Annotated in this window: 49 protein-coding genes and 2 pseudogenes (2 of these 51 cut by a window edge); 33 read left to right on the forward strand and 18 right to left on the reverse strand. The window is 73.2% G+C overall.

The window, feature by feature from the left end; translation table 11 throughout:
* The 4 genes from H297_RS0121845 to H297_RS0121860 all read left to right on the forward strand — a co-directional run.
* Positions 1-27 carry the end of a PadR family transcriptional regulator gene (locus H297_RS0121845; RefSeq protein ID WP_027738794.1) on the forward strand. It extends 573 nt beyond the left edge of the window, so 27 of the gene's 600 nt are visible here — the last part of the coding sequence; its start codon lies beyond the left edge, outside the window; its stop codon occupies positions 25-27.
* A gap of 97 nt (positions 28-124) precedes the next feature.
* Entirely contained in the window at positions 125-1,111 is a 987-nt protein-coding gene (locus tag H297_RS0121850; RefSeq protein WP_027738795.1) for a daunorubicin resistance protein DrrA family ABC transporter ATP-binding protein, read from the forward strand.
* Positions 1,108-1,938, forward strand: coding sequence for an ABC transporter permease (locus H297_RS0121855; protein ID WP_027738796.1), 831 nt, complete (start codon positions 1,108-1,110; stop codon positions 1,936-1,938). Before H297_RS0121850 ends, H297_RS0121855 begins: the two co-directional genes overlap by 4 nt.
* A 368-nt stretch (positions 1,939-2,306) precedes the next feature.
* On the forward strand, positions 2,307-4,001 hold the full coding sequence (locus H297_RS0121860; protein WP_486589615.1) for a threonine/serine exporter family protein: 1,695 nt from the start codon (positions 2,307-2,309) through the stop codon (positions 3,999-4,001).
* Positions 4,002-4,381: 380 nt separating this feature from the next.
* Here the strand turns inward: H297_RS0121860 and H297_RS0121865 are convergent, their stop codons facing one another.
* A complete protein-coding gene (locus tag H297_RS0121865) occupies positions 4,382-4,873 on the reverse strand; it encodes an inorganic diphosphatase (RefSeq protein ID WP_027738798.1) in 492 nt (163 codons plus the stop codon).
* 144 nt (positions 4,874-5,017) lie between these two features.
* Here H297_RS0121865 and dacB point away from each other — a divergent pair, with 144 nt between their 5' ends.
* The 7 genes and pseudogenes from dacB to folE all read left to right on the forward strand — a co-directional run bounded on the left by dacB (position 5,018) and on the right by folE (position 13,199).
* Entirely contained in the window at positions 5,018-6,625 is a 1,608-nt protein-coding gene (dacB, locus tag H297_RS0121870; RefSeq protein WP_486589616.1) for a D-alanyl-D-alanine carboxypeptidase/D-alanyl-D-alanine endopeptidase, read from the forward strand.
* A gap of 90 nt (positions 6,626-6,715) precedes the next feature.
* On the forward strand, positions 6,716-7,858 hold the full coding sequence (locus tag H297_RS0121875; protein WP_027738800.1) for a zinc-dependent metalloprotease: 1,143 nt from the start codon (positions 6,716-6,718) through the stop codon (positions 7,856-7,858).
* Positions 7,859-8,073: 215 nt separating this feature from the next.
* Positions 8,074-8,910, forward strand: a pseudogene (gene tilS, locus H297_RS37745) (tRNA lysidine(34) synthetase TilS); the annotation flags it as partial.
* 393 nt (positions 8,911-9,303) lie between these two features.
* Positions 9,304-9,534 (forward strand): annotated as a pseudogene (locus H297_RS37750) (TilS substrate-binding domain-containing protein); the annotation flags it as partial.
* A 104-nt stretch (positions 9,535-9,638) separates the two neighbouring features.
* Positions 9,639-10,178, forward strand: a complete 540-nt coding sequence (hpt, locus tag H297_RS0121885; RefSeq protein WP_037795075.1) for a hypoxanthine phosphoribosyltransferase — start codon at positions 9,639-9,641, stop codon at positions 10,176-10,178.
* Positions 10,179-10,410: 232 nt separating this feature from the next.
* Positions 10,411-12,432, forward strand: a complete 2,022-nt coding sequence (gene ftsH, locus H297_RS0121890; protein WP_027738802.1) for an ATP-dependent zinc metalloprotease FtsH — start codon at positions 10,411-10,413, stop codon at positions 12,430-12,432.
* A gap of 161 nt (positions 12,433-12,593) precedes the next feature.
* The gene (folE, locus tag H297_RS0121895; protein WP_027738803.1) at positions 12,594-13,199 is read left to right on the forward strand and encodes a GTP cyclohydrolase I FolE; all 606 of its coding nucleotides are present in this window, start codon (positions 12,594-12,596) and stop codon (positions 13,197-13,199) included.
* A gap of 1,238 nt (positions 13,200-14,437) precedes the next feature.
* Here the strand turns inward: folE and H297_RS0121900 are convergent.
* The 7 genes from H297_RS0121900 to H297_RS0121930 form a co-directional block, all read right to left on the reverse strand.
* Positions 14,438-14,926 carry a DUF3180 domain-containing protein gene (locus tag H297_RS0121900; RefSeq protein WP_027738804.1) on the reverse strand — a complete coding sequence of 163 codons (489 nt, stop codon included), beginning with the start codon at positions 14,924-14,926 and terminating at the stop codon, positions 14,438-14,440.
* 52 nt (positions 14,927-14,978) lie between these two features.
* The gene (gene folK, locus H297_RS0121905; RefSeq protein WP_027738805.1) at positions 14,979-15,575 is read right to left on the reverse strand and encodes a 2-amino-4-hydroxy-6-hydroxymethyldihydropteridine diphosphokinase; all 597 of its coding nucleotides are present in this window, start codon (positions 15,573-15,575) and stop codon (positions 14,979-14,981) included.
* A complete protein-coding gene (folB, locus tag H297_RS0121910) occupies positions 15,572-15,931 on the reverse strand; it encodes a dihydroneopterin aldolase (RefSeq protein ID WP_027738806.1) in 360 nt (119 codons plus the stop codon). Before folB ends, folK begins: the two co-directional genes overlap by 4 nt.
* A 337-nt stretch (positions 15,932-16,268) precedes the next feature.
* On the reverse strand, positions 16,269-16,796 hold the full coding sequence (locus tag H297_RS0121915; protein WP_027738807.1) for a nuclear transport factor 2 family protein: 528 nt from the start codon (positions 16,794-16,796) through the stop codon (positions 16,269-16,271).
* On the reverse strand, positions 16,793-17,656 hold the full coding sequence (gene folP, locus H297_RS0121920) for a dihydropteroate synthase (RefSeq protein WP_027738808.1): 864 nt from the start codon (positions 17,654-17,656) through the stop codon (positions 16,793-16,795). Before folP ends, H297_RS0121915 begins: the two co-directional genes overlap by 4 nt.
* Before the next feature lie 136 nt (positions 17,657-17,792).
* A complete protein-coding gene (locus tag H297_RS37755) occupies positions 17,793-19,343 on the reverse strand; it encodes a PH domain-containing protein (protein WP_486589617.1) in 1,551 nt (516 codons plus the stop codon).
* Positions 19,340-19,849, reverse strand: a complete 510-nt coding sequence (locus H297_RS0121930; RefSeq protein ID WP_027738809.1) for a PH domain-containing protein — start codon at positions 19,847-19,849, stop codon at positions 19,340-19,342. Before H297_RS0121930 ends, H297_RS37755 begins: the two co-directional genes overlap by 4 nt.
* 70 nt (positions 19,850-19,919) lie before the next feature.
* On the opposite strand from H297_RS0121930, the gene H297_RS0121935 reads away from it, so the two are divergent.
* Positions 19,920-21,068 carry an NADH-quinone oxidoreductase subunit D-related protein gene (locus tag H297_RS0121935; protein ID WP_027738810.1) on the forward strand — a complete coding sequence of 383 codons (1,149 nt, stop codon included), beginning with the start codon at positions 19,920-19,922 and terminating at the stop codon, positions 21,066-21,068.
* A gap of 90 nt (positions 21,069-21,158) precedes the next feature.
* Here H297_RS0121935 and H297_RS40430 read toward each other — a convergent pair whose 3' ends face one another.
* From H297_RS40430 to H297_RS0121955, 4 genes are all read right to left on the reverse strand, one after another.
* Entirely contained in the window at positions 21,159-22,322 is a 1,164-nt protein-coding gene (locus H297_RS40430) for a hypothetical protein (protein ID WP_158693717.1), read from the reverse strand.
* A 225-nt stretch (positions 22,323-22,547) separates the two neighbouring features.
* Positions 22,548-23,489, reverse strand: a complete 942-nt coding sequence (locus tag H297_RS0121945) for an ABC transporter substrate-binding protein (protein ID WP_027738811.1) — start codon at positions 23,487-23,489, stop codon at positions 22,548-22,550.
* Positions 23,490-23,682: 193 nt separating this feature from the next.
* The gene (locus tag H297_RS37765; RefSeq protein ID WP_078514438.1) at positions 23,683-24,456 is read right to left on the reverse strand and encodes an ABC transporter permease subunit; all 774 of its coding nucleotides are present in this window, start codon (positions 24,454-24,456) and stop codon (positions 23,683-23,685) included.
* A 6-nt stretch (positions 24,457-24,462) separates the two neighbouring features.
* Positions 24,463-25,260, reverse strand: a complete 798-nt coding sequence (locus H297_RS0121955) for an ABC transporter permease (RefSeq protein WP_027738812.1) — start codon at positions 25,258-25,260, stop codon at positions 24,463-24,465.
* Between the two features lie 229 nt (positions 25,261-25,489).
* Between H297_RS0121955 and H297_RS0121960 the strand changes: the two genes are divergently transcribed.
* The 4 genes from H297_RS0121960 to H297_RS0121970 all read left to right on the forward strand — a co-directional run bounded on the left by H297_RS0121960 (position 25,490) and on the right by H297_RS0121970 (position 27,946).
* Complete coding sequence (locus H297_RS0121960) at positions 25,490-26,647, forward strand: betaine/proline/choline family ABC transporter ATP-binding protein (protein ID WP_027738813.1); 1,158 nt, start codon at positions 25,490-25,492, stop codon at positions 26,645-26,647.
* Positions 26,648-26,723: 76 nt separating this feature from the next.
* Positions 26,724-26,810 (forward strand): putative leader peptide, encoded by an 87-nt coding sequence (locus H297_RS44490; RefSeq protein ID WP_486589622.1) that lies wholly within the window; start codon positions 26,724-26,726, stop codon positions 26,808-26,810.
* A gap of 78 nt (positions 26,811-26,888) precedes the next feature.
* Positions 26,889-27,545 (forward strand): cysteine dioxygenase, encoded by a 657-nt coding sequence (locus H297_RS37770; protein ID WP_051352070.1) that lies wholly within the window; start codon positions 26,889-26,891, stop codon positions 27,543-27,545.
* A complete protein-coding gene (locus H297_RS0121970; protein WP_027738814.1) occupies positions 27,542-27,946 on the forward strand; it encodes a rhodanese-like domain-containing protein in 405 nt (134 codons plus the stop codon). Before H297_RS37770 ends, H297_RS0121970 begins: the two co-directional genes overlap by 4 nt.
* A 315-nt stretch (positions 27,947-28,261) precedes the next feature.
* Here H297_RS0121970 and H297_RS0121975 read toward each other — a convergent pair whose 3' ends face one another.
* Positions 28,262-29,305, reverse strand: coding sequence for an SAM-dependent methyltransferase (locus H297_RS0121975; RefSeq protein WP_027738815.1), 1,044 nt, complete (start codon positions 29,303-29,305; stop codon positions 28,262-28,264).
* Between the two features lie 114 nt (positions 29,306-29,419).
* Between H297_RS0121975 and H297_RS0121980 the strand changes: the two genes are divergently transcribed.
* Both H297_RS0121980 and H297_RS0121985 read left to right on the forward strand, forming a co-directional pair.
* Entirely contained in the window at positions 29,420-30,652 is a 1,233-nt protein-coding gene (locus H297_RS0121980; RefSeq protein WP_078514452.1) for a sensor histidine kinase, read from the forward strand.
* An 81-nt stretch (positions 30,653-30,733) separates the two neighbouring features.
* Positions 30,734-31,411 (forward strand): response regulator transcription factor, encoded by a 678-nt coding sequence (locus tag H297_RS0121985; protein WP_027738817.1) that lies wholly within the window; start codon positions 30,734-30,736, stop codon positions 31,409-31,411.
* 62 nt (positions 31,412-31,473) lie between these two features.
* Here H297_RS0121985 and H297_RS0121990 read toward each other — a convergent pair whose 3' ends face one another.
* Positions 31,474-32,595, reverse strand: a complete 1,122-nt coding sequence (locus H297_RS0121990) for a DUF5937 family protein (protein ID WP_037795042.1) — start codon at positions 32,593-32,595, stop codon at positions 31,474-31,476.
* A gap of 132 nt (positions 32,596-32,727) precedes the next feature.
* Between H297_RS0121990 and H297_RS0121995 the strand changes: the two genes are divergently transcribed.
* The 12 genes from H297_RS0121995 (at position 32,728) to H297_RS0122050 (ending at position 44,816) form a co-directional block, all read left to right on the forward strand.
* Positions 32,728-32,997: a hypothetical protein gene (locus tag H297_RS0121995; protein WP_027738819.1), complete on the forward strand. Its 270-nt coding sequence runs from the start codon at positions 32,728-32,730 to the stop codon at positions 32,995-32,997.
* A 65-nt stretch (positions 32,998-33,062) separates the two neighbouring features.
* Positions 33,063-34,145 (forward strand): DUF2520 domain-containing protein, encoded by a 1,083-nt coding sequence (locus H297_RS37775; protein ID WP_051352071.1) that lies wholly within the window; start codon positions 33,063-33,065, stop codon positions 34,143-34,145.
* The gene (panC, locus tag H297_RS0122005; protein ID WP_027738820.1) at positions 34,142-35,074 is read left to right on the forward strand and encodes a pantoate--beta-alanine ligase; all 933 of its coding nucleotides are present in this window, start codon (positions 34,142-34,144) and stop codon (positions 35,072-35,074) included. Before H297_RS37775 ends, panC begins: the two co-directional genes overlap by 4 nt.
* Positions 35,074-36,906: an L-aspartate oxidase gene (locus H297_RS37780; RefSeq protein WP_051352072.1), complete on the forward strand. Its 1,833-nt coding sequence runs from the start codon at positions 35,074-35,076 to the stop codon at positions 36,904-36,906. The genes panC and H297_RS37780 overlap by 1 nt, the downstream gene beginning before the upstream one ends.
* Entirely contained in the window at positions 36,903-37,946 is a 1,044-nt protein-coding gene (gene nadC, locus H297_RS0122015; protein WP_027738821.1) for a carboxylating nicotinate-nucleotide diphosphorylase, read from the forward strand. Before H297_RS37780 ends, nadC begins: the two co-directional genes overlap by 4 nt.
* A complete protein-coding gene (locus tag H297_RS0122020; protein ID WP_027738822.1) occupies positions 37,946-38,743 on the forward strand; it encodes a type III pantothenate kinase in 798 nt (265 codons plus the stop codon). Before nadC ends, H297_RS0122020 begins: the two co-directional genes overlap by 1 nt.
* A gap of 104 nt (positions 38,744-38,847) precedes the next feature.
* A complete protein-coding gene (locus H297_RS37785) occupies positions 38,848-39,804 on the forward strand; it encodes a hypothetical protein (RefSeq protein WP_486589618.1) in 957 nt (318 codons plus the stop codon).
* Positions 39,805-39,884: 80 nt separating this feature from the next.
* A complete protein-coding gene (locus H297_RS43790; RefSeq protein ID WP_027738823.1) occupies positions 39,885-40,049 on the forward strand; it encodes a hypothetical protein in 165 nt (54 codons plus the stop codon).
* A gap of 129 nt (positions 40,050-40,178) precedes the next feature.
* Positions 40,179-40,589, forward strand: a complete 411-nt coding sequence (locus tag H297_RS37790; protein WP_078514440.1) for a BlaI/MecI/CopY family transcriptional regulator — start codon at positions 40,179-40,181, stop codon at positions 40,587-40,589.
* A 9-nt stretch (positions 40,590-40,598) separates the two neighbouring features.
* Complete coding sequence (locus H297_RS0122040) at positions 40,599-41,123, forward strand: amino-acid N-acetyltransferase (RefSeq protein WP_078514442.1); 525 nt, start codon at positions 40,599-40,601, stop codon at positions 41,121-41,123.
* 166 nt (positions 41,124-41,289) lie between these two features.
* Positions 41,290-41,640: a histone-like nucleoid-structuring protein Lsr2 gene (locus tag H297_RS0122045; protein ID WP_027738825.1), complete on the forward strand. Its 351-nt coding sequence runs from the start codon at positions 41,290-41,292 to the stop codon at positions 41,638-41,640.
* Positions 41,641-42,290: 650 nt separating this feature from the next.
* Entirely contained in the window at positions 42,291-44,816 is a 2,526-nt protein-coding gene (locus H297_RS0122050; protein WP_027738826.1) for an ATP-dependent Clp protease ATP-binding subunit, read from the forward strand.
* A 144-nt stretch (positions 44,817-44,960) separates the two neighbouring features.
* On the opposite strand, the gene H297_RS0122055 is transcribed toward H297_RS0122050, so the two are convergent.
* Positions 44,961-47,543: an NACHT N-terminal Helical domain 1-containing protein gene (locus H297_RS0122055; protein ID WP_027738827.1), complete on the reverse strand. Its 2,583-nt coding sequence runs from the start codon at positions 47,541-47,543 to the stop codon at positions 44,961-44,963.
* Positions 47,544-47,621: 78 nt separating this feature from the next.
* Positions 47,622-50,855, reverse strand: coding sequence for an NACHT domain-containing protein (locus H297_RS0122060; protein WP_486589619.1), 3,234 nt, complete (start codon positions 50,853-50,855; stop codon positions 47,622-47,624).
* 393 nt (positions 50,856-51,248) lie between these two features.
* Between H297_RS0122060 and H297_RS0122065 the strand changes: the two genes are divergently transcribed.
* Complete coding sequence (locus tag H297_RS0122065; protein WP_027738829.1) at positions 51,249-51,974, forward strand: M23 family metallopeptidase; 726 nt, start codon at positions 51,249-51,251, stop codon at positions 51,972-51,974.
* 240 nt (positions 51,975-52,214) lie between these two features.
* On the opposite strand, the gene H297_RS0122070 is transcribed toward H297_RS0122065, so the two are convergent.
* Positions 52,215-52,784: a TetR/AcrR family transcriptional regulator gene (locus tag H297_RS0122070; RefSeq protein ID WP_027738830.1), complete on the reverse strand. Its 570-nt coding sequence runs from the start codon at positions 52,782-52,784 to the stop codon at positions 52,215-52,217.
* Positions 52,785-52,896: 112 nt separating this feature from the next.
* Between H297_RS0122070 and H297_RS0122075 the strand changes: the two genes are divergently transcribed.
* On the forward strand, positions 52,897-54,588 hold the full coding sequence (locus H297_RS0122075) for an MDR family MFS transporter (protein ID WP_027738831.1): 1,692 nt from the start codon (positions 52,897-52,899) through the stop codon (positions 54,586-54,588).
* 906 nt (positions 54,589-55,494) lie between these two features.
* On the opposite strand, the gene H297_RS0122080 is transcribed toward H297_RS0122075, so the two are convergent.
* Positions 55,495-56,466 (reverse strand): A/G-specific adenine glycosylase, encoded by a 972-nt coding sequence (locus H297_RS0122080; RefSeq protein WP_027738832.1) that lies wholly within the window; start codon positions 56,464-56,466, stop codon positions 55,495-55,497.
* 225 nt (positions 56,467-56,691) lie between these two features.
* Between H297_RS0122080 and H297_RS0122085 the strand changes: the two genes are divergently transcribed.
* A protein-coding gene (locus tag H297_RS0122085) for a hypothetical protein (RefSeq protein WP_027738833.1) crosses the window boundary here: on the forward strand, positions 56,692-57,020 show its 5' end (the start). 529 nt of this gene lie beyond the right edge of the window; the window shows 329 of its 858 coding nt (coding positions 1-329); its start codon is at positions 56,692-56,694; the stop codon falls past the right edge of the window.

Here is a 57,020-nt window from a genome sequence, read left to right on the forward strand (position 1 = left end):
CTCAGCGTGCTCACCGACCGGCAGTAGCACTCTGGTCAAGTTTGACTACCGAGTGAGGAGGCGTTACTTTCATCCGCCGCTAGTCAAAATTGACCAGTGGCTCGGAGGGGCGAGAAGGAGACGCATGACCAACGGCGACCAGGCAGCGATCCGGATCGAGGGGCTGCGCAAGGAGTACGGGAACAAACAGGCACTGTCGGGCCTCGACCTGACCGTGCCCCACGGCACCGTCCAGGGGCTGCTCGGCTCCAACGGTGCGGGCAAGACCACGGCGGTACGCATCCTGGCCACTCTGCTGCGGCCCACCGCCGGCACCGCCCGCGTAGCGGGGTACGACGTGGCCACCCACCCCGACGAGGTGCGGCACCGCATCGGCCTGCTGGGCCAGCACGCCGCCCTGGACGAGGAGTTGAGCGGCCGGGAGAACCTGGAGATGTTCGGGCGTCTCCACCACCTCGGCGCCCGCAGGGCCGCCGCCCGCGCCGGTGAACTGCTGGAACGCTTCGCGCTGACCGACACCGGACGCACCGCTGTCAGCCGCTACAGCGGCGGTATGCGCCGCCGCCTCGACCTGGCGGTCTGTCTCCTCGGCAGCGAACACGCGCACGGGCCCCGGGTGCTGTTCCTGGACGAGCCGACCACCGGGCTCGACCCGCGTGGCCGTGGCGAGGTGTGGGGCGCCGTGCGCTCCCTGGTGGACGGCGGCACCACCGTGCTGCTGACGACGCAGTATCTGGAGGAGGCCGACCAGCTCGCCGACTCCATCGCCGTCCTCGACGCGGGCCGCGTCGTCGCGGAGGGGAGCGCCGACGAGCTGAAGGCCATGCTCGGGGCCGGCCGGATCGACGTGGTCGTCCGCGACCCGGCCCGGCTGGCGGAGGCCGCGCTGCTCGTCGGCCGGGCGGCGGGCGCCGCCGACGTGACCCAGGACCCCGACCGGCGGCTGATCGGCGCGCCGGTCCACGACCGGATGGCGGCACTCACCGGCACCGTACGCGCCCTGGAGGCGGCCGGTATCGAAGCGGAGGACATCGCCCTGCGCCGCCCCACCCTCGACGAGGTCTTCCTGCACACCACCACGGCCGCCACCACCTCCGAGGGCGCCGCATGACCTCGACTTCCCATGCCGCCCCCGCCCCGCGCGCCGTGGCCGCCGCCGCGCCCCGCCGCCACGCGCTGACCGACTGCTGGACGCTGACCCGGCGCGAACTCGCCCACCTGCGGCGCCGGCCCGGCCAGACCGCCGTCAACCTGGCCTTCCCGCTGCTGATGCTGGTGATGTTCGTCTACTTCATCGGCGGCGGGATGGAGGTCGACGACTACCGCGCCTACCTGGTCCCCGGCATGTTCGCACTCACCATGGCCTTCGGCCTGGAGTCCACCATGATCGCGCTCACCCGGGACCTCGACCGGGGCGTCGTCGACCGCTTCCGGTCCCTGCCCATGGCCCGCTCCGCCGTCCTGGTGGGCCGCACCGCGTCCGACATGCTGGTGTCCGTCGTCAGCCTCCTGCTGCTCATGGCCACCGGAGCGCTGATCGGCTGGCGATGGCACTGCGACCCCGCCGAACTGCTCGCCGCCCTGGGGCTGCTGCTGTGGCTGCGCTTCGCCGTGCTGTGGGTCGGTGTCCAGCTCGCCCTGCTGGTCGGCACGCCGGAGACGGTGCAGGCGGTGCAGATCCTCGTCTGGCCCGTCGCCTTCTTCTCCAACGTCTTCAGCTCCCCCGCGTCCATGCCGGACTGGATGGGTGCCGTCGCCGACTGGAACCCCCTGTCGGCGACCGCCCGCGCCGTCCGCGAGCTGTTCGGCAACCCGGTGTGGGGCGGCACCTCCTGGGCCGCCGAGCACGCGTTGCTGCTGGCGCTGGTGTGGCCCGCCGTGGTGTGCGCCGCCTTCTTCCCGCTCGCGGTACGCCGGTACGCGCGCATGGGGCGGTGACCGGCGGGGGCACACAGGAGTGACCGGCGCGCCGGGCGGGCTCCGCCCGGCGCGCCGCCGCGCCGCACGACGGCATCCGTCCTCGACGGTCGGCAACCGTCGTGCGGCAAAGGCCGACGAGGGTCGCCGTACGGCGGCATTCGGGGCCGTCCGGCGGCATCCGGCGGCATCCGGCGGCATCCGGCGGCAAGGTCTCGCACATCACACCCGTCGGACGGGCTGACTGCTTTTTAATCCGCGGGTACAGGGGGACCTTTGGCAGGAGACTCACGGGTCATGCTCCACTGTGAGGTATCACGCTTCCGGCACGTGGAACCGGCATCGGTGGACACCGCGTCCGACGTGTGGCACTGGTGGATGCATGACGCATGCGGCGCGTACGGCGCGAAACGGTAAGGAGCGGACAGAACGTGGTGGGGCAGTCCCAGGGAAACGGCGACGCCGCAGACCAGAACGGTGAGTCGGAGGAGGCGCAGGCGGCCTCCGCCGACGAGTCGCGGAGCGCGTTCACCGCCCCCTTGGGCGTGCCGCTTCCCCCCGTCCCGGAGGAGGAGCACCCGACCTCCGAGTTCACCCTCCCCGAAGGACTCAAGACCCCCCAGCAGTCCGAGCACAGCAACGCCTTCACCCCGCCCGAGGGCATCCCCGTCGTCGGCCCCCTCGCCAGGCCCGGATCGCCCTGGCAGGACCGGATGCGTTCCATCGTGCGGATGCCGCTCGCCGAGCGCCCCGTCCCCGAGCGCCCCGCCCGCACCGAGGAGGCCGAGAGCGGGCCGCCCGTCCCCCGCGTCCTCGACCTGACGCTCCGTATCGGCGAACTGCTGCTGGCCGGCGGCGAGGGCGCCGAGGACGTCGAGGCCGCGATGTTCGGTGTCGCCCACGCCTACGGGCTCGACCGCACCGAGCCCACCGTCACCTTCACCCTGCTGTCCATCACCCACCAGCCCTCACTGGTCGACGACCCGGTGACGCTCAGCAGAACCGTGCGGCGGCGCGGTACCGACTACACGCGGCTCTCCTCCGTCTTCGGCCTCGTCGCCGACATCACCCAGGGCGACGTCTCCCTGGAGGAGGCCTACCGCCGCCTCGCGGAGATGCGCCGCAACCGGCACCCCTACTCCAAATGGGCCCTCAGCGTGGCCAGCGGCGCACTCTCCGGTGCGGCGTCCCTGCTGGTGGGCGGCGATGCGCTGGTCTTCTTCCTCGCCGCACTCGGCGCCGTCCTCGGCGACCGGCTCGCCTGGCTGTGCGCCGGACGCGGGCTGCCGGAGTTCTACCAGTTCGCAGCCGCGGCGATGCCGCCCGCCGCGATAGGGGTGGGCGTCGCCCTGCTCTCCCAGCACACCGACACCCGCATCCAGGCCTCCGCGGTGATCACCGGTGGACTGTTCGCGCTGATCCCCGGGCGCGCCCTGGTCGCCGCCGTGCACGACGGACTCACCGGCTTCTACATCACCGCCGCCGCCCGCCTGCTGGAGGTCGTCTACCTGATCGTCGGCATCGTCTGCGGCGTCCTGATGATCCTCTACGTCGGTGACCGGCTCCATGCCCAGCTCACCCCGGACGTCGTCCAGCACGGTGGCCGCCCGGTGACCCAGCTGCTCGCCGCCATGCTGCTGGCGCTGGCCTTCTGCGTGCTCCTCCAGCAGGAGCGGCACACCGTGCTGCTGGCCACCCTCAACGGTGGCGTCGCCTGGCTGATCTACGGGGTGCTCACCAACGCGCACCTCAAGCCGGTGCCTGCGACGGTGATCGCCGCCGGGCTCGTCGGGCTCTTCGGGCAGCTCCTGTCGCGGTACCAGTTCGCGTCCTCGCTGCCGTACATCACCGCGGCGATCGGGCCGTTGCTGCCTGGTAGCAACACGTATTTCGGGTTGCTGAACATTGCGCAGGAGGATGTGAACAAGGGGTTCGAGCATCTCGCCACCGCGGGGGCTCTGGCGTTGGCCATTGCCATCGGAGTCAATCTTGGTGGTGAGCTTGCCCGGCTCTTCATCAAGACTCCTGGGCGGGAGACGCCGCTTCCGGGGCGGCGGGCTGCCAAGCGGACGCGGGGCTTCTGAGGAAGCCTCGCGGCGTTGGTGCCCCTCACGGCTGGGGCCTCAGCCCCTTGTGACCTCTCATTCCTGGGGCTTCGCCCCAGACCCCTTTGTCCTCGCCGGACGGGCGTTGGGGCGGCTCCGCCCCCCAACGGCCCCCCGCTACGGGGGCTTCTCCCCCAGACTCCGTCCGGGGGGACCCCCACCCCTGGGAGCCCCCTTCCGCAAGAGCTTCAGCTCGTTTACTTCGTGGGAACGCCCTGGTGGCAGACCACCTTGGTGCGTCCGGCGGCTTTCGCGCGGCTTTGTGGTGGCTTCTGACCCGCGCGAAAGCCCGGCTAAGCCCCTCCAGTGAGGGAAAGGTGGGGTCACGTGGGGGTGAGGCTCCGGTGGTGGGGAGTGTGTCAGTGGCCGCCTTCGGCGGCGAGGCGCTTGATGGAGGCCTCGACCTCGGACTCCGCCTCGGCCCGGCCGACCCAGTTGGCACCCTCGACGGACTTCCCCGGCTCCAGGTCCTTGTAGACCTCGAAGAAGTGCTGGATCTCCAGCCGGTCGAACTCACTGACGTGGTGAATGTCCCGCAGGTGCTCCATCCGCGGGTCGGACGACGGCACACACAGCAGCTTGTCGTCGCCGCCGGCCTCGTCCGTCATCCGGAACATGCCGATGGCGCGGCACTTGATGATGCAGCCGGGGAAGGTGGGCTCCTCCAGCAGGACCAGGGCGTCGAGGGGGTCGCCGTCCTCGCCGAGGGTGCCGTCGACGAAGCCGTAGTCCGCGGGGTACACGGTCGAGGTGAACAGGTGACGGTCGAGGCGGATGCGACCCGTCTCGTGGTCCACCTCGTACTTGTTCCGCGAGCCCTTCGGGATCTCGATGGTGACGTCGAACTCCAAGGGAGGCTCCTCCGTATAGATCATGATGAGATCAGCACTCGTGTGCCCTGGGGGCCGTCCCCCAGAAGAACTCCAGTCTGGTGATTAAGTGTCCCCCACGCACATGTGTGCTCGCGAAAGGGGCTGGTCGAGGTGGTTCACGCCGTGGGGAAGGTGCGTGACACCGCGAACCGTGCCTACCGCGCGGCCCGCCGGACGGCCCGCGAGCTGTGGACACGTGCCCGTCGACGCGGCCGCGTCACGGTGCGCAGGGCCCGACGACGCTGGCGGGCTGCGGCCCCGCAGCAACGGCAGACCGTTCGACTGACGGCCGCCTCCGCCGCGCTGGGACTCGTGGTCGCGCTGGTGACGGTGGCCGCCGCGGGCCCGTGGGACTCGGGTCAGCGTAGGGCCGAGCGGGTGTGGGCGGCCCGCGAAGGGCGGGGAAGTGGCGGGGGCCACACCCCGGGCGGCGCGGGCGGGCACGGCCCGGAGCTGACCGCGCCGCAGGTGCTGGCCGCCGCCGGCCCCGCGGGGCGGCGGGACGGCGACGAGGGCGGCCCGCAGGCCGGTGGGTCCCGTCCCGAGCAGGTGCCGCCGCCCACCGCCTCGGCCCTCGCCGACACGCTCGAACCGCTGATCGAGGACGGTGCGCTCGGTTCCGTGCGGCACGCCGCGGTGGTGGACGCCGTCACGGGACGGCAGCTCTTCGCGCAGGGAGCGGCCGAGGTGTCGGCGCCCGCGTCCACCGTCAAGCTGGCGACCGCGTCGGCCGCGCTGACGGCCCGGGGCGAGTCGTACCGGATCGCGACGCGGGTGGTCGGCGCCGGTGACCGGGTCACGGTGGTCGGCGGCGGCGACCCCACGCTGACCGGGAAGGATCTGGCGGGGCTGGCCACCGACACGGCCCGCGCGCTGCGCGAGCGCGGCGAGAAGACGGTGCGGGTCCGCTACGACACCTCCCGCTACCAGGGCGGCGAGCAGCACCGGATCGGCCCGAACGAGAACCTGGCCCGCATCACCCCGCTGATGGTGGACGAGGGCCGCAGCGACCACAGCGACCACGGGCCCGCGCCCCGTGTCGCCGACCCCGCACAGGAAGCGGCCGGACAGTTCGCCGGACAACTGGAGAAGCGCGGCGTCACGGTGCGGGGCGCTCCCGCGGCGCGTACGGCGGACAAGGGGGCACGGCAGCTCGCCGTGCACCGTTCGACGCCGCTGCGGGCGCTCGTCGAGAGGATGCTCACCCACAGCGACAACGACATCGCCGAGGCCCTCGCTCGCCAGACGGCGCTGGCCGGGGACGAGCCGGCGAGCTTCGCGGGCGCCGGCCGCGCCGTGCAGCGGACCCTCGGCAAGCTCGGCATGCCCCTGAAGGGGGCGCGGTTCGCGGACGGCAGCGGCCTCGACCGCTCCGACCGGGTCTCACCCGCGTTGCTGACCCGGCTGCTCACTCTGGCGGCCGATCCCGGCAGACCGGCTCTGCGCAGCGTGCTGACCGGCCTGCCCGTGGCCGGGTTCACCGGCACGCTCGACGACCGGTACGGCGGCGAGCGCGGGGAGCCGGGCGCGGGCCTCGTCCGGGCGAAGACGGGCACCCTCACGGGCGTGAACACGTTGGCGGGCACGGTCGTGGACGCGGACGGCCGGATGCTGGCCTTCGCCTTCATGACGACCGGCGCCCCGGCGGCCGACGCGGCGGAGAAGTCGCTGGACCGGATCGCCTCGGCCCTGGCCAACTGCGGGTGCCGGGATTCGCCGTCCGCGGGATGATCCGCGCGGGCCGCGGGCACGCCGCCCCTGGGGGACGGGTGGTCCTCCGGTCGCCTCCCGCACGGCGGGCACGGCACGTACGGTGAAGGAATGACGAGCCTCGGTGGTGTGGAGATGGTCGACTGGAATCTCGCGGTCTCGACCGCGACCCGGCTCGGACGGCCGGGCCCTGAGGTGAGCCGGGAGGAGGCGCGCGGCATCGTCGCCGAGCTGCGGCGGCACGCCAAGGTCTCCGAGGAGCACGTCCGGGGCTTCACCAGGCTGACCCCGGCCGGCGAAGGGGCGGACACGCCCGTCCTGGTGGTGGACCGGCCCGGCTGGGTGAAGGCGAACGTGGCGGGCTTCCGCGAGCTGCTCTCGCCGCTGCTGGCCAAGGTGCAGGAGCGCCGCGCCGGGGTGCCCGGCGGGGCGGTGCTGGGGGCGGTCGGCGGCAAGGTCACCGGCGTCGAGGTGGGGATGCTGCTGTCGTTCCTCTCCTCGCGGGTCCTCGGCCAGTACGAGACGTTCGCCCCGGCGGGACGCGACCTGCCCGGCGGCGCCGACGGCGGCGGGCGGCTGCTGCTGGTGGCGCCGAACATCGTGAACGTGGAGCGGGAGCTGGAGGTGGACCCGCACGACTTCCGGCTGTGGGTGTGCCTGCACGAGGAGACGCACCGCACCCAGTTCACCGCCGTGCCGTGGCTCCGCGACCATCTGCGGATGGAGATCCAGGCCTTCCTGGAGCAGACCGACATCGACCCCGGCACGCTGCTGGAGCGCATCCGGGAGGCCGTCCAGGCGCTGAGCGGCGGCAAGCCGGGGGAGGGCGAGCAGGGCGAGGCGGCCGGCGCGGAGGAGAAGCCCAGCCTCGTCGAGCTGGTCCAGACCCCGGCCCAGCGCGAGGTCCTGGGCCGGCTCACGGCCGTGATGTCGCTGCTGGAGGGCCACGCCGACTACGTGATGGACGGGGTGGGCCCGCAGGTCGTGCCGACCGTCACGGAGATCCGGGAGAAGTTCCAGAAGCGGCGCGCCACCGGCGCGGGCCGCCTCGACCTGGCGCTGCGCAAGCTGCTGGGACTGGACGCGAAGCTGCGGCAGTACCGGGACGGGGAGCGGTTCGTGCGGGCGGTCGTGGACGAGGTGGGCATGGACGGTTTCAACCGGGTGTGGACGTCACCGAACACCTTGCCGACGAAGGCGGAGATCGCCGCGCCGGCCGAGTGGATCGCGCGGGTGCACCGTAAGGGGGAGTGAGCTTCCGGGGCGTCCTGAAGGCCCCTCCAATCACTCTTCCGAGGGACCGTGCGGGCCTGGCACGCGTGCGATGCTCGGGTAATACGGTCCATCTCTGTCACCATCGACATACTCAGCGTGATAAGAGTCGGCCTTCAACTCCCCCCGCGCCCCGTGGACCGCGGAGTCCCCACCCGCGGCGCCGGCGCAGATCCTGACGAGGAAGTGAATCGGACATGGGTCCCCATCCCGCGGTCGCCGCGATACGCCTGGCGGTACGCCGCACACTCCACGACGTGCTCAGCGCGCAGGCGACGACGGCCACCACGCCGGCCACCCCCCAGGCCCGCAACCGGTCCGCCGAGCCGCTGCCGCCGCTCGTTCTGGTCGCCTGCTCCGGAGGTGCCGACTCCACGGCACTCGCCTCCGCCCTCGCCTTCGAGGCCCCCCGGCTGGGTGTGCGCGCCGGAGGCGTCACGGTCGACCACGGCCTGCAGGACGGCTCCGCCGACCGCGCCGCGGAAGTTGCCGGCCGCCTCACCGGTCTCGGCCTGGACCCGGTCGAGTCGGTCACCGTCCACATCGGCCGCACCCGCAACGGCCCCGAGGCCGCCGCTCGGGAGGCCCGCTACGCCGCGCTCGACGAGGCCGCCGAGCGGCTCGGTGCCGCCGCCGTGCTGCTCGGTCACACCCGCGACGACCAGGCCGAGACGGTGCTGCTCGGCCTCGCCCGCGGCTCGGGCACCCGCTCCCTGTCCGGCATGGCCGCGGTCTCCGGCCCGGGCGGCCGCTACCGCCGTCCCTTCCTGACCGTCGACCGGCAGACCACCCGCAAGGGCTGCATGGTCCAGTCGCTCCCCGTCTGGGACGACCCGCACAACGCGGACCCCGCCTACACCCGCTCCCGGGTCCGCCACGAGGCGCTGCCCGCCCTGGAGAAGGCGCTCGGCAAGGGCGTGATCGAGGCGCTGGCCCGCACCGCGCAGCTCTCCCGCGACGACGCCGACGCGCTGGACGCCTGGACGGACGACGCCGAACGGGCAGTCGTACGGACCCCCAGCCGTGACGCCACGCCCTCCGAGCCGGTCGCCACCGCCCCCTCCGGCCCCGCCGTCGGGCCCGCTTCCGGCAACTCCTCCGCCGCCACCGTCGGGTCCTCTTCCGGGCCGGTTGCCGGTGGCTCCTCCGGTCCCGCTGTCGGACCGCCCTCCGGGCCGATCGACGGTACGCAGCCCTCGACGGCGTCCGGGCCCCGGACCGGGCCGGCGACCGGAACCCAGACCGGACCCACTGTCGGGGCACAGGGCGGAGCGCAGAGCGGGGCGCAGGCAACAGCGGCGGCCGGGGCGCACGCCGGTGCGGCAACCGGGGCGCAGGCCGGGGCCGGGACGGCGTCCGAGACCGCGTCCGGCACCGTGTTCGCGCAGCCGGGTGACCCCGTCGCCGGATCGGACGTACGCGTCGAACTCGACGTGGCGCGGCTCTTCGCGCTGCCGCCCGCGGTGCGCCGCCGCGTGCTGCGCCGGGCCGCAGTCGAGGCGGGTGCGCCCGCCGGTTCGCTGTTCGCGCGGCACATCGAGGAGATGGACAGGCTGCTGACCGCCTGGCGCGGTCAGCGGGCGCTGAACCTCCCCGGGCGTGTCGAGGTCGCCCGGCAGGGTGGCAGACTGGTCATCCGGCACGGCTCACCGAACTGACCGGCGACCCGGCACCCATCCGGGTCGGCCGCCCGGTCTCCCGGCGGGTCGGCAGAAGTGGCGGACCTCGACGAGCGAGAGCAGCACGGGTGGACGACAAAGACATGGGCGCCGACCTTCAGTCGGTGCTGGTCAGCAAGGAAGAGATCGACGCGAAGCTGGCCGGGCTGGCCGCGCAGATCGACGCGGAGTACGCGGGCAAGGACCTGCTGCTTGTCGGGGTGCTCAAGGGCGCCGTCATGGTGATGGCGGACCTGGCACGGGCGCTGTCGGCCCGGGCGACGATGGACTGGATGGCGGTCTCCTCCTACGGGGCCGGGACCCAGTCCTCCGGTGTGGTCCGCATCCTCAAGGACCTGGACACCGACATCAAGGGCAGGCACGTCCTGATCGTCGAGGACATCATCGACTCCGGTCTGACGCTGTCCTGGCTGCTGTCGAACCTGGGTTCGCGCGAGCCCGCCTCGCTCAACGTGTGCACGCTGCTGCGGAAGCCGGACGCCGCCAAGGTGGCGATCGACGTGAAGTGGGTCGGTTTCGACATCCCCAACGAGTTCGTCGTCGGCTACGGGCTCGACTACGCGGAGAAGTACCGCAACCTCCCCTTCGTCGGCACGCTCGCCCCGCACGTCTACGGCGGCTGACGCTTGCGAACGGGCTTCCGGTGCGGAGCGCACGGGACGCGGGCGGTGCCCCGGGTCGCCGTACGTCGTTCCGAGCCGGGAACACAGGGACGGCGCCCCTCGTTGGTGCTTGCGGGGACGGTGCGGTTGACCGTCCTCGGCGGCGCCGGGTGACAATGCTGGGGTACCGTCCGAAGGTCAGGCTTTTCAACTCACTGTGGCAGGAGGGACGGGGCGCACGCGCTCCGTATGGATGGACGTGAAGCGATACTTCCGCGGGCCGGTCATGTGGATCGTGCTGGCCGTCCTTGCCGTGGTCGTGTTGATGCAGGTCGTCGGCTCGTCCGGCGGCTTCAAGACGGTGGACACCGGCCAGGTCGTACAGGCGATCCGACAGGACAAGGTGAAGTCCGCTGAGCTCACCACGGGCGACGAAGAGATCGTCAAGCTGGAGCTCAAGGACGGCGCCAAGGTCGAGGACAGCGACAAGATCAAGGCGAGCTACATCGACGACCAGGGCGTCGACATCGCCAAGGAGCTTCAGCAGAAGTACGACCAGAAGGAGATCCCGAAGGGATACACGGTCGCACCGCAGAAGCAGAACCCGTTCGTCGGGATGCTGATCTCCTTCCTGCCCTTCGTGCTGATCATCGTCATCTTCCTGTTCTTGATGAACCAGATGCAGGGCGGCGGCTCCCGAGTGATGAACTTCGGGAAGTCCAAGGCCAAGCTCATCACCAAGGACACCCCGAAGACGACGTTCTCGGACGTGGCAGGTTCCGACGAGGCGGTCGAGGAGCTCCAGGAGATCAAGGAGTTCCTCCAGGAGCCCGCCAAGTTCCAGGCGGTCGGTGCCAAGATTCCCAAGGGCGTGCTGCTGTACGGCCCTCCGGGTACGGGTAAGACACTGCTGGCCCGCGCCGTCGCGGGCGAGGCCGGGGTGCCGTTCTACTCGATCTCGGGCTCCGACTTCGTCGAGATGTTCGTCGGTGTCGGCGCCTCCCGGGTGCGCGACCTGTTCGAGCAGGCCAAGGCCAACGCGCCGGCCATCGTGTTCGTCGACGAGATCGACGCCGTCGGCCGCCACCGCGGCGCCGGCATGGGCGGCGGCCACGACGAGCGCGAGCAGACGCTCAACCAGCTCCTGGTCGAGATGGACGGCTTCGACGTCAAGGGCGGCGTCATCCTGATCGCCGCCACCAACCGGCCCGACATCCTCGACCCCGCGCTGCTGCGTCCGGGCCGTTTCGACCGGCAGATCGCCGTCGACCGCCCCGACATGCAGGGCCGTCTGGAGATCCTCCAGGTCCACCAGAAGGGCAAGCCCATGGCGCCCGACGTGGATCTGAGCGCGGTCGCCCGGCGTACCCCCGGCTTCACCGGCGCCGACCTGAGCAACGTCCTCAACGAGGCGGCGCTGCTCACCGCGCGCGGGGACCAGAAACTGATCGACAACAAGTATCTGGACGAGGCGATCGACCGCGTCGTGGCCGGACCGCAGAAGCGGACCCGGATCATGAGCGACAAGGAGAAGAAGATCACCGCGTACCACGAGGGCGGACACGCCCTGGTCGCGGCGGCCTCACCGAACTCCGATCCCGTCCACAAGATCACCATTCTGTCCAGAGGCCGGGCCCTGGGCTACACGATGGTGCTGCCGGACGAGGACAAGTACTCGACCACGCGGAACGAGATGCTCGACCAGCTCGCCTACATGATGGGCGGGCGCGCGGCCGAGGAGCTCGTCTTCCACGACCCGACCACGGGCGCGGCCAACGACATCGAGAAGGCCACGGCCACGGCGCGGGCGATGGTCACCCAGTACGGCATGACGGAGCGGCTGGGCGCCATCAAGTTCGGCTCCGACCAGTCCGAGCCCTTCCTGGGCAAGGAGATGGGTCACCAGCGCGACTACTCCGAAGAGGTCGCCGGGCTGGTGGACGAGGAGGTCAAGAAGCTGATCGAGACGGCGCACAACGAAGCCTGGGAAATCCTGGTGGAGAACCGCGACGTCCTCGACAACCTCGTGCTGGCCCTGCTGGAGAAGGAGACGCTGAACAAGGAGGAGATCGCCGAGGTCTTCCGCCCCGTCGTCCGGCGTCCCACCCGCCCCGCCTGGACCGGCTCCTCGCGGCGCACTCCCTCCACCCGGCCGCCGGTCTCGGCCCCGCCCGCCGCGCTGACCAACGGCAACGGCGGCACCAACCTCGGCAAGGAGATCGGCCCCCGCGACTCGGACGCCATCGTCGAGCCCGCGGACCCGGACAACGGATGAGGCCGAGGTCACCGGGGTCTCTGCGCCCCGGTGACCGCCCAGGAATGTCAGCCGCGCCCCTCGCGTTAGCGACTGAGGGGCGCGGCTTTCCGCTGTGTGGCCGCGGGTGCCCCGGCGCGGCAGCCGGGGGCCACTGCGCGAGTCAAGGAACGAGGAGCCAGATGACCGACCCGGTGACCCTGGACGGTGAGACCCCGACAGGCGAGTTCGACGAGAAGCGTGCGGAGAACGCCGTTCGTGAGCTCCTCATCGCGGTGGGTGAGGACCCGGACCGCGAGGGTCTGCTGGAGACGCCGGCGCGGGTGGCGCGGGCGTACCGGGAGATGTTCGCGGGCCTGCGCCAGCGTCCGGAGGACGTGCTGACGACCACGTTCGACCTCGGTCACGACGAGATGGTCCTGGTGAAGGACATCGAGGTCGTCAGCCAGTGCGAGCATCATCTGCTGCCGTTCCACGGCGTGGCGCACGTGGGCTACATCCCGTCCGCGAGCGGGAAGATCACGGGGTTGTCGAAGCTGGCCCGGCTCGTGGACGTCTTCGCCCGCCGCCCGCAGGTGCAGGAGCGTCTGACGACCCAGATCGCGGACTCGCTGATGAGGATACTGGAGCCGCGCGGGGTCATCGTCGTCATCGAGTGCGAGCACATGTGCATGTCGGTGCGCGGCGTCCGCAAGCCCGGCGCCAAGACCACGACGTCCGCCGTGCGCGGGCAGCTCCGCGACGCCACGACGCGGGCCGAGGCGATGAGCCTCATCCTCGCCAGGTAGGCCGCGCACGCCGGGCGGAACGGCCGGTCGTCACCGCCATGGCCTCGGTCCCGACGGCCGCCGCCGTGCTGACGTAGGACTGCTCCGCCGCGGGCGACCGCACCGGTCGTACCCGAAACGCGTCCGCTGCCCACGCGGGGTCCGCCACTCACGCAGGGTCGGCGCCGAGCGCCCATGCGGGGTCGGCCATGCGGGGTTCGCCGCCCATGCAGGGTCGGCGCCGAGCGCCCATGCGGGGTTCGCCACTCACGCAGGGTCGGCGCCGAGCGCCCATGCGGGGTTCGCCGCCCATGCAGGGTCGGCGCCGAGCGCTCACGCGGGGTCCGCCACTCGGGGTCCGCCGCTCACACGGGGTTCGCCGCCCACGGGGGTCCCGCTGCCCACTCAGGGGCCGCCGCCCATGCAGGGTCGGCGTCGAGCGCTCACGCGGGGTCCGCCACGCGGGGTTCGCCGCCCACGAGGGTTCGCCGCCCACGCGGGGCCCGCTGCCCACTCAGGGGCCGCCGCCCATGCAGGGTCGGCGGCGAGGGCTCATGCGGGGTCCGCCACGCGGGGGTCCGCCGCCCACGGGGGTCCCGCTGCCCACTCAGGGGCCGCCGCCCATGCAGGGTCGGCGTCGAGCGCTCACGCGGGGTCCGCCACGCGGGGTTCGCCGCCCACGAGGGTTCGCCGCCCACGCGGGGCCCGCTGCCCACTCAGGGGCCGCCGCCCATGCAGGGTCGGCGTCGAGCGCTCACCGGGGTCCGCCACGCGGGGGTCCGCCGCCCACGGGGGTTCGCCGCCCACGCGGGGCCCGCTGCCCACTCAGGGGCCGCCGCCCATGCAGGGTCGGCGTCGAGGGCTCACGCGGGGTTCGTCGCCCATGCGGGGTCCGCCGCCGAGCGCTCACGCAGGGTCCGCCACTCACGCAGGGTCGGCGCCGAGCGCGCACGCGGGGTTTGCCCCCCACGGGGGGTCTGCCGCCCACGCGGGGCCTGCTGCCCACGCAGGGTCGGCCACGCAGGGTCCGCCACTCACGCGGGGGGTCCGCCGCCCGCGCAGGGTCGGCGCCGAGCGCCCGCGCAGGGGCGCACGGGCTGGTGCGGGGCAGCGGCGCTCGCGGCGGCCGGTCGCGCGGCTCCCGCGGCTGCCGGTTGGTTGGCGCGGTGCCTCCGGCCCTCATCCCCCGGATCACGCCGGAAGGTCGTGCGTACGGAAGTTCTCGGGAATCCGTGCGTACGGAAGTGCGCGCCTGCGGGTCAGGTGCCGGCTCCCGGTGGGCGGCGGTCGTCCTCGTCGTCGGGGAGGCGGCAGATGCGTTCCAGGTACAGGGCGGCCGCTATGACGGCGATGCCCGCGACGACGGAGAGGCCCGCGTAGAGGGCCTGGGCGGCGCGGGCGGGGATCTCGGAGCGCTCGGTGATCAGGAAGAGGCCGGTGCCGCCGTACATGCCGGAGACCAGCGCGGCGACCAGGGCGCTGGACTGGCCGAAAAGGACGGCGCGGGCAGCCATCATCGGCTCGACACCCTTGGCGTCCGGCTCGCGTTCGCGCTGGGCCTTCAGCCGGGAGCGCAGCGACAGGGCGGTGGCCAGCAGCACGGCCACGATGGCGCCGAGCACGATGGGCGCGGCGACCGGGACGCCCGGCAGGGTGCCCAGCGAGTCCCACAGCCGGGCCACGCCCCATGAGAGCACCCCGGCGACGACGAAGAGCGCCGCCAGGGTGCGGACACGGAGTTGGTTCATCTCACTTCCACCTCGCGGGGTGCACGGTCGTGGACGGCACGGGCACCGGCGCTCAGGCGGGAAGGACGAGTTCCAGGTCGGGGCGCGCGGTGATGCCCTCCCGGCCGAGGGAGGCGAGCAGCGCCTCGACCGCACCGCGGCCCGGGACCTCGGCGGCCGGGTCGACGTCGTGCCACGGCACGAGGACGAAGGCCCGCTCGTGGGCCCGCGGGTGGGGCAGGGTCAGCTGCGGGTCGTCGGAGACGATGCCCTGGTAGGCGACGATGTCCACGTCGATGGGGCGCGGCGCCCAGCGCTCCTCGCGGGTGCGTTCCAGCGCTTCCTCGATGGCGTGGCCGCGCTCCAGCAGCGAGCTGGGCGGCAGCGTGGTCTTCACGACGACGACGGCGTTGAAGTAGCTGGGCTGGCTGTCGGGGTCGACGCCCCACGGTTGGGTCTCGTAGACCGGCGAGACGGCCTTGACCTTCAGCCCCGGGGTGTCCGCGAGCGCGTCGACGGCGCTTTGCAGGGACTCCAGCCGGTTGCCGAGGTTGCTGCCCAGCGACAGTACGGCGACGCTCGGGTCGTGCAGGGTCGTGTCGGCCGCATCCACCTGCTGCACCACCGAGGCGGGCACCGGCTGTACGGTCGGGTCACTGTTCGGCGTCATGCGCGGCTCCGCTTGATAGTGATGGTCACGTCTTCGAAGGGGACGGTGATCGGCGCCTCCGGCTTGTGGACGACCACCTCCACCTCCCGTACGGCCTCGTGCCGCAGACAGGTGTCGGCGATCCGCTGGGCGAGCGTCTCGATCAGATCGACCGGTTCGCCCTCGACGACCGCGACGACCTCTTCGGCGACGACGCCGTAATGGACCGTACGGGACAGGTCGTCGCCTGTGGCAGCCGGGCGCGTGTCGAGGCCCATGTCGAGGTCCACGACGAAGATCTGACCTTCTTCGCGTTCCCTGGCGAACACGCCGTGATGCCCACGCGCCGTGAGGCCGCGCAGTGCGACGCGATCCACGCGCATCCCTCCCGTCCGTCGTGCGGATCCGGTGCCGCCGTGTGCGGCATCGGCCCGAATCTACCCGCGTGCTCAGCGGCTTGCGGCGCCGCCTACCCCACAGCGCCCGCGGCCACGCGCGCATTCCCGGCCGACGCTTCCGGCCCGCGGGGCCGCGCCCGTGCGCACGCCGTCCACGCCTTGTGCGCACGCCGTCCCACCTTGTGCGCACGCCGTCCACGTCCGGTGCGCGCACCGTCCGCTTCTCGTGCACATGCGGGTGCCTCGCGCCTACGGCGGCCGCGCCTGGTGCACAGCCCGTTCGCGTACCGGGCAGGCACACCGCGGTTGCAGGGGCTCAGAGTTCGACGTCGCCCTGGCCGAGGTCGCTCTCGTCCTCGCCGGGGCCGTCCTCGTCCTGTTCGACCAGGACGGGCGAGCCGTGGTGGGACCACAGCCTCCAGGCGCCCTCCTCGGTGCGCCGGAAGACGTTGGTGGCCACCACCAGCCCGCCCACCAGGGGTCCCGCCGAGCCGTCCGCCTCGGCGGGACCACCGCTGAGGATGTTCTCGGTGCAGCTCACCAGGGCGGTGTCGCCCAGCACGGAGACCTCCGTGTCGGTGAGGAAGAACTGCACGTACTCGGTGTTCGCCATGATCAGTGAGTACGACCGCAGGACCTCGCCGCGCCCGGTGAGCACCGGCCAGCCGGGGTGGACGACCCGCACCCCGTGCTCGCCCTCGCCGCCTTCCGGGTCCGCCGCATCGTCGGCGCCCTCACCCAGCCACATGCGGGAGAGCGCCTCGATGTCGCCGCGCTCGATCGCGTCGTAGAACGCGGTGTTGGCGGCCTCGACGGCTTCGACATCCGTGGGGGTGCCGCTCACCGGGGCGTCTCCCCGAGCGCGTCGGCGGCCTGTTCGACGGCGCGCGCGACCCGTACGGCGTCGGCGCTGGCGCGCACCTCGTGGACGCGCACGGCCCACGCCCCCTCGCGCGCCGCCAGCGCGGAGACAGCCGCGGTGGCGGCGTCCCGTTCGCGGGCCGGCGGCGGGGCCGCGCCCTGCGCGTCGGCGAGCACCCGGCCCAGGAACCGCTTGCGGGAGGCGGCGACGAGCAGTGGCCGGCCCAGCTCGGCCCGCAGCGTGGCCAGTTCCGCGACGAGTGCGAGGTCGTGCTCGGCCCGCTTGGCGAAGCCCAGCCCCGGGTCGACGACGACGCGGGCCGGATCGATGCCGCCGTCCACCGCGCGGCGTACCGACTCGGTCAGTTCGCCGACGACCTCGCCGACGGTGTCGCGGTAGACGGCGCGGTTGTTCATGTCGATGCTCCGGCCGCGCCAGTGCATCACCACGAACGGCACGCCCGCCTCGGCGACCACGGGCACCATGCCGGGGTCGGCGAGTCCGCCGCTGACGTCGTTGACGAGGACCGCGCCCGCCTCGACGGCCCGGGCCGCGACCGTGGCGCGCATGGTGTCGACGCTGACGACGACGCCCTCGCCCGCCAGCCCGCGGACCACGGGCAGCACGCGGCGCAGCTCCTCGCCCTCGCTCACGCGGGCGGCCCCCGGGCGGGTGGACTCACCGCCGACGTCCACGAGATCGGCACCCTGCGCCACCAGGTCGAGGCCGTGCTTGACCGCGGTCTCGGTGTCGAACCAGTTCCCCCCGTCCGAGAACGAGTCGGGGGTCACATTGACCACACCCATCACCGCACAGCGGTCCCACTCGGGGAGGCCGTCCACGCGGCCCCGCGTTCTCGCACCCATGTGCCCAGGGTAGGCGTCCGGTCCCGGCCGGCCCCGCACCCCTGCCGCTGCCCCGCCCCGAAGGACCCCGCCGCCGCACTCCCCGACCGCGCCGCGAGGGGCCCCGGCGCGGTCAGGGAGTGGGGCGGTCCGGGGGCGCGGGGGCGGTCAGCCAGCGTTCGGGCAGGGCGGTGCGGCGCCCCGTACGGGAGCGGTCGGCCTGGGCGGCCAGCAGCGCGCGGGCCTGGGCCTCGTCGCGGAGACGCGCGCAGGCGGCGCCGTTCCCCCCGTGGTCCACCCACACGTGAGCGAGGCGGTGCCGGGCGGCCCAGGGCCCCTGGGCGAGCCGGACGCTCTGCACCTTGGCGTGCGGCACCAGCGTGGTGCGGCGCTTGAGGAGGCCCTGGCGGGTGACGAAGACACCGGGTGCCACACCGTGCGCGTAGCCTCGCCGTACCACCGGGGCGCACCAGCGGGCGCGCCGCGGCACCGGCTTCGCCGCGGCGACCGCGGCGTCCAGGTCGACCCCCGGCAGCACGCGGGCGAGTACCGCGGCCGCCTCCCACCACGGGGCGACGGGCAGCAGCAGGCCCTCGCTGTCCTTGCCGTCCTTCTTCCCCGTACCGGCGATTGCCAGCTCGACCCGCACCCACGAGCGGCGCCGCCACAGCAGCGGTTCGACCAGGGTGACGGCCTGGACCCGGCCGGGCGGCACCGTGGCGTGCTGCCGGTCGAGCAGGCCGGAGTCGAGGCGGAGCCCGTCGGGGGACTCGGCGACGGTCCAGTCGAACTCGCGGATCACGCGCCCCGCGCCGCTGGCCCACACGCCCCCGGCGAGCGGGACGGCGGAGGCCACGGCGGGCCACACGCTGTCCGAGGCGACATAGAGCAGCGGGGGCACGACGAGCAGCGCAACCAGCGTCCCCCACCCGGCACCCAGCAGCACCACGCTCATCACCAGCGTCCGCAGCGGCACGCGCAGCAGCTCCCGAGCCGGGGCCTCGCCCGCCTCGGGCGCCGCCTCGGGGGCGATCCCGGCGGCCCGCGCCAGCAGCTCGGCACGGAGCGCGACAGCGTCCCGTTCGCCGAGGAAGGCGAGCTCGTCCTTGGCCTCGGTGCCGACGGCGTCCAGCTTCAGCTTGGCGACGCCCACCACGCGGGCGAGCAGCGGCCGGGCGACGTCGACGGCCTGGATACGGTCCAGCCGGATGTGGGCGGTACGTCGGAAGAGCAGCCCGGTGTGGATGCGCAGTTCGGAGTCGGTGACCCGGTAGCTGGTGCACCACCAGGACAGGAACCCGTACGCGGCGGCCGCCGGCAGCAGCACCAGCAGCCCCAGTGCCACCCACCCGGCCGTCAGGTGGGTGGACCACTCGCGGGCCTGCTCGGCGTCGTGCGCGACGAAGGCGAGCAGCGCGGCGAGCGGCGCCCAGGCCCGCCGCCAGGGGGTGACCGGATGCAGCGGCGTCCCCTCGGGCCGCTGCGGCAGCCAACACGGCCCCGGCTGCGCGCCGCCGTCCCGGACCTCCGGCTCCCTGTCGCTGCCCCGGGGTCCCGGATCCGCGCCGCGGTCCCGGGAGTCGGAGTTCCTGGCACTGTCCCGGGGCTCCGGGGCAGCGCGGTGCTCGCGCTGCCCCTGCTGCCCCTGCTGCTCCGGCCCGTGAGGGCCGTCCGGGCCGGTCACAGCCCCGCCGATCGGGCCTCGCCCAGCTCGGTCAGCCGGTCGCGGAGCCGCTCGGCCTCCGCGGGGGTGAGCCCCACCACGGTGGCGTCGGTGGTGGCGGCCGCCGTGTGGAGCTGGAGCCGGGCCAGCCCGTGGCGCCGCTCCAGCGGGCCGGAGGTCACCTCGACGAGCTGCATCCGCCCGTACGGCACCACCGTGGTCTCCCGCCACAGCACGCCCCGCGAGACGAGCAGGTCGTCGGCGCGCTCCGCGTACCGCCACGAGCGCCAGTTGCGGGCCAGGGCGCCCCAGCCCCAGGCGGCAGCCGCGAGCGGTACCAGCGCACACAGCACCCACGCCCCTTTGGCCGTCAGGGCGAGCGTCGCTCCGGCCGCCACGGTGACCGGCAGCGCCCAGAGCAGCAGCACGAGCCGACGCAGCGCCAGCAGCGCCCGCTCGACACCGCGCCACTGTGTCTCGGCTGCGGTCGGCAGGTCGGTGGGCGGTCCGGGCGGGAGGTCGGCCATGCCTTTCAGCGTAGGAGCAGCGGGCAGGAGGCCGTGTCAGCCTGGAGGAGGAAGCTGACAGGATGACGTCATGACTCAGACGGAGACGACCGTTGGTATCGGCGGGGCGGCCGAGAGCACCGACATGGTGCTCAACATCGGTCCGCAGCACCCCTCCACGCACGGCGTGCTGCGGCTGCGGCTGGTGCTGGACGGGGAGCGGATCCAGCGGGCGGAACCGGTGGTCGGCTACATGCACCGGGGCGCCGAGAAGCTCTTCGAGGCGCGGGACTACCGCCAGATCATCGTGCTGGCCAACCGCCACGACTGGCTGTCGGCGTTCTCCAACGAGTTGGGCGTCGTCCTCGCCGTCGAACGGATGCTCGGCATGGAGGTGCCCGAGCGCGCGGTGTGGACCCGCACCCTGCTGGCCGAGCTGAACCGGGTGCTCAACCACCTGATGTTCCTCGGCTCCTACCCGCTGGAGCTCGGCGGGATCACGCCGGTCTTCTACGCGTTCCGGGAGCGGGAGGAGCTCCAGAACGTCATGGAGGAGGTCTCCGGCGGCCGCATGCACTACATGTTCAACCGCGTCGGCGGCCTCAAGGACGACCTCCCGGCGGGCTGGCGGGACCGTGCGCGGCACGCGGTGGCGGCCGTGCGGGGCCGGATGAAGACCTTCGACGACCTGGTGCTCGGCAACGAGATCTTCCGCGGCCGCACCAGGAGAGTGGGCGCACTCAGCCCCGAACTGGTGCACGCCTACGGCGTCAGCGGGCCGCTCGCCCGCGCCTCCGGCGTCGACTTCGATCTACGGCGCGACGAGCCCTACCTGGCGTACGGGCAGCTGCAGGACGTGCTGCGCGTGGTGACCCGGCAGGAGGGCGACTGCCTCGCCCGGTTCGAGGTCCTCCTCGACCAGGTGCACAACTCCCTCGACCTGGCCGACGCCTGCCTCGACCGGCTCGCGGAGCTGCCGCCGGGACCCGTCAACCAGCGGCTGCCCAAGGTGCTCAAGGCGCCCGAGGGCGCCACCTACGCCTGGACCGAGAACCCGCTGGGGCTCAACGGCTACTACCTGGTCTCCAAGGGGGAGAAGACGCCCTACCGGCTCAAGCTGCGCTCGGCCTCGTTCAACAACATCCAGGCGCTCACCGAGCTGCTGCCGGGCACGTTGGTCGCGGACATGGTCGCGATCCTCGGATCGTTCTTCTTCGTGGTGGGTGACATCGACAAGTAGCCCCCTGGGCGGCTTGCACGGGAGCGGGTTCCGCGGAGATCTGCAGGGTCTGCGGCTGCCTGCGGGACGGCCCCGGTGGGCCGGGCCGGGTCAGTGGCGGGTGGGTGCGGTGCGCTTGTCGCGGCCGAAGAAGTCGAAGCCGCTCGTGTCGCGTGCGCGGCCGTCCGGCTCGGCGGCGCCCTCCTGCGGGCCGCCGCCGTCCTCGGGCGCCGTCGGCTGCGGCGGTACGGGGGAGGCCGGTGCGACCGGGCGCCCGTCCCGTCCCGGCCCCCGGGACGGACCTCCGTGCCCCGCGGCGCCTGCACCGACGGAGCCGCCCCCGTCGCCCTCGCCGGGGGAGGACGTGGCGGCCTCCGACCCCTCGCCGGACGCGGCGCTCCGTGCGGGCGCGGCTTCGGCTGCCGTGGAGCCGCTCGCGGGCCCGGCGGCCTGCGGCTGACGGCTCCCCGCCGTACGGGGCCCCGCCGCGCGCTCCCGGGCACCCTCGGCCCCGGTCTCGGTCCCGTCGGCCCCCTCGGCCCTCGATCCGGCGGCGTCCCCCTCGTCGTCACGCCCGGGGGCGGCGCTCTCCGCAGCGGCGGGGCCGAGGGAGGGGCCGGGCTCCGTGGCACCGGGCTCCACGGGGGCCGCCTCAGCGGTGTCGCGTCCGGTGTCGCGCTCCGTGTCGCCCTCCGCATCAGCCCGCTCCCTCGCGCGCTGGCGCACCGCGTTGCGGGCGAGGGCGGTCAGTGCCTCGTCGGCCCGCAGGTAGGTGAGCGGCGTGGGGGCACCGGAGCGGCGGCGGTGGTCGGTGGCGTCGGCGGTGAGCGCCTTGGCCTCGGCAGCCGGGGTGCCGGCCTCCAACTCCAGCAGCCTGCGGCCCTCCAGGGCGCTGGCCCGCTGGGTCTCGGCGTGGGCATAGCGGCGCAGCAGGTCGGCGTGTTCGGAGCGGAGCCGGGCCAGCTCGGCGCGCCGTTCCCGGAGCCGGCCGCCGAGCGCGGCCCGCGTCTCGCGCAGCGCCTCCACCTCGCCTTCCAGCTCGGCCTGCTTCTCCTCCGCGCGCCAGGCCGTGCTGGCCATGCGGGCCTTGAGGTCGCCGACCTGTCTGCCCGCGGCGCGGTCCCAGCGGCGCAGCAGCACCCCTCCGGTGACGGCGGCGGCAGCCGCTGCGGCCGTCAGGGCGCGCAGCACGACGGTCTCCAGGTCGCCGACGCCCGGCTCGCCCACCAGCCAGGCGCCACCGGCGCAGGCCGACGCGGCCACCGCCACGGTCACCGGAGGGAGCAGACGGTGCAGCGGCGGGGAATGGCGATGACGTCCACGTGGCATGGTGGGGAATTTACCGCGTGTCCGCCGGAGCACGACACCGGCCGAGGTCGCCGCAGGGCGTGCTCACGCCGAGCGGCCCGTCAGGACGGCCCCGGCCGGACGGCGGCGTCGGGACCCCGCGCCGGGCGTGCACGCCCGGCGTGCGCGCCCGGCCTTTCCCTCGCGCCCGGCTCAGACCAGGCCCTTCTCCTTGAGGTAGTCCTGGGCGACGTCCTCGGCCTTCTGCCGCTCCTGGTCGACCTTGCCGTTGAGGTCGGTCAGGTCCTTGGTGGTGAGGGTGCGGGTCAGCTTGTCCAGGGCACCGGCGGCCTTCTTGCCCCCGGCCTCCTTCGCGTTGACGACGGGCAGCACGTTGTCGGCGTTCTGCAGCTTCTTGTCGTCCTTGAGCAGGACGAGGCCGAACTGGTCGAGGGTGGCGTCGGTGGTGGTCGTCAGCACGAGCTGGTCCTTGCCGTCCTTGACGGCCTGCTTGGACTGGCTGGTGCCGACGCCCTTGGGGTCGAGGCCCTTGACGTCGATGCCGTACGTCTTCTCCAGGCCGGGCCGGCAGAACGGGCGGGTCTCGCACTCGTCGCCCGCCGCGATGGTGACGCTCTGCTTGGATGCGCCCAGGTCGCTGAGGGTCTTGAGCTTGTGCTTCTTCGCGTAGTCCGCGGAGACGGCGTACGCGTTCTGGTCCACCGCCTTGCCCGGGTCGAGCACCTTCAGCCCGCGCGGCCCGGCCAGCTTGCGCAGGGCCGCGACGGTCTTGGCCGAGGAGGGCGAGGCGACCGGCTTCGCCTTGGGGCCGTTCTTCTTGGCGTTGAGGAACTCGGCCATCGTCGCCGCGTACTCGGGGACGACGTCGATGCGGCCCTTCTCCAGCTCGGGCTCGTACAGCTCGCGGTTCTTGACCTTCTTGACGGTCGTCTTGTAGCCGGCCTTCGACAGCACGCCGGAGTACAGCTCGGCGAGGATCTCCGACTCGGTGAATCCGGCTGACCCGATGACGAGGCTGCCCTTGCCGCCCCCGCCGCTGCCGCCCTTCGTCTCCAGGTCGTCGCCGCCGCAGGCGGTGAGCGCGAGCGTCAGCGCGGCGACGGCACCGCCCGCGGCGAGGGCGTGCCGGCGCATGGTGGCGCGCCGGGTGGTGGGCGAGCGGCGCGCGCCGGGTGTGGTCGTGGTGGCAGCCATGGTGTGTCCGTTCGTCGAGAGGTCTGTGGTGGGTGCGGGCGAGTCGTTTCTGCGTGACCGGCGGGGCGGGCCCTGTCTCCCCGCGGTCGGCCAGGGAGCGGCCCGGGGCGGCGCGGCGGCCGGCCGGTCCGGATCAGGCCGCGGAGTGCGCCGGGGCCGGTGGTCCGGAGACCTTTCCGGTGCCGTCGTCGTGGCCCCCGGTGCCGTCGCCGCCCTGGTCCGCGGACGCGGAGTCGGGGCGGGACCGGCGGCGCATCGGATCCAGCAGCCGCTCGGCCAGCGTCAGCGCCCGCTCGACCAGCAGCGCCAGCAGGGCCACCAGCACGGCGCCCGCGACGACCTGGGCGGTGTCGTAGTTGCCGAACCCCGCGGTGATCAGCCGGCCGAGGCCGCCGCCGCCGGGGAGCGCGGCGAGGGTCGCGGTGGCGACCAGTTGCACGGCGGCGGTCTGGATCCCCGTCATGATCAGGGGGAGGGCGAGCGGCAACTCCACCTGGCGCAGCAACTGCCAGCCCGTCATCCCCATGCCGCGGGCGGCCTCGACGACCTCCCGGTCGGCCTCCCGTACGCCGGTGTAGGCGTTCGTCAGCAGCGGCGGCAGGGCGAAGAGCACCAGCGCCACGATCGTCGCCCAGTCCCCGTACTTGCCCAGCGGCCCCATCGACAGCAGCACCAGCACGGCGAAGGTGGGCACGGCGCGCCCCGCGTTGGACAGGTTCACCGCCAGCGCGCCGCCGCGCCCCACGTGGCCGAGCCACAGGGCCGCGGGCAGGGCGAGGGCGCAGGACAGCAGCAGGCAGACCCCGGTGAGGTAGGCGTGCTCGGTGAGGCGTTGCAGCACGCCGCCGTTCTCGGTCCAGTGGGAGCCGTCGGCGAACCAGGACCAGACGTCGGTGAAGATCCCCATGGCAGCTCAGCCCGCCTTCCCGACGAGGTCCGTCCCCGGCGCGTCGGGCGTCGCCGAGGGGCCGGGCGCGGTCCCGGCCGGTGGTGCCCCGTCCGCGCGGTCGCCGCCGCGGCGGCGCGAGCGGGCGCGCGTCCAGGGCGTCAGCGTGCGCTGGAGCCACAGCAGCAGGACGTCCGCGACGACGGCGAGGACGACGCAGATCGCGGAGGCGGTCAGGACCTCCGCGTTGAAGGAGGTCTCCATGCCGTCGTAGATGAGGTTGCCCAGGCCGCCGTAGCCGACGACGGCGCCGATCGTGGTCAGCGACACGGCCGTGACCGTCGCGATCCGCACCCCTGCCAGCAGCGCGGGCAGGGCCAGCGGCAGCTCCACCTCCAGCAGCAGCTTGCCCGGCCCGTAGCCCATCCCGCGGGCCGCCTCCCGGGCCTCCTCCGGCACCGCGTCGAGGCCCGCGAGGGTGTTGCGCACCAGGACGGTGAGCGAGTACAGCACCAGGCCGGTGACCACCACGGCCGCCGACAGTCCGAAGACGGGCAGCAGCAGCGCGAACATCGCGAGCGACGGGATGGTGTACAGCACCGTCGTGACGCCGAGGGCCGGGGCGCGCGCGGCCTGCCAGCGGCGGGCGGCGACGGCCAGCGGCAGCGCCAGCACCAGTGCGATGCCGACGGCGGCAGCGGTGATCCAGATGTGCTCGACCGTCGCGTCGAGCAGTTCGCTCTGACGGGTGCGCAGGTACTCCCCGCACAGCCAGTCGTTCTGCGCGAGACAGCCCTTCGGGCTGCCCGTCGCCGTGCTGCTCACGCCGGTCACCTCCCGTGCCGTGCGGTCCTTCGAGTCGGTGTCGGCCGACCCTATCCCGACAGACTGACAATCGGCCCGCAGTGCGGTACCCGCGCAACACGGTGTTCATCCCACGGGGCTGGGGATTGTCGGTGGGGTGTGTTTCGGTGTTCGGTACGGCCAAGGGACGAGGACCGGCGGCCGCGGGGCCGGACAGGTGAGGGGACGGCCGGCAGGTGAGGATGGGGACATGATTCGGTTCGAGAACGTGACCAAGCGCTACCCCGACGGCACCGTCGCGGTCGAGGGGCTGTCCTTCGAGGTGGCGGAGGGGGAGCTGGTCACGCTCGTCGGCCCCTCGGGCTGCGGCAAGACCACCACCATGAAGATGGTCAACCGGCTGATCGAGCCCACCGAGGGCCGCATCCTGGTCGACGGCGAGGACATCTCCCGCGTCGAACCGGTCGACCTACGGCGCCGGATGGGTTACGTCATCCAGCAGACGGGCCTGTTCCCGCACCGCACGGTGCTGGACAACACGGCCACCGTTCCGCACCTGCTGGGCTGGTCCAGGGCGCGGCGGCGCGAGCGGGCCCGCGAGCTGCTGGACCTGGTGGGGCTGGATCCCTCCGTCTACGGCGACCGCTACCCCGACCAGCTCAGCGGTGGGCAGCGGCAGCGGGTGGGCGTCGCACGGGCGCTGGCGGCCGACCCGCCGGTGCTGCTGATGGACGAGCCGTTCGGCGCCGTGGACCCCGTGGTCCGCGAGCACCTGCAGAGCGAGTTCCTGCGGCTGCAGTCGCGGCTGCACAAGACGGTGCTGTTCGTCACGCACGACATCGAGGAGGCCGTCCGCCTCGGTGACCGCATCGCCGTCTACGGCGAGGGGCGCATCGAACAGTTCGACCGCCCGGCGACGGTGCTGGGCGCGCCCGCCTCCCCGTACGTGGCCGATTTCGTCGGCGCGGACCGCGGTCTCAAACGGCTGTCCGTCACGCCCATCGAACTCGGTGACCTGGAGGAGCCGCCCACCGTCCACCTGAGCGACCGGCTGGACAAGGCGGCCGAACGGATGGCCCTCAGCGAGGCCCGCTGGGCCGTCGTACTGGACGACGCCGACGAACTGCACGGCTGGGTCTCCGAGGGGACCGTCTCCGCCCAGAAGGGCACGGTGGCCGATCACGCCCGCCGCATGGAGGCCTGGCTGCCGCTGGGCTCCTCCCTCAAGCAGGCGTTCAGCACGATGCTCCAGCACGACGCGGGCTGGATCGCCGTGCTGGACGGCGACAGATTCGTCGGCGTGCTCACCCCCGCGCGGCTGCACGCGGCGCTGCGGCGCTCCATCGACGCCGACGCGCGCGAGGTGGGCCGGGGCGAGGTGGAACTGGAGTCCATCGAGAGCTCTTGAGGGGCCTTGCCGTGAGCCGCTCGGGAGTCTGCGGGGCCGTTGACACCGTTCCCGCACCTGTGCTGCACTCACCCGCATGATCGGCGCACACGGCCACCTGTGGCGGAGGGTCCACCTGGACCTGCTCCGCTACGCGGGCTGCGTGTGTTCGCCGTCCTGTTGAGCGCTTCCCCTTCCGTATCCCGTGCGGGCCGCCGAGCCGTGGCCGCACGCGGTCACGACCACTCTCAGGACGGTTCCCGTGTCTTCTTCCGCACCTGCCGCAGCGACCCCGCCGGCGACCTCTTCGACTTCCACGTCACCGGCGACGACCTCTTCGACACCCCCGGCGGCCACCGCTGACCGCCGTTCCGGCCCCTCCGAGGCCGAACTCCTCGCCTTCGTACACCGCGTCGCCGCCGACGACGCGCTCGTCGCCTCCCTCCCGCTCGACCCCGAGGGCCGCACCTGGCTGCGGCTGGCCGGGCCCGACGGCAGCGAGGCGTGGCTCATCGGCTGGCCGCCCGGCACCGGCACCGGCTGGCACGACCACGGCGGCTCACGCGGCGCCTTCACCACCGCCCGCGGCGCCCTGACCGAGAACGCGCTGGCCGCCCGCATCCCCACCGAGGGCTGGAAGACGCTGGAGCTCGCCGACGGCGTGGACCGCGTCAGGAGCCTGACGGCCGGCCGCGGCAGGGCCTTCGGGCCGCACCACGTGCACGAGGTGCTCAACGAGGAGCCCGCCGAGCACGCCGTCTCCGTGCACGCCTACTACCCGCCCCTGCCGCTGATGCGCCGCTACAGCCGTACCGGCAGCGTGTTGCGGCTCGAAGAGGTCGAGCAGCCCGGCGAGTGGGACGCCGACGGGGCCGGTGCGGACGGGGCCCTCCCGGAGCGGTCCGCGGGGCGGGTGTGAGCGCCGCCGCCGACAGCCGCGTCGACGCGCTGCTGGCCGCCGCCCGCAGCGGGCTCGTCCGGCTGACGCCCCAGCAGGCCGCCGCCGCCCAGCAGCAGGGGGCGCTGCTGGTCGACATCCGGTACGCGGCGCTGCGGGAGCGCGACGGGACGGTGCCCGGCGCGCTCGTGGTCGAGCGGAACGAATTGGAGTGGCGGCTGGATCCCAGTTGCCCGCACCGGGCTCCGGAAGCCACCGGGTTCTCCCTGCCGGTGGTGGTCTTCTGCAACGAGGGCTACGCCTCCAGCCTGGCTGCCCGCTCCCTGCGCGAGCTCGGCCTGCGGCAGGTGACGGACCTGGCAGGCGGCTACCAGGCCTGGCGGTCCGCCGGCCTCCCGGTGGAACCCCCGCCCCACCCGTGACCCCGCCCCGCCTGTGTCCGGGTCGCGCCTGTGACTGGGCCATGTCTGTGATTCCGCTCCCGCTTGTGGCCGGGTCACGCCTGTGATCCCGCTCCCGCCTGTGGACGGGCCACGCCTGTGACCCCGCCCCGCCTGTGTCCGGGTCGCGCCTGTGACTGGGCCATGTCTGTGATTCCGCTCCCGCTTGTGGCCGGGTCACGCCTGTGATCCCGCTTCCACCCGTGTCCGGGTCCCGCCTGTGCCTCGGCCCGTCCACGATCGGCCCTGCCCGCGCGTACCGCCCGGGACCGCGGGCCGGTCGGGCCGGTCGGGCGGTCAGGCCAGGCCGGTCTCGCAGGCGAGCTCGCAGATCAGCCAGGTGAAGCCGCCCAGGCCGCCCGCGTCCAGCAGCTCGGCGGCCTGCCCCGCGGCGCTCAGCTCGCGGACGTAGGCGGCGGGATCGGTGCGGGCCGAAGTCGAAGCGGGGCGGCGGCCGGTCACGCCCAGGGCGCTCAGCGCGGCCCGCTGGGACAGCAGCCGCGGGGTGCCCGGAGCGGCGGCGGCGACGGCGTCCAGGGCGACGTGCGCGGTCACGTCGCAGGTGCCGTCGGGCACGGGTGGGCAGGCGCGGCCCGCGCGGAATCCGGTCAGGGTGCCGAAGGGCGGCCGGCTCTCGCGGGTGTGGGCGTAGTCGACGGCGACGGCCACCCCGCGGCGCAGACTCCCGGCGGCCCGCGCCCAGGCCGTGTCCCGCGGGTGCCCGATCTCGGCGCGGATGCCCTCGCCCTCCCCGGCAGGCGGCCACCAGCGGGTCAGCCAGTCCGCGTCGGCGCCGGTCACGGGCGGGCCGAGCCGTTCGGTGCCGTCGGGCTCGACGAGGACCAGCCTGGGGGTGCCCCGCGCGTCGGTCTCGGCGACGTCGAGGGGCACGTTGTCCAGCCACTCGTTGGCGAACAGCAGCCCGGTGACCGTCTCCGGCGCGGGCAGCCGCGTACGCCACTCGACGGCCGCGTCGAGCTGTTCGGGCCGCGGGCGGTGCTCGACGGCGAGCGGCCGCAGCCGGTCGAGGACGTCGCGTCCGGGCGTCCGGCCCTCCTGTGCTCCGTCCGCCCCGCCCTCTTCGCCGTTCCGCAGGGCGGCCAGCACCCCGCTCAGCAGTTCGCCGCCGCCGGCGCCCACATCGACGAGGTCGAGCCGGCCGGGCCGGCCCAGAGCCTCGTCCACCCGCAGCAGGAGACGGGCCACGGCGCGGGCGAACAGCGGGGAGGCGTGCACGGACGTGCGGAAGTGGGCGGCCGGCGCGTGACGTGTGTAGAAGCCATGCGGGCCGTAGAGGGCGGCTTCGGTGGCGGTGCGCCAGCCCGGCGACTGGGGGAGCATGGGCCTCACCGTATGTGCGGACGGGAACCCTCCACCTTGGGGAGTAGGCGCGGAGGAACGGATCGGCCGTCCGGCTGACCCCTGCACGTGCTGACACTGCATACGCTGGGTTACGTGCATCGGCTCTACGATTTCATCCGCAGGCACCCCACCTGGGTGGACAGCCTCTGGGCTGTGTTCCTGCTGATGCTGTCGTCGCTGTGGATCGTCGCCGGCGTGACCGCGCCGCCCGAGGCGGAGGGCCTCGCGGAGGGCCCGCGGGAGCAGATCGCGCTGGTCCCCCTCTCGCTCGTGCTGAGCCTGGTGGTGGCGCTGCGGCGGCGTGCCCCGGAGAAGATGCTGCTGCTGGCGACGGGCGCGGGTGTGGCCCAGGTGGTGGTGGACGTCGGCCCGTTCCCCGGCAACTTCGCCTTCCTGGTCATCCTGTTCACCGTCGCCTCCCGGCACACCCGCTGGGCCTCCCGGTTCGCGCTGGCCGGGGCGCTGCTGACGCCCACCATCAGCACCCTGCGCTGGCCCAACGAGCGCGACGACCTGACGGCCGACATCTTCAGCACCCTCTTCCTGACGCTGATGTTCGTGCTGGCCTGGGTGCTCGGCGACTCGCTGCGCACCCGCCGCGCCTACTACCTGCAGCTGGAGGAGCGTGCCCGGCGGCTGGAGAAGGAGCGGGAGGCACAGGCCAAGATGGCCGTCGCCGCCGAGCGGGCCCGGATAGCGCGCGAGCTGCACGACGTGGTGGCGCACAACGTGTCCGTGATGGTCGTGCAGGCCGACGGCGGCGCCTACGTGCTGGACAACGCGCCGGACCAGACACGGATGGCGCTGGAGACCATCTCGGGCACCGGGCGGCAGGCGCTCGCCGAGATGCGCCGGCTGCTGGGCGTCCTGCGCAGCGAGGACAGCGCCGGCCGGGAGGGCGGCGAGTACGTGCCGCAGCCCGGTGTGGAGGAGATCGCGGATCTGGTCGAGCAGGTGCGCGGCGCCGGGGTCGCCGTCGACTTCCGGGTGGAGGGCGTCCCGCATCCGCTGCCCAGCAGCGTCGAGCTGACCGCGTACCGCATCGTCCAGGAGGCGCTGACCAACACCCGCAAGCACGGCGGCCCCGACGTGGGCGCCACCGTGCGGCTGCGCTACGGCGACGACGAGCTGTCCGTCCTCGCGGAGGACGACGGGCGCGGTGCCCAGCGCGAGCTGTACGAGGAGGGCGGCGCCGACGGCCTCGGACACGGGCTGATCGGCATGCGCGAGCGGGTCGGCATGGTCGGCGGCGCGCTGGAGGCCGGGCCCCGCGCCGGCGGCGGCTTCCGCGTCAGTGCGGCGCTCCCCCTCAAACGCGCAGACTGAGCCCCTGGCGCAGTCCACCGTCCCGGCCCCCGCTCCGGGCCCCGGCTCCCCCCGTCCCCGTACGACCGAGAAGGACCCCACATGACGATCCGCGTGATGCTCGTCGACGACCAGGCGCTGCTGCGCACCGGCTTCCGCATGGTGCTCACGGCCCAGCAGGACATGGAGGTCACGGCGGAGGCGAGTGACGGCGCCGAGGCGCTGGCGATCCTGCGCGAGACACCCGTGGACGTGGTGCTGATGGACGTGCGGATGCCGAACGTCGACGGGGTGGAGGCCACCCGCCGCATCTGTGAGGGCGGCGAGGGCGGGCCGGGCGCCCCCAAGGTGCTGATCCTGACCACCTTCGACCTGGACGAGTACGCCTTCTCCGCGCTGAAGGCCGGGGCGGGCGGTTTCATGCTCAAGGACGTGCCGCCCGCCGACCTGCTGGACGCCATCCGCGCCGTGCACAGCGGCGACGCCGTGGTGGCGCCCAGCACCACGCGGCGGCTGATCGACCGGTTCTCCTCGGTGCTGCCCGCGACGACCACCGAGCCGGTCGCCAAGGAGCTGGAGAGCCTGACCGACCGCGAGCGCGAGGTCCTCGTCCTCATCGCGCAGGGCCTCTCGAACGGGGAGATCGCCGCCCGGCTGGTGCTCTCCGAGGCGACGGTCAAGACCCATGTCGGCCGCATCCTGGCCAAGCTGGGCCTGCGCGACCGGGTGCAGGCGGTCGTCCTGGCGTACGAGACGGGACTGGTGCGGGCCGGGGGCTGACGGCCGGGCCACCACCCCGCCTCGGCCCACCCCGCTGCCGCCTCACCCTCCCCCGGGCCGGCTCACCTCAGCACGGTCTCCAGGAAGTCGCTGCCCAGCCGGCCGACCACCTTCAGGTCGAGCTGGTACTGCACGTACCGCCCCCGCCGCCGGGAGGTGATCAGCCCCGCCTTCTTCAGCACGGCCAGGTGCCGGGAGACCTCCGGGGCGCTGAGCTCGTACTGGTCGGCGAGCTCGCTGGTGGAGTACGGGGCGCGGGCCAGGTTCCGGCACAGCCGCATTCGCATCGGGTGGGCCAGGGCCTCCATGCGCAGCTTGAACTGGTCCACCGACAGCGGGCCCGGTATCTCGGGCGCCGCGATCGGGTAGTGCACGACGGGCCGCCACCCGGGCCGGTGCAGCACGAGCAGGTGCGGCCACTGGTGGATGGAGGGGACGAACGTCACCCCCGGGCCGACCGCCGGGTCCACGGCGGTGGTGCGGGCGCTGGCGAGCTTGTCCGCGGTGATGACCGTGCCGGCCTCGTCGGTGGACAGCGCGGGCGAGACCGCCGCCAGCGCGGCAGCCAGGCCGCGGCGGCGCAGCAGTTCGGTCTTCTCCCGTGCGTCGGCGGCAAGCTGCACCCGCACCCGGCGCCAGGTGTCGGCGAAGAAGGCCTGGTCGCAGTCCTCGAACAGGCGGCGGATCCACGACCGGACGGCGGGCGGGTCGTCCAGCAGCCGCTGGGTGATCCGCTGCTGCTGCGGCCCGCGCGCCGCCGCCAGGTCGAGGGCCCGCTCCCGCAGCGCGCTGTCCGCCGACGGTGAGGGCATCGTGTCGGTGCCGTGGAACGAGCCGCAGGTGAACTCCAGGGCGGCCAGGACGAACTCCTCGTCCTCCAGCCTGTCGAGGAGGTCCAGGTCCTCGGCGAGCGTCGCCCCGGGCTGCGCGGAGGCGTCCCGCAGCCCCGCGAAGCCCAGCAGGATGTCGGAGAACGTGACGCGCCACAGGAAGTCCGCCTCGCACAGCCGGTCGGCCAGATCCTGCTTGAGGGAGGCGTTGACGGCGGTCGCCCAGCCGTGCACGCCGGGGTGGTGGCCGGGCTCGGCCAGGGTGTGCAGCGCGGTCCCCAGTTCGGCCAGCGGCGAGGGGGTGAAGACCGCCCGCTCCAACGGCATCCCCGCGATGTGGATGGTGATGCTCATGCCCCCATTCTGCGGTCCGTGACCACCGGCTTCTCCGTCGATTGACGAGCCCCGTCAATCGGCGGGCGGTGGATTGACGAGCCGCGTCAATGCGCGTGCCGGGCGGCCGGGCCGTCGTTCACGGTCGGCGGCATGACAGTGAACGAGCAGTACGCGATGGACGTCTGGCGGCTCGGTTCCCAGGGCCAGGCACCGCCTCCGGCCCCGGGCACGCACGAGGCGAAGCTCCTGCGGGCGTGGTGGGTGGCCCGCAGGGAGGCGAGAAAGGAGTGGGCCCGGGCCCGCGCCGCCGAGCGGGGTGCGCAGCGGGAGCGGGAGTCCGACGAGCGGGTCCGCACGGAGCGCCCGGGTGCGGCCGGAGCCGCCCCCGGGCCCGTCCGCCGGCGGACGCGGAGGGCTTAGCATGGCGAGGTCTCGTCCGGTACCGCCCAGCGAGCGGACCGGAACGCATACGGAAGGCCTCTTTCGTGAACCCACAGCACTCCCATCCTGCCGAGGGGCCGCAGGGCGCACGGGCCGAGGACCGCCCCGCGCGGCTGTCCGTCGGTGTCGTCGGCGCCGGCCGGGTCGGCCCCGCGCTGGCGGCGGCCCTGCGGCTGGCCGGGCACCGCCCGGTCGCCGTCTCCGGCGTCTCGGACGCCTCCCGGCGCCGCGCGGCCGCACTCCTGCCCGACGTGCCGCTGGTCGACCCCGACGAGGTGCTGGCCCGCTCCGAGCTCGTCCTGCTGACCGTCCCCGACGACGCGCTGCCCGGCCTGGTGTCCGGGCTGGCGCGTACCGGTGCGGTACGCCCCGGGCAGCTCGTGGTGCACACCTCCGGACGGTTCGGCACCTCCGTACTGGAACCCGCACTGCGCGCCGGCGCCCTGCCGCTGGCGCTGCACCCGGTGATGACCTTCACCGGTACGCCGGTCGACGTGCAGCGCCTGGCGGGCTGCTCGTTCGGGGTGACGGCCCCCGAGGAGCTGCGGCTGGCGGCCCAGGCGCTGGTCATCGAGATGGGCGGGGAGCCCGAGTGGATCGCCGAGGAGGCCCGCCCCCTCTACCACGCGGCTCTCGCCATCGGCGCCAACCACCTGGTCACCCTCGTCAACCAGGCCATGGAGCTGCTGCGCACCAGCGGTGTGCAGGCCCCCGACCGGATGCTCGGCCCGCTGCTGGGGGCGGCCCTGGACAACGCGCTGCGCTCCGGCGACGCCGCGCTGACCGGGCCCGTCGCCCGGGGGGACGCCGGTACCGTCGCCGCCCACGTGGACCAGTTGCGCCGGCACGCTCCCGGGGCGGTCGCAAGCTACCTCGCGATGGCCCGCGCCACCGCCGACCGCGCCCTCGACCACGGGCTGCTCGGGCCGAAGCTCGCCGAGGACCTGCTGGACGTGCTCGGTGCCCCACCGGAGCCGGCCGCGGGCCCCGCCCCGCCCGACGGATCCCCGCCCCGCGGCGGCGGGAGCCGTGAGGGCGAGGTCGGCAGGGACGGCGACGAGGCCAGGGACGGCGACGAGGGCCGCCGCGACGGTGACGGTCACGACGGCGGGGAGGCGGGCGCATGACACCGCGTGTCGTCACCACCGCCGCCGAGCTGCGCGCGCTGCGGCGGGACGCCGAGGCCGAGGCCGCGCGCCCCGTCACCCGTGCCGTCGTCATGACGATGGGTGCCCTGCACCGGGGCCACGCGGCGCTGGTGCGCGCCGCGCGTGAGCGGGTGGGGCCCGACGGCCAGGTCGTCGTCACCGTCTTCGTCAACCCGTTGCAGTTCGGTGCGGGCGAGGACCTGGACCGCTATCCGCGCACCCTGGACGCCGATCTGGAGGTCGCCGGCAAGGAGGGCGCGGACGTGGTGTTCGCGCCGTCCACCGACGAGGTCTACCCCGGTGGCGAGCCCCAGGTGCGGCTGTCCGCCGGGCCGATGGGCGCCGTGCTGGAGGGCGCCTCCCGGCCGGGGCACTTCGACGGGATGCTCACCGTCGTCGCCAAGCTGCTCCACCTGACGGCGCCCGAGGCGGCGTTCTTCGGCCAGAAGGACGCCCAGCAGTTGGCGCTGGTGCGGCGCATGGTGCGGGATCTCAACTTCCCCACCGACATCGTCGCCGTGCCCACCGTCCGGGAGGACGACGGCCTCGCCCTCTCCAGCCGCAACCGCTACCTGGACGCCGCCGGGCGCACCCGCGCCCTCGCCCTCTCCCGCGCCCTGCGCGCCGGGGAGCGCGCCGCGGCAGCGGGCCCGGCGGCCGTGGTGCGGGCCGCCCGTGACGTGCTGGAGCGGGTGTCGGCGGACGGCGGCGGAAAGCCGGACCCGGACGCGCACGCGGACGCCGCCCCGGTCGAACTGGCCGTGGACTACGTGGCCCTGGTCGACGCGGCGCGCTTCACCGAGGTCACCGGCGACGACTGGCGCGGCGAGGCGGTCCTCGCCGTGGCGGCCCGCGTGGGGGACACCCGGCTGATCGACAACGTACCCCTGCGCCTGGGAGCCGAGTGATGACCGAGACCGGCCGGCAGCTCGCACCGGCGACTCCGCACGGTATAGCCGGCGCGGCGCTCCCCGCGCCCGCACCGGGCTGGACACTCGACGCGGACGTCGTCGTCGTCGGCTCCGGTGTCGCCGGGCTGACCGCCGCCCTGCGCTGCGCGGTACGGGGCGCCCGTACCGTCGTCGTCACCAAGGCCCGGCTGGACGCGGGCTCCACCCGCTGGGCGCAGGGCGGCGTCGCGGCCGCGCTCGGCGAGGGCGACACGCCCCAGCAGCACCTGGCCGACACCCTGGAGGCGGGGGCGGGGCTGTGCGACGAGGAAGCGGTCCGCACCCTGGTGACGGAGGGCCCCGGTGCGGTGCGGCGGCTCATCGACGCCGGAGCCCGCTTCGACACCTCGCCCACCACCGGCGGCATCGCCCTCACCCGGGAGGGCGGCCACCACCGGGACCGCATCGTCCACGCGGGCGGTGACGCGACCGGCGCCGAGATCTCCCGCGCCCTGGTCGAGGCCGTCCGCGAGCAGGGCATCCGTACGGTCGAGAACGCGCTGGTCCTCGACCTGCTCAAGGACGCGGACGGGCACGCGGCGGGCGTCACCCTGCACGTGATGGGGGAGGGGCGGCACGACGGGGTCGGGGCCGTGCACGCACCGGCCGTCGTCCTGGCGACCGGCGGCATGGGGCAGGTGTTCGCCGCCACCACGAACCCGGCCGTCTCGACGGGGGACGGCGTCGCCCTCGCGCTCCGCGCCGGCGCGGAGGTCTCCGACCTGGAGTTCGTCCAGTTCCACCCGACCGTGCTCTACCTCGGCCCCGACGCGGAGGGCCAGCAGCCCCTCATCTCCGAGGCGGTACGGGGCGAGGGCGCCCACCTCGTCGACGCGGACGGGGTCCGTTTCATGCAGGGGGCCCACCCGCTGGCCGAGCTGGCGCCCCGCGACGTCGTCGCCAAGGGCATCATGCGCCGCGCCGCCGAGCAGGGCACCGACCACATGTTCCTGGACGCCCGCCACTTCGGCGCGGCCATGTGGGAGACGCGTTTCCCCACCATCCTCGCGGCCTGCCGCGCCCACGGCATCGACCCGGTCACCGCGTTCGTGCCCGTCGCCCCCGCCGCGCACCACGCCAGCGGCGGCGTCCGTACCGATCTGAGCGGCCGCACCACCGTGCCCGGCCTGTACGCCTGCGGCGAGGTCGCCTGCACCGGGGTGCACGGCGCCAACCGGCTGGCCTCCAACAGCCTGCTGGAGGGACTGGTCTTCGCCGAACGCATCGCGGAGCACCTGTCTCCCGGCTCAAAACGAGCCGCGCCGGACCCCGAGGCCCCGCGGGACGGGCGGCCCCACGCGGGGGAGCCCGGCGGGAGCGGGGGAGCCGGAGAGCGCGGGAACCGCAGCGGCGGTGTGCGGGTGGAGCTGCTTTCGGCAGCCGCCCGTACCGAGATCCAGCGCATCATGACGAGGGGCGCCGGCGTCCTGCGCTCGCGCGAGTCGCTGCGCACGGCGGCCGCGGAGCTGGCCGCGCTCGCCCCGGGAGCGGCCGGGAAGCCCGCCGAACCGGGCGTCGGCACATGGGAGACCGCCAACCTGTACCTGGTCGCCCAGGTGCTGGTGGAGGCGGCGTTGCGCCGCACGGAGACGCGGGGCTGCCACTGGCGCAAGGACCACCCGGAGCGGGACGACGCGCAGTGGCGCCGCCACCTTCTGATCGGTACGCCGCCCGGCGCACCGATCACCGTCCGTACGACCGACACGGCAGCTTTCGACACGGCAGCCTTCCCCGCCGGGCCCTCGGCCGGAACGGGCTCCCGGGCAGGCACCCACAAGGAGCAACAGTGAGCGACGACCTCCCCCTCCTCCAGATCGGCAGGGGCCCCGCGGCGCAGCCCGAGGACGCGGGTGGCTGCGGCGACGCCTGCGGCTGCTCCGCCGGCGGCGCGGTGGACGACGAGGGGCTCGACCCCCTGGAGTGCGGCCTGGACCCGGCCCTGGCGCAGCTCATCATGGACGCGGGCCTGGACCCGGTGCAGGTGGAGGACATCGCCCACCTGGCCGTCGAGGAGGACCTGGACCGCGGCGTCGACGTCACCAGCGTGGCGACGATCCCCGACGACGCGGTCGCCACCGGCGACTTCACAGCCCGCCAGGCAGGCACCGTCGCGGGCCTGCGCGTCGCCGAGGCCGTCCTCTCGGTCGTCTGCACCGCCGAGTTCGAAGTCGAACGTCATGTGCTGGACGGTGACCGGGTGGAGGCAGGCCAGAAGCTGCTGACCGTCCGCACCCGTACCCGGGACCTGCTGACGGCCGAGCGCAGCGCCCTGAACCTGCTGTGCCGGCTCTCCGGCATCGCCACCGCGACCCGCGCGTGGGCGGACGCCCTGGAGGGCACCGACACGGTGGTCAGGGACACCCGCAAGACCACTCCGGGGCTGCGCGCCCTGGAGAAGTACGCGGTGCGCTGCGGCGGCGGCGTCAACCACCGCATGTCCCTGTCGGACGCGGCGCTCATCAAGGACAACCACGTCATCGCCGCTGGCGGCGTCGCGGAGGCGTTCGGACGCGTGCGGGCCGAGTTCCCCGACGTGCCGATCGAGGTGGAGGTGGACAGCCTCGACCAGATCCCGCCGGTGCTGGACCAGGGCGCCGACCTGCTCCTGCTGGACAACTTCACCCCGGGGACGACGGCCGAGGCGGTCACCCTGGTCGCCGGCCGCGCCCGGCTGGAGTCCTCCGGGCGCCTCACCCTGGAGAACGCCGCCGAGTACGCGGCCACGGGCGTCGACTTCCTCGCCGTCGGCTCGCTGACCCACTCCTCCCCGGTCCTGGACATCGGCCTCGACCTGCGGGACGGGACCGACGAGCAGAGGGAGCCCGCCTGATGCTCCTGACCATCGACGTCGGCAACACCCACACGGTGCTGGGCCTCTTCGACGGCGAGGAGATCGTCGAGCACTGGCGCATCTCCACGGAGGCCCGCCGCACGGCCGACGAGCTGGCGGTGCTGCTCCAGGGGCTGATGGGCATGCACCCGCTCCTCGGTGAGGACCTCGGCGACAACATCGAGGGCATCGCCATCTGCTCCACCGTCCCCTCGGTGCTGCACGAGCTGCGCGAGGTGACCCGGCGCTACTACGGCGACATCCCTGCCGTGCTGGTCGAGCCGGGCGTCAAGACGGGCGTGCCGATCCTCATGGACAACCCGAAGGAGGTCGGCGCCGACCGCATCATCAACGCGCTGGCGGCGGTCGAGCTGTACGGCGGCCCCTGCGTGGTGGTGGACTTCGGGACGGCGACGACGTTCGACGCGGTCTCGGCGCGCGGCGAGTACGTGGGTGGCGTGATCGCGCCCGGCATCGAGATCTCCGTCGACGCGCTGGGCATGCGCGGCGCACAGCTCCGCAAGATCGAGATCGCGCGACCGCGCAGCATCATCGGCAAGAACACCGTCGAGGCCATGCAGTCCGGCATCGTCTACGGCTTCGCGGGCCAGGTGGACGGTGTCGTCCAGCGGATGGCGACCGAGCTGGCCGACGACCCGGAGGACGTCACCGTGCTCGCGACCGGCGGGCTGGCCCCGATGGTGCTGGGCGAGTCCTCGGTCATCGACGAGCACGAGCCCTGGCTGACTCTGATCGGCCTCCGGCTGGTCTACGAACGCAACGTCGACCGCGGCTGACCTCGCGCAGGGCCCCGGTGGAGAAGCAGCAGAGGCGGGCGGGCGCCACGCCCGGGAATCGGGCGATAAGCACATTTAGGGTATAGGTCACCTATCGTCACTTCATGCCCACGCCCTACGGTTCCCGAGGCGGCGTGGCGTTCAGCGCCGACGAGCTGCGCGTGCTCGGCGGCGCCCTCGCCACCGCCCTCAAGTCCGCCCCCGCGCCCGAGCAGGCCCGCGCGTATCTGCGGCTTGCCCGGGCCATGGACGAGGCCGCCCGTGAAGCCGGCAGACTGCGCTGCTTCGTGCGGGCCGACCTCGACCGCTACCGCGCCGCCCTTCCCGGCGCCGCTTCGGGCTATCTCGACCGGCTCCAGGACGCCCTCGCCGCCGGGCACCTGCCGACCCCCGAGGACCTGGCCGCTCTCCGCGCCCTGTGCGCCGAACCGGCAGGCCCGCGGGAGACCGCCCGGCGCCGGTGGCTCCTCGACCGGTCGGAGGCCGCCGCACCGCCGCGCGTCCCCCCTGTCCGCCGCCCCGCCGACGCGGAACCGGACCGCCGCACAGGTCCGGACCGCACCGAGCCCGGCCACGGGACGGGAGGGCGCCTTGCCCGACCCCCCTTCCTGCCCGCGGCCCGCCCCGCCCGCCCCGGACCTCCCGCCGGTCCGTCGCCCGACAGCGCGGAGGTACGGCCGCCCGCCGGGGAGCGGGAGTGCGGCCCTACACGAGAGCTGCCCCGGGCGCGCGCGGCAGAGCTGGAGCGCGCACGCGCGGCGGAGCGGGACGGGCGTGAGGGGGAGCCGGACCCCGGGCCCGCCAAGCCCGGACCCGCCGAGCGGCCCGGGTCCCCGCAGCCGACCGCCCCGTCGCGGCCCGTGCCCACGCCCGCGGAGGTCTTCCCGCCGCGCCGCCGGAACCAGCCCGGCGAACCGTCGCCGTCGCCTTCCCCGTCGCCCTCGCCCTCGCCCTCGCCGGAGCGGGAGGGTGAGGAGGATGCGGGGGAGGCGCGGGCCCCTCGGCCGGGACGGTCCCGTCCGCCGGCCGGCGGCGGTTCGATGGGGGCCGTCCCGGCCTGAGTCCGCCGGGGCGGGTGTGCCCGTGAGGCCGTGGCGGGCGGCGTTAGGCTGGGAGCCCGGTTCGTCGAGGAGGCTCGCTCATGGATTACATCGCCGCGCTCACCCCGCCGGTCGTGATGGCGGCGGGTTTCACCGCGCTCATCGTCACCATGATCAAGAGCCAGGGCGGAGCGAACAAGGCGAAGGAGGACGGCATCGTGGATGCCGCCCTCGCCGAGGCGGGCCGCTTCGAGCGCGAGAGCTGACCCCGCCGCACCCCGCCGGGACGGCACCGCGGGACGGCCGCACCGCGCAGTGCCCCCGTGGACGGGTCCGGTCGGGTGCGCTTCCCGCCTTGTTCCCTCGATTCGGACATTTTCCACTATTCTTCTTGTGTGCCGAGGCCATTGGGAGAGCTGGAAGACGCCGTCATGACCCGGGTATGGCGGTGGAACCGTCCGGTCACTGTGCGGGAAGTCCTCGAGGATCTCCAGAAGGAACGCACCGTCGCCTACACGACGGTGATGACCGTAATGGACAACCTGCGCCAGAAGGGGTGGCTGCGGCGGGAGCAGGACGGCCGCGCCTATCGATATGCGGCCGTCTCCACGCGGGCCGCATACTCCGCCGCTCTCATGAACGAGGCGTGGTCGACCAGTGACAACCCGGCTGCGGCTCTTGTCGACTTCTTCGGCATGATGTCGCCGGAACAGGTCGAAGTCCTGCGCGCGGCCTTGCGGGTCGTACATCTGAACGGTGTGCATCTCGATCCCCCCGATGGCGAGGCGCCGCGGGGGGACCGATAGCGTCCGTTCATGGCAGAACGCGCACCGCTATCCCAGGTCACCATCCGCAGGGCTCGCACCGCTGACGTCCCGGCGGTGCGCCGTCTGATCGATGCCTACTCGCGCGATCGCATCCTGCTCGACAAAGCAACCGTGACCCTTTACGAGGACATCCAGGAGTTCTGGGTCGCGGAACGGGACGCCGACGCCGAAGTTGTCGGCTGCGGCGCGCTGCACGTGATGTGGGAGGACCTCGCCGAGGTCCGGACGCTGGCCGTGGACCGTTCCGCCCGCAGCACCGGCGTCGGCCACCTGCTGCTGGAGAAGCTGCTGCGCACGGCCCGCTGGCTGGGGGTGCGGCGCATTTTCTGCCTGACCTTCGAAGTGGACTTCTTCGCCCGGCACGGCTTCACGGAGATCGGCGAGACCCCGGTGGACGGCGATGTCTACAGCGAGCTCCTGCGCTCCTATGACGAGGGCGTGGCCGAGTTCCTCGGCCTCGAACGGGTGAAGCCCAACACTCTGGGCAACAGCCGCATGCTGCTGCATCTGTGAACCGCGGAGCGGTTCCGCCGCCACTATGTCCGAAAGGTCCCGCCAATCCCTGTGCGACGCCGGGCAAACTCAGCACAGGGTTTGTGTTTCTCCGGGAAAAGCGGTTTGCTTTCCACGTCGGTATCCGTAATCCGTTATCCAGATCCAGCACGAATGGGAGCAACAGGTGGCACAGAAGGTTCAGGTTCTTCTTGTCGACGACCTCGACGGCGGGGAGGCTGACGAGACGGTGACGTTCGCGCTGGACGGTAAGTCGTACGAGATCGATCTCACCACTGCTAATGCGGACAAGCTCCGTTCCGCACTGGAGCCCTATCTGAAGAACGGGCGCCGTACCGGTGGCCGTTCCTCGCGTGGAAAGGGCGGCCGCTCCGGCTCGGCTTCCGGTTCCGGTTCCGGTTCCGGTCAGGACACCGCGAAGATCCGCGCCTGGGCCAAGGAACAGGGTTACGAGGTCAATGACCGCGGGCGTGTTCCCGCCAGCATTCGTGAGGCTTACGAGAAGGCCAACGGCTGAGCCATTACGGCTTGATCAGTTGTCCCGTTGTCCGGTGGCCCAGCCGTTCGCCGGCTCCGGCCCCGAGGCCGTCCCCGGCCAGGGAGGCCCCGAGCGGGCCTCCCTGGGGGCGTCCCGCGTCTGCCCCGCGCGCCTGCCGGGACCCAGGGCGGCAGTACCCCGTCCGGCCGTGCGCAGTCACCCGGCGTCAGCGGCAGCCACACTCCGTGCGTGCTCCCTTAGGGCAGTCCCCGAACGTGTGCCCCCGTGTTCGCCCTCAGCGGAGGCGGCCGACCGCATCCGGCCGATGCCGCATGGATTGTCACACCGAGCGGGTAAGAAGGCTCTGACGGCCCTGAAGCCCAGGTGGCGCAGGGTGGAGCGGGGGTGCCGCGGCACGGGTGCCACCGCGAGCGGACGTGTCGGTGCGGGGGCGTTCGCCGTCGGCGTAGTGGATCCAGGTGAATACGCCTGGCCTGCGGGAACATCGTCTCGCACCATCGGGTTGGAACTGTTGTCGGCTGTCCGGGCAGGAGGCGCATGATCGACCGGGTAGACCGGGCCGCAGTCGGCAGTTGGAATGAGCGGTCCCCCGTTGCGGGACTAAGCTGCGGAAGGACAGCGAGGGGAGCGTCCCCTCACTGCCTGACCGCTCTGAGGAGCGATTAACGATGTTCGAGAGGTTCACCGACCGCGCGCGGCGGGTTGTCGTCCTGGCTCAGGAAGAAGCCCGGATGCTCAACCACAACTACATCGGCACCGAGCACATCCTTCTGGGCCTGATCCATGAAGGTGAGGGTGTCGCCGCTAAGGCACTGGAGAGCCTCGGGATCTCGCTTGAGGCTGTCCGGCAGCAGGTGGAGGAGATCATCGGCCAGGGCCAGCAGGCGCCCTCCGGCCACATTCCTTTCACCCCCCGTGCCAAGAAGGTGCTGGAGCTGTCGCTCCGCGAAGCCCTTCAGCTCGGCCACAACTACATCGGTACGGAGCACATCCTGCTGGGCCTGATCCGCGAGGGCGAGGGCGTCGCCGCCCAGGTCCTCGTGAAGCTGGGCGCCGACCTGAACCGGGTCCGCCAGCAGGTCATCCAGCTCCTGTCCGGTTACTCCGGTGGCAAGGAAGCCGCCACGGCCGGCGGACCCGCCGAGGGCACGCCGTCCACCTCGCTCGTCCTGGACCAGTTCGGCCGCAACCTGACGCAGGCCGCCCGCGAGTCCAAGCTCGACCCGGTCATCGGGCGCGAGAAGGAGATCGAGCGGGTCATGCAGGTCCTGTCCCGCCGCACCAAGAACAACCCGGTGCTCATCGGCGAGCCCGGCGTCGGCAAGACCGCCGTCGTCGAGGGCCTGGCGCAGGCCATCGTCAAGGGCGAGGTGCCCGAGACCCTCAAGGACAAGCACCTCTACACCCTGGACCTGGGCGCGCTGGTCGCCGGCTCCCGCTACCGCGGTGACTTCGAGGAGCGCCTGAAGAAGGTGCTCAAGGAGATCCGCACCCGCGGCGACATCATCCTGTTCATCGACGAGCTGCACACCCTGGTCGGCGCGGGCGCCGCCGAGGGCGCCATCGACGCCGCCAGCATCCTCAAGCCGATGCTGGCCCGCGGCGAGCTGCAGACCATCGGTGCCACCACGCTGGACGAGTACCGCAAGTACCTGGAGAAGGACGCGGCCCTGGAGCGCCGCTTCCAGCCCATCCAGGTCGCGGAGCCGTCGCTGCCGCACACCATCGAGATCCTCAAGGGTTTGCGCGACCGGTACGAGGCGCACCACCGTGTCTCCATCACCGACGCGGCCCTGGTCGGCGCGGCCACCCTCGCCGACCGCTACATCTCGGACCGCTACCTGCCCGACAAGGCCATCGACCTGATCGACGAGGCCGGCTCCCGGATGCGTATCCGCCGGATGACCGCCCCGCCGGACCTGCGCGAGTTCGACGAGAAGATTGCGAACGTGCGCCGGGACAAGGAGTCCGCGATCGACTCGCAGGACTTCGAGAAGGCCGCCTCCCTCCGCGACACGGAGAAGCAGCTCCTCGCGGAGAAGGCCAAGCGGGAGAAGGAGTGGAAGGCCGGCGACATGGACGTCGTCGCCGAGGTCGACGAGGACCTGATCGCCGAGGTCCTGGCCGCCTCCACGGGCGTCCCGGTCATGCGGCTCACCGAGGAGGAGTCCAGCAGGCTCCTGCGTATGGAGGACGAGCTGCACAAGCGCGTCATCGGCCAGGAGGACGCCATCAAGGCGCTCTCCCAGGCGATCCGGCGCACCCGTGCGGGCCTGAAGGACCCCAAGCGCCCCGGTGGCTCGTTCATCTTCGCCGGCCCGTCCGGTGTCGGTAAGACCGAGCTGTCCAAGACGCTGGCGGAGTTCCTGTTCGGCGACGAGGACGCGCTGATCTCCCTCGACATGTCGGAGTTCGGCGAGAAGCACACCGTCTCGCGGCTGTTCGGCTCCCCGCCCGGCTACGTCGGGTACGAGGAGGGCGGCCAGCTCACCGAGAAGGTCCGCCGCAAGCCGTTCTCGGTCGTGCTGTTCGACGAGGTCGAGAAGGCCCACCCGGACATCTTCAACTCGCTGTTGCAGATCCTGGAGGACGGTCGGCTGACCGACTCCCAGGGCCGGGTCGTGGACTTCAAGAACACCGTCATCATCATGACGACCAACCTCGGCACCCGGGACATCTCCAAGGGCTTCAACCTCGGCTTCGCCGGCCAGGGTGACGTCCGCGCCGGGTACGAGCGGATGAAGGCCAAGGTCAACGACGAGCTCAAGCAGCACTTCCGGCCCGAGTTCCTCAACCGCGTCGACGACACGGTGGTCTTCCACCAGCTCACGCAGGAGGACATCATCCGTATCGTGGACCTGATGTGCGAGCAGGTCGACGAGCGGCTGAAGGACCGCGACATGGGCATCGAGCTCAGCCAGGACGCCAAGGAGCTGCTGGCGAAGAAGGGCTACGACCCCGTGATGGGTGCCCGGCCGCTGCGCCGGACCATCCAGCGCGAGATCGAGGACCTGCTTTCCGAGAAGATCCTGTTCGGGGATCTGCGGCCCGGTCAGATCGTGGTCGTCGACACCGAGGGCGAGGGGGAGGACAAGACCTTCACCTTCCGCGGTGAGGAGAAGTCGGCCCTGCCGGACGCTCCCCCGGTGGAGTCCGCCGCGGGTGGCGGGCCCAACCTGAGCAAGGAAGCATGAGCAAGGAGGCGTGAGCCTCCGCCACCGTGAGCGGGACCGGACCCGGAAGGGGCCGGTCCCGCTCGGCGTTTTCGGGGCCGCGGGCCGTGCGGCCTGTCCTTGCCGGGTCTGCCGGACCCGGTGTCTCCCCGGAGGCGGGGCGTCTTACGACAGGATGCGGATACCGTCCGGGACGCCGGTGACGCGCGGCAGCCGCGGGTTGACCCGTAGCGTCGTCAGGTTGGGGAAGGCGGCGAGCCATCCCATGGGTACGCCGAGGTCGTAGGCCAGCCACAGGTGGGTGAGCTGCTCGTGGACGAGCTCCTCCAGCAGTTCGTCCGGGGTCAGGGGGCCGACGATCTGGACGCGGGACCGGCCGCCCAGCTTCCGCAGCGCGGCCAGCTCGAACCGGTCGGAGACCGGGAAGTACAGCCCCTCCGGATCGAGGTGCCCGATGACTTCCTCGGCGTACCGGTCGGTGTCGAAGTTGCGCCACCCGCGCGCCAGCTCGGCCCGCAGCTCCAGGGAGGCCCGGTTGCGCAGCTGGGCCAGGTAGTGGACGGCGGCGTCGTCGTTGATCCGGGTGACGGTGACGGCCAGCCGGTGCGCCTCCCGGTCCGAGACGTGCGTCGGGTCCGGCAGCATCTCCAGCACGATCGGCCCGACCCACCCCAGGCTGCGGGCGGCCTCCACCGTGGTGGGCCGCACCATGTTGCGGGTCTCGCGCCGGATCCGGGCGTGCGTCTCCGGGTCGAGCTCGGTGACGTGTTCGAGGCAGGCGGCGGCCAGCAGCCGGCGCCGGTTGCGCTGCATCCCCTTGCGGCCGGGCGCCAGGAGACCGCCCAGCAGCCGTGCGCACTCGGCGGGGCGGGCGTGGGCGACGGACATGCGGATGACCTCCTCCCACTCGGCCTCGTGGGCGTGCGCGAGCAGCATGTCGAAGGCGCCCTGTTCCACGGCCTCCTTCGCGGCGAGGTAGTCCTGCACGGTGCGGTGGACGAACTCGATCGACCGGTCGGCCTGTTCGCGCAGCAGGCCGGTACGGAGCAGCAGGTGGTGGAAGATGTCCTCGGGGGCGCCCTGGCCCGTGGTGGAGGGGATGGCCGGCAGCTGCCGGGATATCTCCGCGAGGGCCTCGTCCATGCTCAGTTCGGCGCGCCGGTCCACCAGCATCCGGAAGGCGAGCTTGCGCAGCAGCCGCTCGCGGGCGCCGCGCCGCAGTTTCACGGCGTCGGCGTACAGCACCCGCCGCTCCGGGTCGCGGCGCTGGAGGAGCATCTCCATGGCCGCCTCGTACAACTCCTTGCGGCCGTGCGGGAGGGAGCCGGAGCGGTCGCGGTTGAGCGCGCAGATCAGTCCGCACATCAGCGGATTGGTGGCCAGTCCGCGCAGTTCGCGGTAGAGGGGGATGGAGGCCAGCAGCCGGTCGCGGTACTCGGCGAGCTGCTGGTGGTCCTTGCCCTCGTCGTCGGCGGCGGCCGTGTGCCAGGCGGTGATGAAGGTGGCGACCTGATCCCGGCTCATCGGGGCGAGGGCCAGTTCGTCGAAGCCCTCGTCCGCCAGCCAGTTGGGCTCCACGGCCGAGGGGCGCGCGGTGACCAGGCAGAAGTTGCCGGAGTAGATCCGCATGAGGCTGCGCAGCCCGTCGCGCAGCCCGGCTCGTTCGGTCTCGGGCGCCTCGTCGATGCCGTCGACCAGCAGCAGTCCCCGCTCCTCGGTCAGGACGCGGGCGGCCCAGCCGTCGGGTGCCTCGTCGGCCAGGGGGTGGCGGACGGCACGCAGGAAGTCCTCGGGCGAGGGGAAGCCCTCCTGGGCGAACCGGCGCACCGGCAGGACGAGGGGGATGCGGCCGCGCAGCGATGCCAGCTCGGGCGGCAGCGCGTCGCGGGCCGTGGCGACGGCCAGCCACTGGACGAGTGTCGTCTTGCCGGAGCCCGCGACACCGCGCAGCAGGACGCGTTCGTGGCCGCCCAGCGCCCGGTCGGCGGGCAGCACGGGTTCGCCGCTGTCCCCGGCGTCCAGGCCCTCCCGCCGCTGCGGGCTGTCGAACTCCGCGCTGAGGCTGAGGTAGGTGGCGTCCAGCGACCAGTTGTCGGGGGTGTTGGGGTTGGGCAGGTCGATGCCGTAGATGGTGACCCGGTCGTACTCCTCGGCGACCGAGCGCGCGTAGCGGGCCTCGAACTCGGCGTCGGCTGCCGACGGTTCGGGGCGGCCGCGTACGGCCTCGACGTCATTGAGGTCGATCAACTGGCGTATCCGGTGGGCGCGTTCGGGCATGTGCTCGGCCAGGACGGGGGAGCGGCGGATCAGGTGGTGCAGCAGGTGCAGGCAGACGGTGACCAGCAGCCGGTCGTGGAACCAGGCCGCGTCCGGGCTCAGTTGCCGGTCCGCTCCCGGCACCGCCGAGCGCAGCCGCCGCGCGTAGTCCTGCGGTCCCAGGCGTACGGCCTGGACGTCCGTGGTGTCCAGCTCACCGATGATCCACAGCGTACGGGAGAGCACGGAGGCGACCGGTTCCTCGTCCCGGGGAGGGAGCCGGTGGGCCGGCGCCGTCAGGTTCACCAGCTCCTGGGCGAGCGACAGCAAGGACTCGTAACTCAGCGGCGGCGCCTCCCCGCGGAAGGACACCAGCCGGGCCAGCAGCTCCCCTTCGGCCTGCGCCTTGTCGGGCGTGGCCTCCACGGGGAGCAGCAACTGGCTGACGAGCGGGTCGGCGACGGCGGAGGCGAGCCGGACGGCAGGGTCCATGGATGAGGGCTCCCGGCGGGGGCGGAGACTGGTCGGTCCAGCGGTCCGTACCAGCCTAGGCCGCACGTGGCCTGCTGGTCACCCTGCGTTCGCGCCACGGGGGCGGGGGAGAACGGTCACATCCAGGTGCGGGGGGAGGCGCGTGGTGTCCACGGGGCGTCCGGGTCGGATGATGTTGAGGACGCGGAGGTGGGGCCAGGCGGCGAGAGAGGCGGTGTCGACGTCCGACGGCCCGTCCAGGGTCAGGTGCTGCAGGGACGGGAAGTCGTCAGGGCGGGGGAGCCAACCGTCGGCGGCCAACAGGCCGGTGAGCCGGGGCAGCGGGGCGGGCGGGCGTTGCGAGACCCCCAGCAGCCCCGCGCCCAGCGACAGGAAGCGCAGCGCGGGATGGTGGCCAAGCACGTCCCACGCCTCGGCGGCCAGCGGTGTGTCCCTGCGCGGACCGAGGAACAGGCTGCGCAGGTGAGGGTAGGCCGCCACCCCGGACAGGGTGAGCACCTCGTGGGGCAGCCTCAGCGTCTCCAGACGCTCCGCCTGCGGGAGCCCGCCCCAACCGAGCCAGGGGACACCGCGCATGAACTGCAAAGCCGTCAGGTGCGTGAGGGCGCCCAGGGTCCGCAGCTCGGGCACCTCCTCCAGATCCAGCGACCGCAGCGGCAGCTCCTCCAGTGCGGAGAGATCCTCCAGGCGCGGGCAGTCGAAGAAGTGCATCTCCTCGACGCGGCGCAACTCCCGCAGGAAACCCACCTCGCGCAGCCCGGGATTGCGGGCGATGCCCAGCAGCTCGACCTTGTCCGCGGGGACCGCGGCCAGGATCTCGTCCGGGGTGAAGTCGCCGTTGAGCCGCACGCGTGCACTGCCGCCCAGCGCGCTCCAGCGGGCGAGTTCCTCGCGGGACCGTACGGTGATCAGAGCGTTCGGGGCGTCGACCAGCCAACTGATGATCTCGTCGGCGTAGGCGTCGGTGTCGAACCGGTCCCAATGGTCACCGAGTTGCCACAGCACGGCCGATTCCGTCCGGGTGCGGAACGCGGCCAGCGTGGCGAGGGCCGCGTCCGTGCCGAGCTGCGCCACCGTGTGGGCGACGGCCTGCGCCTCTTCCTCCTCCAGTGCCTCGGGCCCCGGCAGCAGCTCCAGCACCACCGGCCCCACGGCGGCCAGTTCCTCGGCCTCGTCGGTGCTCCGCGGCGGAATCAGCTCCCTCGCGCGTGACTCCACCTTTTCGCGCACCGCGGGGTCCAGCTTGGTGGCGTGTTCCAGACACGCCGTCGCCAGCAGATGCAGCCTGGTGCGGGCCTCGGGCTCCGCGTCGCCCCGCTCCACGAGCCCCCGCAGCAGACGGGCCCGCTCCTCGGGGCGGGCATGGGCGACGGCCATGCGCACCACGTCCTCCCACTGGTCGAGGTGGGCGTGGCGCACCAGGACGCCGAAGTCGCGCTCCTCGACGGCGGCCCGGGCGCCCAAGTAGTCCTGGAAGGTGCGGTGCACGAAGTCGACGGCGCCCTGCGCGGGCTCGCGCAGCAGCCCTGAGCGCACCAGCAGGAAGCGGAAGAGCTCCGCGGCCGAGCCCTGCCCGGCCGCATACGGCATCGAGGGCAGCACCCGTTCGATCATCTCGACCGCGTCGTCCTGCGCCAGCTCCACGCGGCCGTTGCGGATCAGCCAGTAGGCGAGCTTCTGCAACAGCTCGATCTGGGACTCCTCGTCGAGCTCGACCGCCCCCTCGTGGACGTACATGGCGCGCTCCCGGTCGCGCCGCTCCAGCAGCATGGACAGCGCCGCGTCGTAGAGGGCCTTGCGCCCACGCGGCAGGAAGCCGCGCCGTTCCCGGTGCAGTGCGCAGATCAGTCCGCACATCAGCGGGTTGGTCGCCAGGCGGGCCAGCGCCGCCGTGCTCCGTACGGCTGTCCGCAACGAGGCGGCCAGGTCCGCCCCGGCCTGTGCCGCCGTGTGCCAGCGGTCGATGAAGACGTCGATGTCCGCCGGACGCATGGGGGAGAGGGTCAGCTCGGTGAAGTTCTCGCGGCCCAGCCACTCCTCCCGCACGGCGGAGGGGCGGGAGGTGACCAGCACGAGGTTGTCGGGGTAGGCCGTCGTCAGCTCGCGCAGCCAGTCCCGGGTGCGCTCCCGCTCCGCCTCCGGCACCTCGTCGATGCCGTCGACCAGGAGCACGCCGCGCCCGGCCGCCAGCACGCGCTCCGGCCAGCCGGCGGGCTGCGCCCCGGCCAGGGGACAACCCACGGCCGTGAGGAAGCCGGAGGGCAGCGGCAGCACGCCGCCCGCGCGCGTCAGGGTGCGCAGGGGCAGCACGAAAGGGACGCGCCCCATCAGGTGGACGAGCTGCCCGGTCAGCTCCGACTGGCGAGCTGTCATGACGGCGAGCCACTGCACCAGGGTGGTCTTGCCGGAACCGGCGAGACCGCGCAGCAGCACCCGCTGCTGCCCCGCCAGGGCCTGTTCGACGGGCTGCGGGTCCGCCCAGGCGGCAGCGGAGGTCCCCGCGGCGCCCGTGGCGTCCCCGGGGAGGGGGGAGCCGGTGCGTCCCGCCGGCGCGGCCTCCAGGCTCAGGTACGCCGTCTCCAGCGGCCATTCGCCGCCGAACTCCGCACGGGGATCACCGGCCTGTTGCAGGTCGATGCCGTGGATCGTCAGTGTGCGGTGCCTGTTGGCGATGTAGCGGGCGTACTGCTGCTCGAACGCGGCGTCCTGCGCCGACTGCGAGGGGAGCCGGGCGACGAGGACGTCCACGAGCCTGACCAGATCGCCGAGGCGGCGGCTCTGGTCCACCAGGGTGCGCGCGACGAAGGGTGAACGCTGCGTGAAGAAGTGCAGGATGTGCAGACAGGCGGCCTCCAGGACCCGGTGGTAGAGCGCGTCCTCGCCGGGCGTGGCGTCCAGGTGCGGGTCGGTCAGGGAGGCCTGCGCGTGCAGGGCGCGGGCGAAGTCGGTGTGCCCCAGGCTGACGGCCTCCACATCGCTGAGCGTGATGTCGCCCAGCGCGTGCAGTGTGCGGCACAGCCGCGCCGCCGCCCGCTCCGCCTCACCCTCGGAGGGCGCGTCGTGCGGGCCGGCGTCCCGCAGAGCCCGCCGCACCAGCTCCTCGGCGAGCCCGGCCAGGTCGCGTTCCCGCAGGGCGCGCTTCTCGCCGGTGAAGGAGACGAGGCCGGAGACGCGGACGGGCCGCTCCACCAGTCCGGCACCGGGCCCCTCCGCCACGAACAGTCGTTTGACGAGCGGCCCCATCACGCTGGAGGCGATCCGCAGCCCCACCACCCCGGCATCCATCCCCTGCCCGCCCTCCCCGGTGCTCAACTCCCCGTCGTACGGGGCTGTACACGGGGAGCAAGGGTAGGGGGCGGGTCTCCGCGCGTCGACGAGACCCGGACGAGCGCTGTTCGGCGGGCGGCGATCCGTCCAGGTGAGCGGGGCCGTATGAGGGGGGCCACAGGGGATGGGCCGAGCCCGTGAAGTGGGGCACAGGCCGTCTGCGGCCTACGACGGCCGATAGGAGGCTTCGGCGGCCCGTGCGAGCGGAGGTGCGGGCGTGGGACGGGGCTTCCGCGAGCCGGTGTGGCGGGGGCGCCTCGTGCGCCTACGGACCTGTTTAGTAATAAGGGTCCTTGATGTCCGTTTTCAGGCGGGTTACCAAGGGGGCGCGTCCGGCACGGGCGCACACCATGAACCCCTCACGGAGGTAGCACTCGCATGGCGAAGTTCAGGACCACCAACCGCGCCGCGGCTCTCTCGGCGTCCCTCGTCGCCGGGCTCGGCGCGTCGATGGCCCTGGGGGCCGGTACCGCGCTCGCGGCGGCCGGGAAGGCCGACGCGGCACAGGACCGGAACGACATCTTCGCGATCGGTACGGCGAACGAGCTCGCCAAGTCCACCCACGCCCAGGCCGAGGCGCACCGCAAGGCCGCCGCGGCGGCGAAGAAGGCCGAGCACCGCGCCGCCGAGGCCAAGAAGCGCGCCGCCCACAAGGCCGCACGCGACGCCAAGCGCCTGCAGCTGTCGTGGGTCAAGCCGGTCTCCGGCGCGTACGAACTGAGCGCCACGTTCGGCAAGGCCGGCGGCCGCTGGGCCCACAACCACTCGGGCCAGGACTTCGCGGTGAACATCGGCACGCCGGTCAAGGCCGTGCACAAGGGCACCGTCGTCAAGGCCGGGCCGAACGGCGCGGGCGACGGCCCGGCGTACGGCAACGCCATCGTGGTCCGGCACGCGAACGGCACGTACTCGCAGTACGCCCACCTGTCCCGGATCGACGTCGAGCCGGGACAGCAGCTCAAGACCGGCCAGACCATAGCCAGGTCCGGAAACACGGGTAACTCCTCCGGGCCGCACCTGCACTTCGAGATCCGCAACGGTCCCGACTACGGCACGGCCGTCGACCCCGTCAAGGCCATGCACGGGCTGGGTGTCGACTTCTGACGTCTGCCCCGCCCACCGCACCGCGAGGCCCCGGCGCACCCCCGCGCCGGGGCCTTCGGCGTGCCTGGCGGCACCCCGGCACGGGCGTGCTCGTCGGACAGGCGCGGGCGGCCGGTACGGGTGCGCTCGGTGAGGCGGCGCGCGTGCGCGCGGGAACCTGGGAAGCCATGAGGGTCTGCCGCGACGCTGGCTGGGCGGCGCGCGTGCGCGCGGGAACCTGGCGGGCGTGCCCGGCGGGTGTCAGGCGTCGGCGCCGTGGTGGGCGGCGGCAACCAGCTCCTGCGCCACCTCCAGGGCGGCCTGGCGCTTCTCCTCCGTCCCGGCGTTCGACTGCTCCAGCGTGAAGAGGGTCGAGTGCATGGTGAACAAGGCAGCCGAGCAGCGCACCTGGTCGCTGAGGGCCGCGTCCTCGTCCTTCATGAAGCCCAGCAGTGCGAAGATCCGTTCCTTCATCTGGTCACCGATGGACAGCTCGCGCAGCGCCGCCTGGTTCTCGTGCATGAACCGCACGAGCGGGGTGGCATTGCTGATGCACACGTTGTAGCGGCGGAGGATCTCCAGCTTCGTCTCCAGCGTGGTCGGCCGGTGGGCCTGCGCCCAGGCGATCACCTCGTCGGCCGGGCCGAGCACCAGGTCCTCGAAGAGGCTGGTGACCAGATCCTCCTTCGTCTTGAAGTGGTAGTACAGGGCCGCCTTGGTGACGCCGAGCTGTTCGGCGATCTCTCTGAGCGAGGTCTTCTCGTAACCGTGCTCAGCGAACAGCTCCAGGGCGACGTCCTGGATGCGCTGACGGGTGTTTCCCCTGCTCATACCGACCCCTTCAAAACTTACTTGACGCCCGGCTAGCACTCACCTAGCTTGTCCATGGTACTGAACTAGCCGGGCGGCAAGTAAGGCGCGGGCAAAGAGGAGTGGGCCGCAGATGACTGCGAACGGGGCAACGAAACCGGCGTACCAGGACAGAGGGGGTGCTACGGGCGAGGTTGAACACAGCACGGGTCAAGAAGAGGCCAAGGCCCCGGAAGACCTCGTGCCGACGGAGCCCGCAGCCGCGGTGCCCCCGAGGGAAGGGCCCGCGACGGCGGAGTCGGGTCCTAAGCCGCGCAGCGTCCGGGTCGTTCTCTTCTCGCTGATGATCGCCGTGCTGCTGGCGATGCTGGACAACATGATCGTCGGCACCGCCATGCCCACCATCGTCGGTGAGCTGGGCGGCCTCGAACACCTCTCCTGGGTCGTGACCGCCTACACCCTCACCACCGCCGCCTCCACCCCGCTGTGGGGCAAGCTCGGCGACATGTACGGACGCAAGGGTGTCTTCCTCACCTCGATCGTCCTCTTCCTCGCCGGTTCGGTCACCTCCGGTGCCGCCCAGTCCATGAGCCAGCTCATCGGCTTCCGCGCCCTCCAGGGCCTCGGCGCCGGCGGTCTGATGGTCGGCGCCATGGCGATCATGGCGGACCTCGTCCCGCCCCGCGAGCGCGGCAAGTACATGGGCATGATGGCCGGCGTGATGTCGCTGGCCATGATCGGCGGACCGCTCGTCGGCGGCACCCTCACCGACCACCTCGGCTGGCGCTGGGCCTTCTACATCAACCTGCCGCTGGGTGCCGTCGCGCTCGCCATGGTCACCACCGTCCTGCACCTGCCCAAGAAGCGCGCCCGGGGCCGGATCGACTACGCGGGGGCCGCGCTGCTGACGATCGGCATCACCTCCGCCGTGCTCGTCACCAGCTGGGGCGGCACGGAGTACGACTGGGGCTCGGGCACCATCCTGGGACTCTCCGCGCTGGCGGTGGCCACGCTGGTGGCGTTCCCCTTCGTCGAGCGCGCAGTCGCCGAACCGATCCTGCCGCTGGGCGTCTTCCGCAGCGGCAACTTCTCGCTGGTGACCCTCATCGGCTTCCTGCTCGGCTTCGTGATGTTCGGCTCCATGACGTTCCTGCCGCTCTTCCAGCAGAGCGTCCAGGGCGCCTCGGCCACCAACTCCGGGTTGCTGCTCCTGCCCGTGCTGCTGCCGATGATGGTCGTCTCCGTCGTCACCGGGCGGGCCACCACCAAGACCGGCAAGTACCGCGCCTACCCGATCATCGGCGGCGCCCTCATCCCGGTCGGCCTCTTCCTCCTCGCGCAGATGGAGGTCGGCACCAGCCGCGTCACCTCCGGCCTCTACATGGCCGTGCTCGGCGCCGGCATGGGCTTCCTGATGCAGCTGACGATGCTCATCGCGCAGAACAGCGTGGAGCTCAAGGACATGGGCGTCGCCTCGTCCACGACCACCCTCTTCCGCACCATCGGCGGCTCCTTCGGTGTCGCCCTGATGGGTACGGTCTTCGCCCGCCAGGTGGAGGACTCCATGCGGGACGCCGCGTCCGCGGGCGGCGGCCCGGCCGGGGGAGCCGCGGCCAAGCTCACCGAGGGCGGTGCCCAGCTCGACGCCGACTCGCTGGCGAAGCTGCCGGACGCGGTCCGCACGGCGTACGAGCACGCCGTCGCGGACGGTACCCACACGGTCTTCCTGTTGTCCGCGGCCATCGCGCTCCTCGCCTTCGCCGCCGCCTGGTTCATCAAGGAGGTCCCCCTCAAGGACGCGGCCGCCCAGCAGCCGCCGGAGTAGGAGGACGCGGCGGGCGGAGCGGACTTCGCCCCGGGCCGGTCGGGCCCCCACGGGTGCGACTCCGGCACCACGGACCGCCTCCCGCGTCCCGCACCCGGCGACGGTGCCGTCCGCCCGGACAGCTCACGGCACAACGGAGGAGCCCGGTGGTCACCGTCACGACGACGACCACCGGGCTCCTCCTTGTCCGCCCCCCGCTCCACGGGGTTCCGCTCCGCCTCGCAGGACGGAAGCGCCGGTCCGCGTTCCGCGAGCCGCATCCGGTCGGCTCCCGGGTTGCGGGGCTGGCCGGACGGGGCCGCCCGGTTGCGGGGCCGTCCGGTTGCGGGGCCGTCCGGTTGTGGGGTCGTCCGGTTGTGGGGGGCGAGCGGGGGCGGGGGCCGTCCGGTCGCGGGGCCGTCCGGTTGTGGGGGCGAGCGGGGGCGGGGGCCGCAAAGCTGCGCTCTGCTGCCGGTCGGTCCCCGGATTGCAGGGCCGCCCGGGCGCGGGGGCAAACAGGTTGCGGGGTCGTCCGGTTGTGGGGGCGAGCGGGGGCGGGGGCCGCAAAGCTGCGCTCTGCTGCCGGTCGGTCCCCGGATTGCGGGGCCGTCCGGTCGCGGGGGTCGTCCGGTTGCGGGGGCCGCCCGGACGCGGGGCCGTCCGGACGGCTCCGCCCGGGCGCGGAGGGGAGCGGAGGTGGGACCGCTGGGCTGCGGTCCGTTGCCGGTCGGGTCGGCCCCCCGGGGTCGCGGGGACGCCTGGGCAGGACTGCCCGGACGGGACCGCCCCGGCGGTGGTCCGACCGAATGCGGGCCGACCGTACGCGGGGCGGCCTGGACGTGAGGCCGCCCGGCCCGGGGACCGTCCGGCCGGGGGGACCGTCCGGACGGCGGGGGCGTTGCGCCGCGGGGCGCGGGGTGCGGGCTCTCAGGTCAGCGGCAGGCGGTACCGCTTGCCGTCCAGCGGCTCGACCAGCCCGTCCGCGACCAGTGCGTCCAGGGCCCGCGCGCGCTGGACGGGCTCGTGCCACACCCGGTCGAGATCGGACTGCGGCACCGGTTCCTTGGCGGCGCGCAGCACCGCGAGGAGCCGGCCGCGCACCTGGCGGTCGGTGCCGGCGTAGGCCTGGGTGCGCCGGGCAGGCCCCTGGTGTTCGGGGGCGCCCGCCAGTTGCCATGCGCACCGGCTGGCGATGGGGCACCGCGAGCACTGCGGAGCGCGCGCCGTGCACACCAGCGCCCCCAGCTCCATGGTCGCCGCGGCCCAGCGGGAGGCCGTCGTGTCGTCCTCGGGCAACAGCGCCCGGGCGAGCTTGCGTTCGGCGGCGGTGGTCGCGTTGGGCGGGTACTGCCGTCCGCTGACGGCGCGGGCGAAGACGCGTCGCACGTTCGTGTCGAGCACGGAGTGCCGCTTGCCGTACGCGAAGGAGACGACGGCGGCAGCCGTGTACTCGCCGACGCCGGGCAGCGCCAGCAACTGGGCGTGCTCGACGGGCACCTCGCCGCCGTGCCGTTCCGCTATGGCCTTGGCGGCCCCGTGCAGCCGCAGGGCGCGCCGCGGGTAGCCGAGGCGGCCCCAGGCGCGGACGGCCTCGCCGGGCGCCTCGGCGGCCAGGTCGGCGGGGCGCGGCCAGCGCTTCATCCACTCCTCGTACACCGGCAGCACCCGGCTCACGGGGGTCTGCTGGAGCATGAACTCGCTGACCATGACGCCCCACGCGCCCGCCTCCGGGCGGCGCCAGGGGAGGTCGCGGGCGTGTGTGGCGAACCAGTCGACGACGGGGGCATGGAGGGCGCGCGCCGTCTCGCGCAGGGCGGGGTCGACGGCTTCGGATTCCGCGGCGCGCGCTGGCGGGGCGCCGGCCGAAGCGGCTTGGGAGGTCTCGGTGGTCGCAGTCATGGCACGACCGATCCTGGCACGGCGCTCCTCATCCGAAAAACGCACACGCGGTACGAAAGCCTGTCCGCCACGTACACCACGTACGCCACCTATCCGGAGCGAACCGAACGAGGAGTGGCAAACACCCGCAAATCCCGCGGGTGTCGGGCAGCTCATCACAACAATCGGCGGTCCGAGCGGCGGGTGCGGGCCTGTGGGGCGGCTGATGTCTCGTAAGGTTTCCGCGTGGGATCTCTGCGCAATCCGATCGGGCCGCTTCCCTCCTCCATCTACTGGCGACGGAGGGCAGTTGTCGCTGCCGTCCTCGCGCTGCTGGTCCTGATCGTCGTCTGGGCAGTGACCTCGCTCGGCGGCGACGGCGGCAGCGGCAACGAGGGCAGGAACGGCGGCAACGGGCACGGCCCCGCCAGCACGATCACCCCCGGCCCCACCGACTCGGGCCCCGCCATCAGCGACCGCCCCGGCGGGCGGGACGAGGAGAACGGCGGCTCGGACGGCTCCGGAGGATCGGCCGGGACCGGCGGTTCCGACGCCGACGAGCAGTCGACCGCGGG

It is taken from the genome of Streptomyces sp. CNT360 (assembly GCF_000424785.1).

Excerpts from the sequence above, each read along its gene's own strand:
- H297_RS0121850 (WP_027738795.1), top strand. The coding sequence starts at position 125 with ATGACCAACGGCGACCAGGCAGCGATCCGGATCGAGGGGCTGCGCAAG.
- H297_RS0121855 (WP_027738796.1), top strand. The coding sequence starts at position 1,108 with ATGACCTCGACTTCCCATGCCGCCCCCGCCCCGCGCGCCGTGGCCGCC.
- H297_RS0121860 (WP_486589615.1), top strand. The coding sequence starts at position 2,307 with ATGCGGCGCGTACGGCGCGAAACGGTAAGGAGCGGACAGAACGTGGTG.
- H297_RS0121875 (WP_027738800.1), top strand. The coding sequence starts at position 6,716 with ATGACGAGCCTCGGTGGTGTGGAGATGGTCGACTGGAATCTCGCGGTC.
- hpt (WP_037795075.1), top strand. The coding sequence starts at position 9,639 with ATGGGCGCCGACCTTCAGTCGGTGCTGGTCAGCAAGGAAGAGATCGAC.
- ftsH (WP_027738802.1), top strand. The coding sequence starts at position 10,411 with ATGGACGTGAAGCGATACTTCCGCGGGCCGGTCATGTGGATCGTGCTG.
- folE (WP_027738803.1), top strand. The coding sequence starts at position 12,594 with ATGACCGACCCGGTGACCCTGGACGGTGAGACCCCGACAGGCGAGTTC.
- H297_RS0121900 (WP_027738804.1), bottom strand. The coding sequence starts at position 14,926 with ATGAACCAACTCCGTGTCCGCACCCTGGCGGCGCTCTTCGTCGTCGCC.
- folK (WP_027738805.1), bottom strand. The coding sequence starts at position 15,575 with ATGACGCCGAACAGTGACCCGACCGTACAGCCGGTGCCCGCCTCGGTG.
- H297_RS0121930 (WP_027738809.1), bottom strand. The coding sequence starts at position 19,849 with ATGGCCGACCTCCCGCCCGGACCGCCCACCGACCTGCCGACCGCAGCC.
- H297_RS0121935 (WP_027738810.1), top strand. The coding sequence starts at position 19,920 with ATGACTCAGACGGAGACGACCGTTGGTATCGGCGGGGCGGCCGAGAGC.
- H297_RS0121945 (WP_027738811.1), bottom strand. The coding sequence starts at position 23,489 with ATGCGCCGGCACGCCCTCGCCGCGGGCGGTGCCGTCGCCGCGCTGACG.
- H297_RS37765 (WP_078514438.1), bottom strand. The coding sequence starts at position 24,456 with ATGGGGATCTTCACCGACGTCTGGTCCTGGTTCGCCGACGGCTCCCAC.
- H297_RS0121960 (WP_027738813.1), top strand. The coding sequence starts at position 25,490 with ATGATTCGGTTCGAGAACGTGACCAAGCGCTACCCCGACGGCACCGTC.
- H297_RS44490 (WP_486589622.1), top strand. The coding sequence starts at position 26,724 with ATGATCGGCGCACACGGCCACCTGTGGCGGAGGGTCCACCTGGACCTG.
- H297_RS0121975 (WP_027738815.1), bottom strand. The coding sequence starts at position 29,305 with ATGCTCCCCCAGTCGCCGGGCTGGCGCACCGCCACCGAAGCCGCCCTC.
- H297_RS0121985 (WP_027738817.1), top strand. The coding sequence starts at position 30,734 with ATGACGATCCGCGTGATGCTCGTCGACGACCAGGCGCTGCTGCGCACC.
- H297_RS0121990 (WP_037795042.1), bottom strand. The coding sequence starts at position 32,595 with ATGAGCATCACCATCCACATCGCGGGGATGCCGTTGGAGCGGGCGGTC.
- H297_RS0121995 (WP_027738819.1), top strand. The coding sequence starts at position 32,728 with ATGACAGTGAACGAGCAGTACGCGATGGACGTCTGGCGGCTCGGTTCC.
- panC (WP_027738820.1), top strand. The coding sequence starts at position 34,142 with ATGACACCGCGTGTCGTCACCACCGCCGCCGAGCTGCGCGCGCTGCGG.
- H297_RS37780 (WP_051352072.1), top strand. The coding sequence starts at position 35,074 with ATGACCGAGACCGGCCGGCAGCTCGCACCGGCGACTCCGCACGGTATA.
- H297_RS0122020 (WP_027738822.1), top strand. The coding sequence starts at position 37,946 with ATGCTCCTGACCATCGACGTCGGCAACACCCACACGGTGCTGGGCCTC.
- H297_RS37785 (WP_486589618.1), top strand. The coding sequence starts at position 38,848 with ATGCCCACGCCCTACGGTTCCCGAGGCGGCGTGGCGTTCAGCGCCGAC.
- H297_RS43790 (WP_027738823.1), top strand. The coding sequence starts at position 39,885 with ATGGATTACATCGCCGCGCTCACCCCGCCGGTCGTGATGGCGGCGGGT.
- H297_RS0122040 (WP_078514442.1), top strand. The coding sequence starts at position 40,599 with ATGGCAGAACGCGCACCGCTATCCCAGGTCACCATCCGCAGGGCTCGC.
- H297_RS0122050 (WP_027738826.1), top strand. The coding sequence starts at position 42,291 with ATGTTCGAGAGGTTCACCGACCGCGCGCGGCGGGTTGTCGTCCTGGCT.
- H297_RS0122055 (WP_027738827.1), bottom strand. The coding sequence starts at position 47,543 with ATGGACCCTGCCGTCCGGCTCGCCTCCGCCGTCGCCGACCCGCTCGTC.
- H297_RS0122065 (WP_027738829.1), top strand. The coding sequence starts at position 51,249 with ATGGCGAAGTTCAGGACCACCAACCGCGCCGCGGCTCTCTCGGCGTCC.
- H297_RS0122070 (WP_027738830.1), bottom strand. The coding sequence starts at position 52,784 with ATGAGCAGGGGAAACACCCGTCAGCGCATCCAGGACGTCGCCCTGGAG.
- H297_RS0122075 (WP_027738831.1), top strand. The coding sequence starts at position 52,897 with ATGACTGCGAACGGGGCAACGAAACCGGCGTACCAGGACAGAGGGGGT.
- H297_RS0122080 (WP_027738832.1), bottom strand. The coding sequence starts at position 56,466 with ATGACTGCGACCACCGAGACCTCCCAAGCCGCTTCGGCCGGCGCCCCG.